We start from the raw sequence: 57671 nt of genomic DNA on the forward strand, positions 1-57671 counted from the left end.
AACTGACGTCTGTTATCCATAATAGTTATTTCATCTTCAGACACTTCTTCAGGTTCTTTTGGAACTTCCAACATGATGAAGTTAACATCATGAGCATGGAGTTGATTAGATAATTTATTAATTTCTTTTTCCATACGTTTCAGTGTTAGGTTGATTAATTCATCATGGTTAGGTTGATCGAGGGCTATTAAATAAATTAAAAAAGCTGAGTTCGTCGTTGCTTCATAGTGAGCAGTAGCTAAACTCACTGGTTTTTCTGCCTCGATGCCAACTAAAAATAAATAATCATCTTTAGTACGTTCGTTTTTTAACGATTGTTTAAATACTTGTTCGTCCTCTGATAACCCAATATCAAACTTTTCGTCATATATCTTTAAAGCTGATTTGAACAATGGATCATCAATTGATGTTACGGCTTTAAATTCCATAGACACACACCCCCAAATTATTGCGTTCATTATAACATAATAGTTATATTTGTAATTTATTAACATAAGTTCTGAATCTTATTAACAATTACTAAGTAATTGAAAAAGGGCGGGACAGAAATCAAATTTTGATTTCGTATTCCCGCCCCCCACAAGTTTGACTAAACGTCTAGTCAGCTACTGTGTAGTCTCTAATTTATGTGTTCGATATAGCATATTGTATTTATGTTCCAGACTCAAAATGAGTAAGTTAATCGTATGTTTACGATTTTGGTCCGTTCGATTCTTCGGCATAGTGATGCCCAATAACTGATTCTTCCTCATAAGCAGCGTTTGTTTTTTCCACTTCTGCATGTGAAGAAGTATCTCTCGTAGCTACGATAATGTATTTATCGTTTAATATTTCCTTTTTATAATGTTCTTTTTCATCATCAATAATATCATAGTGAGATAAGACCACCTCTTCACCGTCTTCACCAGTCATTATCTTAGCCATTTTATCGCTAAATGATCCACTTGTTGCAATTAAACTCACTTCGGAATTATGTAATTCGTCAATATGAAGTTTTGTTCTAGATAAAACGGATAGCTCTGATTCATCATATCCTTCAGAAACTTTTTCTTTAACTTTTTGTAATAATTCTTCTTCATTTTGTACAATTGTAAATTCTGTCATGTAAAACCCCTCCAGCCATTGTTTTAATGATTATTAAGTATTTACCCAGTTCACATATAGATAAAACGAATACAACTTTATTATATAACGGAATGACAACTCTGACAAACATCATTTGCTCGCCATAGAAAACGTTTACAATTTTGAGAAAAAAGTAATAAAAAGGTCGTCGTGAAGCGCTTACTTGTAATATGTGTATTGAAAATGAAGCTAAAATTTGCTATCATCAGTTAATAATTTATCTAACTCATATAATCTAAAGGATAAGGCTTTAGAAGTTTCTACCATGTCGCCATTAACGATATGACTATGGGTAACCTATACAATACATAAGTAATTCAAATTCATGTGTTTTAAAACGTAGCAAGACGTGTACGTTTTAGAACACTTATTGCTACTGTTGTCACGAATCTAACCTTTTTACATATAATTTGGGAAATGAATGTGAAAAAATTATCTTGAGCAGCATTAGTTATAAGTTGAAGAAGGGCTTCTTCTCGTATTGCAAGTTCACTCATAGATCCTGAAACTAAGTTAGTTTAGGATTTTTTTGTACACAAAATGAGGAGGTTTTTTCGAGTGGATTTGTTGAAACAGAAAGTAGAAGCAGATGGTGTCGTTATTGATGAAAAGATTTTGAAAGTGGACGGATTTTTAAATCATCAAATCGATGCAAGGTTAATGCACGATGTAGGACAAACGTTTTATGAGCAATTTAAGGACGAAGGTATTACTAAAATATTAACGATAGAGGCTTCAGGTATTGCACCAGCTATCATGGCTGCAATGCATTTTGATGTACCGTGTCTATTTGCGAAAAAAGCAGTTCCGAGTACATTAAAGAAAGATGTATTTCAAGCAGATATCCATTCATTCACAAAAAACACAACAAGTACGGTCATTGTTTCAAATGAGTTTTTAGGTGAACATGATCGCGTGTTAATCATAGATGACTTTTTAGCGAACGGCGACGCATCGCTTGGTTTAAACGAAATTGTAGAAAAAGCGAATGCAACTACGGTCGGTGTTGGCATTGTAGTAGAGAAAAGTTTCCAACCCGGTAGAGAACGATTGGAACAAGCTGGACTTACAGTTTCATCACTATGTAAAGTTGCTTCTTTAAGTGGTAACAAAGTAACGTTTCTAGGGGACGAAGCATGAAGACCTTTTTCTTAAGCTTACAACATTTATTGGCAATGTATGCAGGAGCCATCTTAGTTCCTATTATTGTTGGAACAAGTTTAGACTTCTCTCCAGAAGAAATTGCATTCTTAGTGACAGTAGATATTTTTATGTGTGGTGTGGCTACATTTTTACAAGTTTGGAAAGGTACTGGCACAGGATTACCTATTGTATTGGGGTGTACATTCACCGCGGTTGCGCCAATGATTTTGATTGGTCAGACAAAAGGTATTGGTGACTTATATGGTTCACTATTCTTGTCAGGTGTCTTAGTTGTTGTTATTGCACCATTCTTTTCACATTTAGTGAAGCTATTCCCTCCTGTTGTAACAGGTAGTGTGGTTACGATAATAGGAATCAATCTTATGCCAGTTGCAATGAATTATTTAGCTGGTGGAGAAGGCGCAAAAGATTATGGTGACGCTAAGAATATTATGCTTGGTGCGACGACATTAATCGTAATTTTGATAATTCAACGATTTACATCCGGATTTCTAAAATCTATTGCTATTTTAATAGGATTGGTTGTAGGGACGATTTTAGCTTCGATATTTGGTATTGTAGATGTGAAGCAAGTCGGATCAGCGCATTGGTTCGCTTTACCACAACCATTTAGATTTTCAACTTTCAGTTTTGACTTAGGTGCGACGCTTGTATTCTTCATCGTTGCATTAGTCAGCTTGATAGAATCAACAGGTGTGTATCATGCATTAAGTGAGATCACAGGTAAGAAGCTAGAACGTAAAGATTTCCGTAAAGGCTATACTGCGGAAGGTATCGCGATTATATTAGGGTCAATTTTTAATGCTTTCCCATATACAGCGTATTCACAAAATGTTGGGTTGGTATCGTTATCAGGTGCTAAAAAAAACAATGTGATATATGGCATGGTTATATTATTGATCATTTGCGGATGTATTCCTAAATTAGGTGCATTGGCAAATATGATTCCACTTCCAGTATTGGGTGGTGCCATGATAGCTATGTTTGGCATGGTTATGGCATATGGTGTTAGTATATTAGGTAATATTAATTTTAAGAATCAAAATAATTTATTAGTAATTGCTGTATCAGTTGGACTAGGAACGGGTATAAGTGCAGTACCTCAAGCATTTGAAGCATTGGGTGAGCAATTTGCATGGTTGACTCAAAATGGGATTGTACTTGGCGCTATTTCAGCAATTATTTTGAATTTCTTTTTTAATGGTATAAAGAGTCAACAAAATTCGGAAGTTATGAAATAATAACTATAAAACAAATAATAGGAGGCTATACTAGTATGTGGGAAAATAAGTTTGAAAAAGAATCTTTAACTTTTGACGATGTGTTATTGTTACCAGCAGAATCAGATGTTTTACCGAAAGAAGTAGATTTAAGCGTTCAATTATCGGAAGGCATTAAATTGAATATTCCTGTGATTTCAGCGGGTATGGACACAGTGACTGAATCGAAAATGGCGATTTCAATGGCTAGACAAGGCGGACTTGGCGTAATTCATAAAAACATGAACATTGAAGATCAAGCAGACGAAGTTCAAAAAGTAAAACGCTCTGAAAATGGTGTTATTTCAAATCCATTTTTCTTAACACCTGAAGAAAGTGTTTTTGAAGCGGAAGCATTGATGGGTAAATATCGTATCTCAGGCGTACCAATTGTTAACAGTAAAGAAGATAGACAATTCGTAGGTATTATTACAAACCGTGATTTACGTTTTATTGAAGATTTTTCAATTAAAATTTCTGATGTGATGACTAAAGATGGACTTGTTACAGCACCTGTTGGCACAACATTAGACGAAGCTGAAAAATTATTACAAAAACATAAAATCGAAAAACTACCTCTAGTAAAAGAAGGACGTTTAGAAGGTTTAATTACAATTAAAGATATTGAAAAAGTACTTGAATTCCCATATTCAGCTAAAGATGCACATGGTAGATTATTAGTTGGTGCGGCAATCGGTATTGCTAAAGACACAGACATCCGTGCTAAAAAATTAGTTGAAGCTGGTGTAGATGCGTTAGTAATCGATACAGCACATGGCCATTCTAAAGGCGTATTAGACCAAGTTGCGCATATTAAAGAGCAATTCCCACAGGTAACATTAATCGCAGGTAACGTAGCTACTACTGCAGGTACGAAGGCTTTATATGATGCAGGTGCAGATGTAGTTAAAGTAGGTATTGGCCCAGGTTCAATTTGTACAACACGTGTTGTAGCAGGTGTTGGTGTACCTCAAATTACAGCTATCTATGATTGTGCTACAGAAGCGCGTAGACAAGGCAAATCAATTATTGCTGATGGCGGTATTAAATTCTCTGGTGACATCATCAAAGCATTAGCTGCTGGTGGTCATGCAGTAATGTTAGGAAGCTTACTAGCTGGAACTGAAGAAAGTCCTGGCGCAACAGAAGTATTCCAAGGTAGACAATATAAAGTATATAGAGGTATGGGTTCATTAGGTGCTATGGAAAGTGGTTCAAATGACCGTTATTTCCAAGAAGATAAAACACCTAAGAAATTCGTTCCAGAAGGTATTGAAGGCCGTATTGCTTATAAAGGTTCATTACAAGATACAATTTATCAACTTATGGGCGGCGTAAGATCTGGTATGGGTTATACTGGTTCAAGAAACTTAGAAGCACTAAGAGAAGAAGCACAGTTTACACGTATGGGGCCTGCTGGACTAGCAGAAAGTCACCCACACGATGTTCAAATTACAAAAGAATCACCAAATTATTCATTCTAAGTCAAAGGAGATTTAAAAGTTATGGAAATGGCGAAAGAGCAAGAGCTCATACTTGTTTTAGACTTTGGTAGCCAATACAATCAATTAATTACACGTCGTATTCGTGAAATGGGAGTGTACAGTGAATTACATGACCATGAAATGAGTATGGATGAAATTAAACGTTTGAACCCTAAAGGCATTATCCTTTCTGGTGGACCAAATTCAGTTTACGAAGAAGATTCATTTACAATTGATCCAGAAATATATAATTTAGGTGTTCCTATTTTAGGTATTTGTTATGGTATGCAACTTACAACTAAATTATTAGGTGGAAAAGTTGAGCGTGCCAATGAACGCGAATACGGTAAAGCAGTTATTAATGCTAAAACTGATGAATTATTCTTCGGTTTACCAGAAGAACAAAATGTTTGGATGAGTCATTCAGACAAAGTAATTGAAATTCCTGAAGGCTTTGAAGTCATTGCAGATAGCCCAAGCACGAGTTATGCAGCTATCGAAGATAAAGAACGTCGCATTTATGGCGTGCAATTCCACCCAGAAGTACGTCATACAGAATTCGGTAACGATTTATTACGTAACTTTGTACGTCGCGTCTGCGATTGTACAGGCGAATGGTCAATGGAAAACTTTATCGATATTGAAATTGAAAAAATCCGTAACCTCGTTGGCGATCGTAAAGTTCTTTCTGCAATGAGCGGTGGGGTAGATTCGTCAGTAGTTTCAGTATTACTGCATAAAGCAATCGGTGACCAATTAACATGTATCTTCGTAGACCATGGTCTTTTACGTAAAGGCGAAGGCGACATGGTAATGGAACAATTTGGTGAAGGTTTCAATATGAACATTATTCGTGTGGACGCACAAGAACGTTTCATGAGTAAATTAAAAGGTGTATCAGATCCAGAACAAAAACGTAAAATCATTGGTAATGAATTTATTTATGTATTTGATGATGAATCATCTAAGTTAGAAGGCGTAGACTTCCTAGCTCAAGGTACATTGTATACGGATGTTATTGAATCAGGTACGAAAACTGCACAAACAATTAAATCACACCATAACGTTGGTGGATTACCAGAAGATATGGATTTCCAATTAATCGAACCAATCAATACATTGTTTAAAGACGAAGTACGTGAATTAGGTATCGAATTAGGAATTCCAGAACATTTAGTATGGAGACAACCATTCCCAGGTCCTGGACTTGGTATTCGTGTACTTGGAGAAATCACAGAAGATAAACTAGAAATTGTACGTGAATCTGATGCGATTTTAAGACAAGTTGTACGTGAAGAAGGTCTTGAACGTGAGATTTGGCAATACTTCACGGTATTACCAGGCATCCAATCTGTAGGTGTTATGGGAGACTACCGCACGTATGATCACACAGTAGGCATTCGTGCTGTAACTTCTATTGATGGCATGACAAGTGACTTCGCACGCATTGACTGGGAAGTCTTACAAAAGATTTCAAGTCGTATTGTAAACGAAGTAGACCACGTCAACCGTGTCGTCTATGACATTACATCTAAGCCACCAAGCACAATCGAGTGGGAATAATATTTTGAAATGAAACACCCCCTTAGGCATAGGCTTGAGGGGGTGTTTTTGTGATTTTCTGAGATAGATAATTTTAGTGCCCTGGGTTGAAAAAATGCTCGGAATTTTTATATAAATATATTTTAAGTTGTTGTAAACTATATCCGGAAACACTTCTATAAATATTCAACATAAGGAGGCAAATATAATGTGTGAAAATTTTATCGAATTTGTATTTGAACAGTTAAATATCAAGAAAAGTGTAGCTGTATGAATTATATAATGTATTTATTTTGTATGTTTATTTGGGTAATATTGTTAGTGGGTACATCTATATTTGATTAGTCGAATTATAAATTTTATTTATAAGGTTTTATATGATGTAATTTATGATATAAATGTTAAAATGGATGTCCTTATACAAGTGTTTGTATAAGGACATTCTCAAGTTAAGGAGATTTATTAATATTGAACAAAGTGATAGATTATTTCACTAAAGCACTTTATTTTTGTTTAAACCTCTGTATTGCAATATTAGGAGTTATTTTAGTCGTATTTTTATTTCAAGAATGTTGGGGTATGATTTATACCTTTATAGAAAATAAAAATGTGAAGTATAATTATGTCGTAGAGAAAATGTTGATTGCTTTCATGCATATCGAATTCATACTTTTAATCATACAATATTTCAGAAAGAATTATCATTTCTCATTACAATTTTTTATTTATGTAGGAATTACGGCAGTGATTCGATTTATTATTGTAGAGCATTATAATGCAATTGAAACATTGCTTCTTGCAGTGACAATTGGTGTATTAATATTTTGCTTACACTTATTGAAACGCTATTCATTAGATTAAAAATTAAGACGCAGATTTTGTGACTGAAATACTAATAAGCATTTAGAATGTAAAAAAGGGAGATTTATAATTGATAAAAAAGGTAAAAAGCACATTAAGTAAATATGTAAAAAACGGTAAATTAGAGCAAGGCTTGTATAAAATAAGTGATAAACTTAAAAAGAAAACAGGAAAAGATTACTCAAAATATGTAAGTAAAATAATGGATCAATTACGTAAAAGAGTATAATATAACCTGAAAATAGAATCATTTGAAACAATGGAGCGCACTTGCTAGAGTGTCTTCATTGTTTTTTTGTAGTGAATTTATGTTCTAAACGACGATGTAATTAGTGATCATATTAATGAAAGGCGTAGTGTACACAGGTTTAACTGAAAATAAAATGAGTCGAGCAACACAATATATTCGTATCAAAGATTAAAAATTAAAATTAAATTAGAAATAGGGGTGTACAAAATGAGTATAACTCGTTATAATAGGTATTAAGTAATTTAGTTCGTGAAATTGATTTGTAGTTTTATTCTTTTGAATTTACTCCTTTTGATTTTTTAAGACAGATTACAAATATTAGTGCAAAAGCACATGGAGGAATTTAATATGAATAACGGTACAGTTAAATGGTTTAATGCAGAAAAAGGTTTTGGTTTCATCGAGGTTGAAGGTGGAAACGACGTATTCGTACACTTCTCAGCAATCACTCAAGAAGGCTACAAATCATTAGAAGAAGGCCAAGCTGTTGAATTCGAAATCGTTGAAGGCGACCGCGGTCCTCAAGCAGCTAACGTTGTTAAATTATAATAACGGCTAAAAGACGAGTATAACTCGTCTTTTTTTATGCCCAAATTTAATTTTAAAACGACTAATAATAGTATAAAACGTAAAACCCTTTAATCTAATATAGTGAATTGACTCCAAATTGTGGGAATACAATAAAAACACTTTCGTTGAATTCATACATTAAAATAAATTTATACGGAGGTGTTTTTTCTATGAAAAGAGTTGTTTATTCATTCGAAACCAAAAACAAAGTGATTGAGATGAAAATGGAATTAAAAGAAGACGTTTTTTTAAGAAAGGTGAAAAACCTCGAACTCATCACATTCATGTATTTCGAAGTACAGATGACTATGAGATTAATCGTCATATAGCACTAAGATATTACTTGCGTGCACACGAATACAGTGAATTTTAAAAAAAGTTAGCACAATATTTTCGCTATGATATAGATGGATATTGTGAAGGAAAAGATATTTTAACATGGTATTTGAATTAACAAGAGAGAATTAAAGCGTAGTTTGAAAAAAATATTTAAATGCCCTTGTCTTCAGATTATTACTCTGAGACAAGGGCATTTGTTGTAAATTTTTGAAAAATAGTAGCGTACAAAATTAATCCGCCATAGTGAAATCAGAAAGGTATAAGGCAATTCGAATATTTAACGAATACATCGGATCTTCAATATTCACACCAATCAAGTTACTACATTTATTAATTCTATATTTAACAGTATTACGGTGAATATATATTTTTTCAGCAGTTTTTGTTATATCACATTGGTTATCCATATAGACTTGTAAAGTTTGTTTCAGTTCTACATCCTTTTTGTTTTTAGGATAGCTTAGTGGCCCTAAATTATGTTTAATAAAGGGCTGTAATTTCTCTTTAGGTATTAATTGTAAAAGCTCTTTTATATCTTTTGACTGATAGTAAGAAATAAATTCCTGTTTATTTTTTAGTGAACCATTTTCAAATGCTTCATTTGCTTCGAAAAATGAGGAGGATATCTCCGTGAACTCTGTAACTTCATTGCCTATACCAAAGGAAATACTTCCTTCAAAATGATTACCGTAGCTATTTTGAATTTGCACAAGATAGTCATAATAATAGTCATGTCGATTTTGCATTAAAATAGCAAAACGATTCGTACTTGGTATTTTGTAAATACTAATATAATCATCTATCTCAGTAAACATGTGTTGTAGCCAGTGAAATGTTAGTTGATATCGTTCATTGAGATAATAACTATTTTCTAAACTATCTGGAGTATCAATGTCACAAATAATAATTTGATAATAATCAGATTCAAAAATATTATAGCGTTTGAGCAATTCTGCATGTCTTTTAATAGAAAGCGTTTGGTCATTTTGGTTATTAACTAAAGATTCAAAAAAGCGATTAATATCATTTTGCTCTGCTTCTTCAATTTTTGTATTTTTGTATAATGCGAAACTCAATACACTGACGACTTGTTCAATTGTCAATAAGCTGAAAGGATACGACAATTTATTGACTTGTGAGACCATTAAATAGTAAGGGAAATACGTATATCCCAAAACTTTAAAGATGACATGATCTTTATTTTCAAAAACTTGTTTATTTTTATCATAAACAGATGACTGCTTATAATGATTAAGGAAATAACCAATATGTTCGTTAGTTAACTTTTTATTTTGATCATAATGATGACTTAATGCCTTAGGTGCTTTGAAAGGATCGAAAAGTATGATAGGTACGCCTAGTAGCTTGCTCATACGTTGAATCATTGTATTGATACTATAACCTTTGATGAGTAGTTGATTTAGCTCTTGTTGGATACGTAAAGCATAGTTTAGTTTTCCAGTTTCTGAATCTGAAATATAAGAAGAAATTTGGTGTGTAATTTCACCTAAATTCCAATTTTCTGGAATTTCTATCAATGGAAAACCTAATTTATCTGCAAAGGCGATAACATCTTTGTCGATTTCATATAAAAATCTAGAGACTTTTATACCAAGACCTGCCGTATTTATATCATGTAAATCTTTAATCAGTCTTTTTAAATCTACTTGATTCTCTTGAAATAAAACGCCGGTTGTGAGTATAAAAGAGTTTTGAGATGTGAAATGTTTGATGTCATTATTTTCAGTAATATCTAAATTTGAAACTTCTGATGACAAATCTCCGTTTTTGTTAATCAGTTCTAACCCTTTAAACTGAGGAATGGACAAAATTTCGTTTAGTGTAGTCATGTTTGAATCCTCCGTTTCCATCTTCTTATATAATTAGGAATATTATTGTTTCTGTCAATTTATATTCATATATACTTATATAATAGTATAAATCCTATAAAAAATAATGTTATATAAAAATTATTATACACATGTTTTGTTCAAAATATATAATGTTTCACTTAATATATGTCATTACTAACAAAGAAAAACGCTTACATAAGTAATAAACTAATTATTAAAGATTAAAAAAGTTATTAGCTTATTAAAGCAAAGGAGATATATATAGATGGGGAGACAGGGGAATGAAACAGTTTATGACCAATCTTTCTTTGAAAAGCGTGGTTATAATAAAGACATAATGCCGAAGACATCAACGCAGAGAAATAATTCTGCATTCAACTTTTTCACTTTATGGATGGGTGCTGTTCATAATATACCTAACTATACAGCAGTTGGTGGGTTTCTATTAATAGGATTATCACCATTGCAAGTAATATTTGCATTGATTCTAAGTTCATTTGTTATTGCGATGTTACTAGTTGCTAATGGCTATGCCGGTTCTAAATATGGCATACCTTTTGCAATGCAATTACGAGATACATATGGCGATATTGGTGCTAAATTACCTGGTGTGTTACGTGGTGTTGTTGCTGGAATCGCATGGTTTGGTTTACAAACATTTGCAGGTTCTCAAGCATTATTAATTTTATTAAATAAAATTTTTCCAGGATTTGAAAATATTGGGGGTGGGATAACAATCTTAGGTATTTCAGTACCTGGCCTTATCGCCTTTTTGATTTTCTGGGCAATTAGTTTTGCAATTGGTTTTGGTGGAGGAGATATATTAAATAAATTCACTGCTATATTGAATCCTCTGATTTATATTGTATTTGGTGGTATGGCCATATGGGGTCTTACTGTCGCTGGTGGTTTCAGTAATATTATGAATTATGAGATATCAACGAAAACAGATGGCATTATTTATCCAGCGATATTATCATTTGTTTTGATTTTCAACTCTTTATTAGGTGTTTGGGCAGGCCCAGGGTCAAGTGTTTCAGACTTCACACAAAATGCAAAATCTACTAAAACTCAAATTATTGGTCAAATTTCAGGTATTGTTGTTGCACATGTCTTATTCGCGATTGCGAGTGTGTTTATCATTATCGGTGGTTCAATTTACCTAGGACATCAAGAGTGGAATATTTTAACTATTATTAATGAATGGAGTAACTTCTGGGCAATATTGATCTCGACAGGTGTACTATTAATGACAACCATTTCTACTAATGCAACGAGTAACATTATACCTGCTGCATATCAATTGAGTGCATTACTACCTAAGTGGATTAACTACAAACGAGGTGTAGTAATTGCTTCAGTACTAAGTGTTGTCATTATGCCATGGAAAATGATGGAAAGCGAAGACAGTATCTTTTTATTCTTAAATGCAATTGGTGCGATACTTGGTCCTGTTGCTGGTGTAATGATTGTGCATTTCTACCTAGTAACCAGATGTCATATAGATATTGATAAATTATATTTTGATTTGCATGACAAAAACGTAAAAATACAAAGAATTAACGTTTCTGCCTATATCGCAACAATATTAGGTGTTGTGATATCACTACTAGGTTTCTTGCCAGCGTTTACAGTGATTTCTGATTTTTCATGGTTTATAGGATTCTTTATATCCAGTTTAGTTTATATAGTTTTGCATTATTCAGTTAAATTATTTTCAAAAAAACAAGAAGGAGTGAATTATAATGAAATATGATTTAATTTTAAAAAATGGATTAGTTATTTTAGAAGATAGTCAAGAGAATGTAGAAATCGGTGTCAAAGATGGCAAAATTGCTGCGATTGGACAAGATTTAGGTGAAGCGGAAACAGTGGTTGACGCTCAAAACCAAATCGTTTCACCAGGTATGGTAGATGCGCATGTTCATATCACTGAACCAGGTGGCGGTTATCGTGATGGTTGGGAAGGTTATGTAACAGGAACAAGTGCAGCAGCTAAAGGTGGCGTAACTTCATTTATTGAAATGCCTTTAAATCAAGTACCTGCTACAACAGATAAAGCATCTATTCAAGCAAAATTTGATGCTGGTAAAGATGAACTTTCAGTAGATGTTGCGAGTTATGGTGGTTTAGTACCATATAACTTAAACGGAGGTATACAAGAATTAGATGAAGCAGGCGTTGTGGCTTATAAAGCATTTTTAGCAACATGTGGAGATCGCTCAATCGAAGGCGATTTTGAAAACGTGGATGACTATTCATTATACGAAGGTATGAAGCAAATTGCTAAAACAGGTAAAATACTTTCAATTCACTCTGAAAATGCGACGATTACAGATCGTTTAGGTGAAATTGCTAAAGCAAATGGTGAAACAACTTTAAGTGCATATGTCGATAGTCGACCAGTTTTTACTGAAGTTGAGCCAATTCGTAAAATCATTTTATTCGCTAAAGAAACTGGTTGTCGTGTACATATTGTGCATGTTGCTTGTGAAGAAGGCGTAGATGAAATTATTAAAGCGCAACAAGAAGGTGTAGATATTACGTGTGAAACTTGTACACATTACTTATATTTCTGTAAAGAAGAACTAGATGATATAGGGCCAGTTGTAAAATGTTCACCCCCAATCCGAGAACAGTCTCGTTTAGAAGGTATGTGGCGTCGTGTGTTAAATGGTGATATTAGTTTTGTTACTTCAGACCATTCGCCATGTACACCAGACTTAAAAGATACAGATAATGCGTTTGAAGCTTGGGGAGGTATCGCAGGTTTACAAAATAATGTTGATATACTATTTGACGAAGGAGTCCAAAAACGTCATTTGTCACTACAAAAATTTGCTGATATTATAGCTACAGCACCTGCAAAACGTTTCGGTTTAGACTCAAAAGGTAGCATCGCAGTCGGTAAAGATGCAGACTTTGTACTCATTAAACCGAATGCACCATACACATTAGCAGCTGAAGATTTAGCATACCGTAATAAAATGAGTCCTTACATTGGGCGTGAAATTGGTGTGCAAGTAATACAAACCATTTTAAGAGGACAAGAAATTTATAACCAACGAACTGGTATTTCTGAAAAACGTGTTGGACAATTTATTTAAGATTGATTTTTTAAAAATATGGCAACTACTGCTTTATATAAATCATTTTTGAGCATTAAATATATTAAAGTTTAACAACATAAAACGTCTTAAAATTATTTTAGGGTGTTTAAATAAAAAATAAGTCTAGGACAATTATGCTCCTAGACTTATTTTTTTATAATCATTGATAAAATACTCCTTACAAAAGTTTATGTTTCTCAGTGCCCTCTTCAATAAGGAATAACTCCTTGACTTTAAAAGATTAATTTATGATTGAAACGAAATTAGTACCTAACTATTTCTATACTAGTTTCAATTATAAATAAGACAAGCAATGTAAGCGTAAATGCGCCTATAAATGCTGTGATTAAGAAATACATACCTGATGGTATTAATAAAGATGTGCCTATAAATGCACCTAAAACACCTGAAATCAGACTGACAATGACAGTGGGAATTGAGTTGCTCGTTAACCAAAGCGATAAACTGATGCCTACAATAGCACCTACGATTAGTGTGAGAATGATACTCATCAAAATCCCTCCAGTAGGTTATGATTTCCGTTAAGTGTAACACTTATTTATAGACAATCTAGTACAAAGACTTGTAATTTTACTACATTTGTTAGTTGGATAAAACAATTGTACAACCGCTTTTGTAATGAAATGCTTGAGGCATTAGTGGTAGTGTGATTAGTAGGTTAAAAATACAAGGGGAAAAGGAAATGGCTCTAATTATTTAGCGATATTATAAAAATTTTCTTGAAAGTTAAACTTTTAACATATAACTTGCGTATATTTATTGAATACACATGTAAATATACATATAGGATAGGTATTTCTAGATACTGAATTTAAACTAAGGAGGGGACGGCATGAAAGACGAAAATGATCTGTATAGATCAATAATCGATAAAAAGGACAGTGAGAGCTTAGAAATCCTATATGATCGATATGAGTCATTGTTATTTAATTTGGCTTACAAAATTACAAAAGATGTTCAATCTAGTGAAGAAGTTTTGCAAGATGTTTTCATGAAAATTTGGAATCAAAAAGCAATTTTTAAACCAAATAAAGGGAAAATGTCGACTTGGCTTATTACGTTATGCCGTAATAAATCTATTGATATGCTAAGAAAAAATAAGCATCTTGAAAATGAGTTTGATGAGGATTTCCAAGGAATACAAAACAATCATCTACCAGAATATGACTTATTGGATAAGGAAGTGTCTGAAGAAATTAAAAAAATGATTTCACTTTTAAATAAAGACCAACAAAAGATTATTTATTTGTTTTATTATAAAGGTTTGAGTCAGCAAGAAATTGCTGATAAATTACAAACCCCATTAGGAACTGTTAAGAGCAGAATGAGACTGTCAATTAAGCATTTGAATGATTATTCTAAAAAACATTTGAGAAGGGAGCGTGGAGAAAATGAAAGATAATAAAGTTGATAAGCTATACGATTATTTCAATGACAATCTGAGCGAAAGTGAAAAAGAGCAAGTCGAAAAAGAATTAGATTTGTCACCTGAAAGTCATGAGACTTTAGACGACCTAAACGTTCTTCACGATTCACTTCCTTACAGCAATAAAGAAATTGAACCACCAACAGGTATGAAGAAAAGAATTTTAACGTCGGTGCTAGATGAAGAAAACAATTTAAACGAAGAAGTAGAAAAAGAACAGCAAGCAGATGAAGTTGATACGAAAAGTGAAAATCAACAAACAGCGCATATTTCAAAATACAAGAAGAAAAAATCTAAAAGTGTTATTGCCAAACGGGTATCGATAGGCGTTATAGTAGCACTATTGTTCTTATCTATTATAGGTAATGGCGTGCAATATTTTGGATATAAGGAATCTCAAAATCAATCATCTTCAATGATTAATACGAATGATGCGCAAGCAATAAATTTAAATTCTATGACCGGAGATGAAGTGCAAGGACAAGCCTATCTGTCTGACCCAAATAGTACAAAAGATAGAAAATTAATGGTTGAAGCCAATGATATTACAGCAACAAAAGGTAATGAAGTTTATCAAGTGTGGATATTAAAAGGCGAGCAAGCACACCCTGCAGGCACGTTTGCGAGTGCGAATGATAAGGGTATGGTTGTTTTTGACTTGAGTAATGTAGATGTTGATAAAGAAGATAAAATAGCAATCACATTAGAACCGTCACCTAACAATACGCAACCTAAAGGACAAATGATTATGTCTAGTAACGAAATTTAACTTGGTTTTGATTTAGAAAAAAACTATTTTGAAAGGATCACAGATTAATGTGATCCTTTTCTTTGGTTTATACGTATACTTTATAATTACTTTTTTAATATGCATATTTAAGTATTATAAAATAAACGATAAATGTTGGGTGAATATAATGAAAATAACTGTTGAAGATATACTATTAACAATTGCAGAAAATATAGTTAAGAGTTCATTAAGCGTAAAAGTGAAGACAGATAAGATCTGTGAAAAAATTACGTCAATGTATCAAGATATTCAGCAAGACACCATATTTATGTTGAAGCGTTCGGACAATACAACTTATTATGCACAACGTGCGAATGAAATGAAACCAGTGATTATGGTTACCGATGCGTCTCCGTCTACTTTTAAAGATTTCGAATTTAATATGCCCGTAATTTATATCAATGATTTTCCTAATGTGGCTAATCAATTAGTGAAGTTATACTATGGAAGCGCCATTAACGCATTAAAATTTATTGCAGTTACGGGTACAAACGGTAAAACAACAACATGTCATATGATTGGTAATTTATTAACACAGTTAGGTAAAAAAGTAGCTATCATTGGTACGATGGGCGTGTTTGATAGTCATTATAACAAAATGAAATTTAACCATACGACGCAAACGACGCCGATGTATTTTGAAATGGGTGAAATCATAGATTATTTTTATCATGAAAATTATGATTATATAGTTTATGAAGCAACTTCTATCGCCTTAGAACAAAGACGCATTGACTTCATTCAAAATGAGTTAGCAGTATTTACTAACTTTAGTCCGGAACATCTTGAATATCATGGCACAATGGAAAATTATTTAAATGCTAAGTTAAAGTTGGATGATCTAAGTAAATTGAATTTAGTGAATTGGGATACGACTCAATATAGATCTATAGCAAAAGATGATTTATATTTTTCAAATCAAGAAGAAACATATTACCAATATCATGCGGAAAATAGTCATATTGATATCGTCATCGATGGAGCGAAGTATTGTGTTCATCCTACTTTTCAGGGCGGGCATAACTACATTAATCTAGCGACGAGTATGTTTGCATTGCATAAAATGGGTTTCGATATCGAAGCTATTATTCAAGCAGCTCATGTGATTGATTCACCTTTACATCGTTTTCAAATTATTGACATAGGTGCATATACGATTATTTTAGATTTTGCACATACAGCTTTAGCAGTTAGAGAATCAGTAAACAATGCTTTAAACTATACGGACAGTATTGGAAAAAAATTAAATACGATGATTACTGGTATAGGCTTAAGAGGTTTTGATAAAATTGCTTTGACTGTCGATGATCTTCCTGATGGTGTTCATAAGTTGATGCTGGCTGCAGAGCAAGTAGGATATGTAGATCCTAAACTTATCATCAAATTTATGAATCAGCATTTACCTGATAGTTATAAAAAGAGTGTGGTTTTAAATGGATGCTCGAGAAAGGAAGGTATACGAGAGCTATTATATGCTACAGATAGCAATAATGAGGTCATCCTGCTTACTGGTATTAATGAACCGCAAAACTTTAAAGGCAGTAAGTATGACCATGATGATCAATCATATATAGAAGAAATACTACAAATGGATATAATTTAACTTAATTGGCAGTGGCTGAATGAATTGAAAATGCGCTTATACCAAGCCTTTAAAGAACTACTACTTCATTTATGAAGACAAGTAATTTTTATAAAAGATCTTCAGCGCTTGTGTTCCATTTTATAGTCAGCTTTGCCGGGGTGGAGCTCATACGACGAAATCTTATTAGAAAAATTAGATTTCTATCTTGCTCCCTAACAATCATTTATCATATAAAGCATAAAAATGTGCCAACAAAGTCACTGACTTTGTTGGCACATTAAAAGGACCTATAATCAGGTCCTTTTTTGTTACTATTTATTAACTTATCATTACTTTCATTAAATAGCCTTGTTCGTCGAAGTGTGCTGTATACATGCCATTATTTGTTTCATAAGTCATATATGAGCCGTTTTCTGTTTGTCCTTCGTCAGACATATGGTTAGACATATGTTCTTCTTTGAACATTTCTTTGCTTACAGTATCGGCTTTAGTATCAAAAGTGATATTAACGACTTGACCATCTTTATTCATATCAACCATTGTGTCATTCACTTTTTTACTTGTAGCCACGTCTTTATCATTTGTTGCAGTGTTAACTTTGTATCCATCAATCATGACGTTATCGTATTTTAACGCTCTTACAAAATCATAATCTTGAGTGAAATGGCCATCATATTTTGTGTAGCCAGTGTAATTATAATATGGCATCATAGCTTCTTCCATATTGCCGTTCATCATATTACCTTGCATGTCATTCATGCCTTGGTCCATTGCCATATCGCTGTGATTCATATTACCTTGCATGTCATTCATACCTTGATCCATTGCCATATCGTTATGGTTCATATTACCTTGCATGTCATTCATGCCTTGATCCATTGCCATATCGTTATGGTTCATATTACCCTGCATGTCGTTCATACCTTGATTCATAGACATATCGTTTTCCATTGGCATGGCTTGTTGTTGCATATTGTTGTTCATGTTATTTTCTTGAGGATTCATTGTGTCCGCATGTGCAGTGTTATTTCCAATTACGCCATTTCCTGCTCCTACTAAAAATCCTGTAGCTGCGACTGTTGATGATAATACTAATAGTTTTTTATTCATAAAGCTTCACCCCTATTTTTAATTTTTAAAGTAATTCATGTTGTCTAACCTTAATTCTCATTAGATTTTATCTACCAAATTAAATCCAAAATAAGCTTACACAACTAGCCCCCTTTTTAATTTCACTCAATAAATATACGTTTTCTTTTTAGATAGAGTTCACATTTTACAAATGTTTTTGAATTGTTTTTAAAATGTAAAATGCATTTAAACGACTTACAACTCTAAAATGTTGTCATGGCACTTTATAACAAAAAACGGTTAATGATAACAAAAAGTTATTATTAACCGTAAAAGATATAAAATTTATTTAATTAATGTAATTACGCTACAACACCATCACGCATAATAATTACAAAGAGAGGTTACATTTTCCCAAGTGAAGAATGGGATGATAAGTGTGCCGCTTCATTGTAATTTAAAATTGTAAATTGGTCGTTTGTTAATTTAAGTGTGCTTAGACTGCCATTAGACAATCTTGGCGAATCAGTACTAATTTCTCCATTAGAATAGTAAGAAAATACTGCTTTAATAAATGCGCCATGAGAGACAATTAGGATTTTTTGATCTTTGTACTGTTCTATAATTGAGTTTATCCCATTAAGAAAACGATTTGTTACAACGTGTGCTTGTTCCTTGTTTGGATAAAGTTGGTCGGGATATAACGATGTACGTTCTTCTGATGATAATCCTTCAGCATCACCGAATGAAATTTCAATAAAGGCCTCCATTTCTATCAAAGGTATAGTTAATTGTTGCTGAATAATTTCTGCTGTCTTTTTTGCTCTAGCTAATGGGCTCGTGATGATAATATCCCATTCTGAATTGTTTAGAAATTGGCTGCATGCTTCAGCTTGTTTAATGCCTATATGGTTTAAAGGCACGTCTGTGCGGCCTTGTAATTTTCCTGCTGTATTCCAATCTGTTTCCCCGTGTCTGATAAAACAAATTTTCGTCATTGATATCAACCTTTATAATTTTGTATTAAAAAAAGTCTTAATAATCATACTTTCACTTTTGCAATAAGTATCTCATTCAAAGATATAATTTTCAAAAAATCACCACTTAATCCTTGATAGAGAATAGGGTATGTAATTTTGTAACTTTTTAATTAAGTTTCACATATTTATTCGGAAGTTGACGAACCATTTAATTTAAGAGAACGTTTCTAATTGTCTAGTATTACATCTAGATTAGCTAACTCGATTGTTGTATCAATATATACTTGAATTCCTTTAGCGATTTGTTGTTCTGTAACGGATTCTTCTGGAGAATGGCTAATACCTTTTTTACAAGGGATGAATATCATACTTGTCGGACAAATTGGTGCGAAGTTCATAGCATCGTGACCTGCACCACTATACATATAACGGAAACTAAAGTCAGATTGAAGACAGCTTTGTTCAGTGATTTGAGCCATCTTTTTGTTAAGACTACGCGGTTGATCTTGTCCTAAATCATCTAAATGATAATTTGCTTTACGTTTGTTAACAATAGTTTGAATATGTTGTTGGATTTCTGATACTACTTGTTCTCGTACTTCTAGATTTTTTCCACGAATATCAATTAATAATGTCACTCCTCCTGGGATCGCATTCATCGTGTTTGGATAGACATTCGCATAACCGACTGTAGTGACAATGCCTTGATCATGATAGGTTTGTCCTATTGATTCAACACTTAAAATGATTTCTGACGCCGTAGTTAGTGCATCTACTCTCATCGGCATAGGCGTGGAACCAGAATGACTTGTCACGCCTTGAATCTTTAATTTGAAACGATGGGGCGCAGCAACATCGGTCACAATACCAATGTCTTTGCTGTTTTTTTCAAGGATAGGTCCTTGTTCAATATGCAGTTCTAAAAATGCTTTGATTTCATTGCGTTCAAATAGTGCTGCCTTACCATGCATATCTTGGGACAAAGGTTCAACGACGTCATAAAGCACATTGCCTTCGTTGTCTTTAATATATTGCATGTCAGATTTGGTCATTTTACCTGTCAGATATTTACTTCCTAAAGTTGCTTCGTTAAATCTTGTTGATTCTTCACAAGCAAAAGCAATCACAATAATTGGGTGATCTGTTTCTATATTATGTTTGTTTAAATGTTCAATAACCTCTAGTGCGCCCAATACACCTAGCAATCCATCATATTGGCCACCGTCTCTTACAGTATCAATGTGAGATCCTAAAACTACTGGCTTTAAAGAAGAATTCTTACCCTCTCTGCGTGCGATGACATTTCCGAAAAAATCAAAATATACATCTAATCCAGCTTTTTGACACAACATAGAAAATTTTAATGCGGCTAGTCTCTCTGGATGTGTAAAGGCAATACGATTAATGCCACCATTTTTTTCATTTCGAGCAAAATCATTAAACGTTTGAAAATTATCTAAAACATTTTGTAAATTCACTATAAACATTCTCCTTTATTTAAATGAGTTGATTTAAAAAAACTACGGCTTTCTTATATAAATCAATATTGGTTTCATTTACTACTCTATCGAAATCGTGCTGATTGGAATTTAAAAATTCGATTTGGCAGTTACTTACGTTTTGATAGATATGTTCACTTTCTGTGTAGGGTACATCGGGATCATTCTTACAATGTACAATGAACATTGGCGGAAAATTTTTTAATTGTTGAGGTGAAATATTGTAATCACTTTGAGTTGAAGTCTGAATGCCTAAATAATCTAGCCATTTAGCTTCTCCACGTGCATGTATATAAATAGGATATCTGTCTTGCATAGATCCAGAGGTTAACGGTTGCTGTTGAATCAGTTGATTAAGTATCTCAGGAGTGATTTTAGATGATAGTGTTTGGTACTGTGAATTTGGTCTTAAAAATGATGGTACATGTACACGACAATAACCATAAAAATCAACAATGCCATCGACCTGACGATGTGTTGAGACAATCATTGCTAAAAAAGCACCTGCAGAACGACCGAATGTAAATAAAGGCAGTGATGGATAGCGTTGTTTAATCGCATCATATTGTAGTAAAACATCGCTAATGATTATATTGATCTTACTTTCAGGTGCGAGACGATAAGAGGCCAAAACGAGATGAAAATCTTGTGATAGTACGTCAATGTATGGCTGTGCTAAGTCATAGGCATCACCAAAAATTAATCCACCACCATGAAAATAAATGATAATGCCTTTTGGATTGTTGTTTTTTGCTTCAATAACTGTAAAAGGTAAGGTGAACCCATCCTCAGTTATCATTTCAGAATGATATTGAGACAAACGTATCACGCTCCTTTATATAGAATTTGCTAACTATAGTATCTCAAAGAAATATTTAGAAGTATTTGTATAAATCGAATAAAAGTCTTAACCATAATTGTTAGAAATGTGAATGATAACTAAAATGTAAACGCTTATAATTAGTTGTGAAATGAAAAAGGAGTTGAATTAAATGGACATACGCTCTTCTTTTGAAGCTTTAGATAAAAAATTCACTGCATTCGGTGGATTAGATGGTGGCGGTATTACCCGTTTACTATATTCAGATGAGTGGTCAAATGCTGTACATGAATTAAAACGTACATTAGAAAGTGAAGGATTCGAAACGCGTTTCGATAGTGTAGGCAACTTAAAAGGACGCATTGAAGGTAGTAAATATCCTGAAGAAACAATCCTGTCTGGTTCTCATATTGACACAGTAGTTGAGGGTGGACATTTAGATGGTCAATTCGGCGTATTGGCAGCGTTAGTTGCAATGAAATCATTGAAAGCTGAGCATGGTCAACCACTACGTTCACTTGAAGTCTTGGCATTAGCTGAAGAAGAAGGTAGCCGTTTCCCGTATGCGTTTTGGGGAAGTAAAAATTTCTTTAACTTAGCGAAACGTGAAGACGTGAATGACATTGCTGATGGTGAAGGTATTAATTTTAAAGCAGCGATGAACAGCGCTGGTTTTGATTATCGCAGTGAAGACAATGATTTTGATTATATTAAATCATTTATTGAAGTACATATTGAACAAGGAAAAGTACTAGAAATTGAACAAAAAGCTATAGGTGTTGTAAATGGCATCGTAGGACAAAAACGCTACAATATTCATTTAAAGGGTGAAGCGAATCATGCAGGTACTACACCGATGGGTTTAAGAAAAGATGCGGTTGTTGCTTTTAGTAAAATAGCAACAGAGTTAACAGATAAAGCAAGAGCAATCGGTGATCCGTTGGTTATTACTTTTGGTCGTGTTAATCCTGTACCCAACACAGTCAATGTTGTGCCTGGTGAAGTAACGTTTTCAATTGATTGTAGACATATCAATCAAGATGAATTAAATGATTTTGCTAAGACGATTGATAGCTGTATTAAAACAGTTTCAGAACAAGAAGGCGTCGAATATGACATTAATTTGTGGATGGATGAAGTACCAACAATGATGGACGAAAGATTAGTCAACGAAGTAGAAAAGGCAGCTGAACAAGTCGTTGGTGTGAAAGACAGCAAGATAATGTCTTCAGGTGCAGGCCATGATTCTCAAATATTCGCAAAATATATTCCGACAGCAATGTTGTTTGTCCCTTCGATTAATGGCATAAGTCATAACGTTACGGAAGAAACAAACATCGAAGATTTGGTCAAAGGTATAGAAGTACTGAAACAAGTACTATATCAACTTGCTTATGAGGAATAGCAGTAAGATATCATTCAATAAAACAGCAAATACTGATTAAGCAGACAGATTTTATAATTAAATTTTAATGAAAATTTGAAATGACAACTTTAAATAGTGAAAAGGAGAAATGTTTTTATGGGTTACTTAAATCATAATCAAGGTTATAGAGAAGGTTTATTAGAAACACGTTCGGTAATTAAAAAAGATAATTATGCAGTTATTACACCTGATGGTTTAGTGAATAATGTGGTTCCAGGTTTTGAAGATTGCGATGTAACAATTATGGGATCACCAAGATTAGGTGCGCGTTTTGTTGATTATTTAGTGACATTGAAAAACCAAGGTGGCAATAAACAAGGCTTTGGAGGGGGAGGTGTTCAAACATTTATCTATGTAGAATATGGTCATATCAACGCTTATGCAGACGATAAAAAATATGAATTAAGTGCAGGCGGATACTTATACGTGCCATCACATCAAGTAATGACATTTGAAAATAGTAATCAAAACAATGATAGTAGAGTGTTTTTATATAAAAAACGTTACCAACCATTAGAAGGTTATACACCAGAAGTAGTTACAGGAAATGTGAATGAAATGGTTCAAGAACCTTATGAAGGCATGGAAGAAGTTAAGATTTTAGACCTTTTACCAAAAGAACTTGCCTATGATATGAACATTCATATTTTATCATTCAAACCTGGTGCATCACATGGTTATATCGAAACGCATGTACAAGAACACGGTGCTTATGTATTAAGTGGACGTGGCATGTATAACTTAGACAATGACTGGTTACCAGTTGATAAAGGCGACTATATCTTTATGGGAGCATATGCACCTCAAGCAACATATGCAGTAGGCTTAGATGAGCCATTTGCATATATCTATTCAAAAGATGCTAACAGAGATATTGAAATTTAAGGAAGGTTGTTAATGATGGAAGAAGAGACGTTAGTATACGTTGAAAGAGATAAATTACGCGAACTTTTCAAAAGAAAATTGACTCAAGCTGACCTTCCTGAAACACAAGCAGATAAAACTGCTGACCTTATGATATTTGCTGATGAACGTGGCATCCATTCTCATGGTTCAATACGTATGCAATATTATGCCGAGCGCATTTCGAAAAAGGGTTACAATTTGGACCCCCAATTTGAATTTACGCAAACTGGTCCATCAGTTGGTACTTATTCTGGAGACAATGCAGTGGGTCATTATGTAGCATATCAAGCCATGGAAAAAGCTATTACAATGGCTGAAAACAGTGGTATTGGTATGGTAGGCGTTAAAGAAATGGGACACAGTGGTGCTATTGGCTATTTTGCAGAACAAGCTGCTAAAAAAGGTATGGTTGCAATCACAGTCTGTCAATCTGATCCAATGGTTGTACCATTCGGTGGTACGAAGCCATACTTTGGCACGAACCCTATTGCATTTGCAGCACCAAGACAATCTGGTGAACCAATTTTGTTCGATATGGCAACAACTGTTCAAGCGTGGGGAAAAATTTTAGACGCACGTTCTAAACATAAAACAATCCCTGATACATGGGCAGTCGATAGTCAAGGTGAGCCTACGACTAATCCATTCGAGGTGGCAGCATTGTTACCTGTTTCTGGACCTAAGGGTTATGGACTCATGATGATGGTAGATATCTTAGCTGGCAGTTTATTAGGATTACCATTTGGAAAACATGTTACTTCTATGTATAAAGATTTAAGCCAATATCGCAGATTAGGACAATTTCATATTGTTATTAATCCAGCATACTTTGGGGATAGAACATTATTTTTAGAAAAAGTTTCGGACATGGTTAATGAGTTGCATGAAGTAAAGGCAGCACAAGGGTTTGATCAGGTGTACTATCCTGGAGAAATTCAAGAAGAAGTTAAACAGCGTTATATTAAAAGTGGTATTCCAATCGCTGAAAGCATCTATGAATATTTAATATCAGATAAGACATATTAAATTAAAACTAAAGGAAGCGAAATGGGACAATTTCATGAAATGTATGATGACATACGTTTGAAGTTAATTAGAATGATCCCAAGTAGCTTCCTTTTTAATGCAAAAAAGGTGGACAAATAAGATATATTTTCATGAAATTGAATATAAAGACAGGAGGTTTTAGTGTGCGTGTATCAGAAGAACAATTATTTGAACTTATGAAAAATAAATTAGTAAAGGCTGGGTTGAATGAAAGTGCTGCAAAAGACGTGGCGGACGTTCTGACATTTGCAGATCACAGAGGTATCCATTCTCATGGTGCTGTCAGAGTTGAGTATTATGCAGAACGTATTGCTAAAGGTGGCATAACAGCCAATCCAAACTATCAATTTGAACAAACAGGTCCTTCAGCTGCAGTCTTTGAAGGAGACAATGGCCCTGGTCACCAAGCTGCGAAACAAGCAATGGAAAAAGCTATTGCAATGGCTAAAGAGAGTGGTGTTGCAGTTGTTGGTATGAAACATATTTCTCATAGCGGGGCACTTGGTTACTTCGTCGAAATGGCTGCAAAAGAGAATATGGTTGGTATTAGTATGTGTCAATCAGATCCAATGGTAGTGCCGTTTGGTGGTACAGAACCTTACTTTGGAACTAACCCGATTGCATTTAGTGCGCCATCGAATGACGACCGTATTATTACATTTGATATGGCGACAACAGTGCAAGCGTGGGGGAAAGTACTTGATGCGAGAGCGAAACATTTATCTATTCCAGATACATGGGCAGTTGATGCACAAGGTGAGCCGACTACTGACGCTAGAGATGTACATGCACTCGTTCCAGTAGCTGGACCTAAAGGTTATGGCTTAATGATGATGGTCGATATCCTATCTGGTAGTTTATTAGGTGTGCCTCATGGTGTACACGTATCATCAATGTATAAAGATTTAACCAAAGGACGAGATTTAGGTCAATTGCATATTGTAATAAATCCGGCGTTTTTCACTGACTTAGAACAGTTTAAGACACGCATTTCAACTATGTTAGATGAGCTTAAAGCACAACCTGCTGCAGAAGGATATGGTGAAATTTTCTATCCTGGTGAACGTGGCCGTATGCGTAGTGAAAAATATGACGAAGATGGTATAGAAATTGTTGATGACATCTATGAATACTTAATATCGGATGATGTACATTATGATCGCTACCACGGAAAAAATAGATTCGCAGAATAATAATGGAGGCATAAGATGTTATACACAATAATTAAAGAAAATACGTATCAAGATTCAATTGTATTAATGTTACTATCAAATAAATTATCTGCTATAGATGGAGTGAATCAAGTTTCAATTATGATGGGCACACCAGCTAACAAAGATATATTTAAATCATCTGGTTTAGGAACATCAGAATTAGAAGATGCAAAACCAAATGATATCGTCATTGTCGTTGATACGGATGATGAAGCTAAAGTAGAAGAAGTTAATGAAGAAGTAGAAGCAGAATTAAAAGGTAAAAATGATAGCGATACAAAATCACAAAAACAAGATGAAGCTTCAAATTGGAAACGTGCTTTAGAATTAGCGAATAATCCTAATCTTGCACTTATTTCTATTCCTGGTCAGTATGCTGCAATGGAAGCTGAAAATGCTTTGAACCATAATTTGAATATCTTTATGTTCAGCGATAATGTTGCTAAAGAGGATGAAGTACATTTAAAAGAACTTGCTCATGATAAAGGTTTATTAGTTATGGGTCCTGACTGTGGTACAGGTATTATCCATGGTTTACCACTTGCTTTTACTAATACTGTTAACGAAGGGGATATCGGTGTTGTAGGCGCTTCAGGTACAGGTATTCAAGAAGTTACTACTATTATCGATAGAGAAGGTAAAGGTGTAACTAATGCATTAGGAACAGGTGGACGCGATTTATCAACTGAAGTTGGCGCAATCACAATGTTAGATAGCATTAAAGTATTAAACGCTGACCCAAAAGTTAAAGTGATAACTGTTATTTCAAAGCCGCCTGCAAAAGAAGTAGAAGAGAAAGTGTTGAACGTACTACGTAATATTGATAAACCTATCGTTACTTTATTCTTAGGTTCTAAACCTACATATACTGAAGAAAATATTTATCATGCGTATACATTGGAAGAAGCAGCACGTGTTTCTGTACAACTTTCAAATGACGGAACACCAAATTTTAAACCAACAGTTAAAGAAAATATTTCTGTGAATTTAATTGCACAACAAAATGGTATCAAAGGTTATTATTCTGGAGGTACATTAGCATCTGAAGCAGCAATGTTAGTGAAAGATACATTAGGTGATAATTCTAGTGATGAAACCCCAGAAGGCTTTTCATATAAGGGCGGCAACCATGAAATCATTGATTTAGGTGATGATATCTATACACAAGGTAGACCACATCCAATGATTGATCCATCAAAACGAATTGAAATGTTAGAAAATTCATCTGATGATCCATCTACAGCTGTAATCATGTTAGATAACGTTATTGGTTATGGTAGTCATGATGACATGGCGAGTGAACTAGCGCCAACAATTAAAGGGATTCTTCAAAAAGTACAAGAAGAAGGACGCACTTTAGCAGTATTAACGACTGTAGTTGGTACTGCACATGATCACCAAGATTATCAAACACAAATCAATACTTTAGAAGAAGCTGGAGCCATAGTTTGTGAAACCAATGATCAAATGGTTCGTACAGCGTTAAATATAATTGGTAGTACTGTGACACAACCCAATCGTGAAACTAAAACGTTTGAAGCAGAAAAGGTAGATTTAACTGTTGATGAAAAAGTGATGAACTTAATTAATATGACGCCAAGTGTCATTAACATTGGTCTACAAAGCTTCACATCAGCAATACAAGAGAGTGGTGCAGAAGTAGTGCAATTTAACTGGCGTCCAATCGCTGGTGGCGATGAAAAATTAATGAAAGTACTTCAATATTTAAATAACTTCGAAGGAGAGACGGTATAATATGGCTTACAAAACAATAGATGAAGCAAACCAAGCGGTCATAGATAAAATGGTTGCAGCAGCGCCATTTTTAGTAGATGTAGTTTCGGCGAAATCTAAGATTCCTGAGCTTACAGATCATGTACTATTACATGCTGGACCACCAATTCAATATGAAAATATGACAGATCCAATGCAAGGTTCTTGTGTAGGTGCCATTCTTTTTGAAGAATGGGCAAGTAATGAGGAAGATGCACGTGCATTATTAGAAAATGGCAAAATAAAATTTATTCCTTGTCATCATGTGAAAGCAGTAGGTCCAATGGGGGGTATCACTTCAGCAAACATGCCAGTTTTAGTAGTAGAAAATAGAGAAACTGGTAATGAAGCCTACTGTCAAATGAACGAAGGTATCGGCGCAGTGTTACGTTTTGGCGCTTACAATAAAACAGTAGTCAATCGTTTACATTGGATGAAAGATGTATTAGGTCCTGTACTTAGCAAAGCGTTAAAACAAATGGGTGATGGTTTAAACGTTAACGTACTTATAGCGAAAGCAATTGCGATGGGAGACGAATTCCACCAACGTAATATTGCTGCTTCATTAGCATTTTTAAAAGAAGTGACACCAATTATCTCTTCATTAGAAGACGTAGAAGCAGAAAAACGTACGGAAGTACTCCAATTCTTAGCAGATACAGATCAGTTCTTCCTTAATGTTGCTATGGCTACAGGTAAAGCAATGATGGATGCTGCTCGCCAAATCGAACATGGAACGGTTGTTACAGCGCTATGTCGTAATGGTGAAAACTTCGGGATCCGCATCGCTGGTATGGGTGATCAATGGTTTACTGCACCAGTAAATACACCACAAGGATTGTATTTCACAGGTTATTCTGCAGATGATGCGAATACAGATATTGGTGACTCTGCGATTACTGAAACAATCGGTGTAGGTGGTATGGCGATGATTGCTGCACCTGCAGTAACAAGATTCATTGGTACAGGTGGATTTGATGATGCTCTAGAAATCAGTAATGAAATGACTGAAATTTGTATGGGTGAAAATCCTAACTTTGCAATTCCTACATGGAATTTCAGAGGTGCATGTTTAGGCATAGACGCGCGTAAAGTTGTGGAAACAGGTATTACACCAGTTATCAACACAGGTATTGCGCATAAAATTGCAGGCTACGGTCAAATTGGTGCTGGTACTGTACACCCACCAATAGAATGTTTTGAAAAAGCTATTTCAGCATACGCTGAAAAATTAGGGTTTAAAGCGTGATTTTTCAAGCCAGTACCATTGGAGAGATTGCCCAGGAAATACTAGAACATCGTCAAACGTTTTATGTGCATAGTATTTTTAAAAAAGGATTCAATATTGTAAATGGTGATCAAACAATTATATTTATAGGCAGTGATGAAAATGGTGCTTTTCCCTTTGGTATCACTGTAGATCATCAAACTAGAAGTCAACTTTTAGCAAATATTTCATTGAATCAACAAATCAGAGTAACTGCAAATTCACTTTTCATTAACGATGGATGTCAGTTGGTTTGGCGTAATCAACCGGTACATACAAGTAGCGTTGAATCTGAAATTGATTTGGCATTATTGATTGGAAATATAACAACATATAACTTTTCAGAGTATGATCAGGGTGATTTCCCTTATTTAAAAATGCAGCAAATCATTAATGTGTTAAAAAAGGATGATAAAGCGGAAGTTGAACAATCATTGCGCTATTTAATCGGTAGAGGGCAAGGATTAACGCCTTCTGGTGATGATATCTTAACTGGCACGCTATTTGTGCATTTCATGAATCCTTTTATACTTGATCAAAATTTAGAAATCATACGGCAATTAATTAAAGAACCGTTAACTACATTAGTTGCTACGACATTTTTAAAGAGTGCCTTAAAAGGGTTGTTTAGTTCGAAAATATTAGTGTTGCAACATAAACCAACCGTGTATCATATGAATAAACTATTAGAAGTAGGGTCATCATCTGGGAAAGATACATTGTACGGCATATTTGTAGCATCAACCTTAAGGAGTGGAACGTATGAGTAAGCGTGTTGTATTAGCTTTAGGTGGGAACGCGATTCTTCAACCAAAGCAAGAAGCGACATACGAAAATCAATATAATAACGTATATTCAGCCACACGAAAAATGGCTGAATTAAAAGCACAAGGTCACAATATCGTGGTTACACATGGTAATGGACCACAAGTAGGAAATATTATTGCTCAAAACGAAGCAGCAAAAGATATTGTTGAACCTTTACCAATTAATGCTTGTAATGCAGAATCACAAGGCTTTATAGGGTATATGATGGAAGAATCATTAAAAAACCATTTGAAATCTTTAAATATTGACAGTAATGTAGTAACGTTATTGACAATGGTAGAAGTAGATAAAAATGATTCGGCATTTAGTAATCCAACTAAGCCAATCGGTGTATTCTTTAACGAATTAGAAGCAAAACGATTAGAAGAAACGAATGGTTTTGTAATGGTGGAAGATGCAGGTAGAGGGTACCGCCGTGTCGTTCCTTCTCCAGAACCATTAGTCATTCATGGTGTTGAGCAAATCAAATCACTGATTGATCAAGCAGTAGTAATTTCTTCAGGTGGCGGTGGTATTCCTGTCTATAAAGATGACAATGGCAATATTCACGGTGTGGAAGCAGTTATCGATAAAGACCGTTCAGGTTTGAAATTAGCAGAACAAGTTAATGCAGATACTTTTGTAATGTTAACAGATGTTCCAAACGTATGTGTTAACTTTGGAAAACCAAATGAAGAGAAATTAAAAACAATTTCTGTTGAGAAAGCTAAACAATATGTTGCTGAAGGACAATTCCCAGCAGGAAGTATGCTGCCTAAAATCGAAGCAGCAATTCAATTTGCTGAAATGGGCAAAGAATCTATTATCTGTTCATTAGATGACGCTATCGATGCCTTAGCAGGAAATGCAGGAACACGAATTTTGTTAGAACCATCAACAGAAGCAGTTAATTAATAATAAAAGTGACATGCGAAGATGAGAACATAAATAAAATGGTATATGCTTCTTGAGTGGAAAACATATAGAACGCAATAGGTGACTGACTATTAAATGTACTTATATATAAGTGGTTTAATAATCTAGTCTCCTTTGCAGAGGCGGGAGTATAAAAACTTAGTTAAAAGTTAGGTTTTTGTCCCGCTTCTCGTTTTTTTATTATAAAAAGAAGTTTAAGAAAGGTGGTATAAGATGACTAACCCCTATAGCATAAATAAAGTTAATAATAATTGGGGTGTGATATTAGCAATCGTTTTTATTGCTTCTACTTTACGTGCCCCACTGACTTCGGTTGGTCCTATAGTTGATGAGATTAAACAAGTTATGGAAATCAATAACAGTGTTGCTGGCATCTTAACTACGATACCGCTGATTATCTTTGCAATTGTTTCACCATTCGTTTCAAAAATAACTTCTCGATTAACAATGTCTCGTACGATATTGTATTCTACGATACTACTCATTATTGCACTATATTTACGTGTTGCAGGAGATTTCACTTTATTTTTAATTGGAACGCTCATTCTTGGTATCGCTATTGCATTTGGTAATGTAGTGTTACCGAGTTATGTTAAATGGTATTTCCCTATGCAAATTGGTCTAGCTACTGGTATTTATAGTGGAACAATGAACTTTACCGCTGGATTAGGCGGGGGCTTAAGTTTTCCATTATCAGAAATTACAACTTTAGGGTTTAGATTATCATTATCATTTTGGATTATTTTTGCAATAATTGCTATTATTCTATGGATACCTAAAGCACGAAAAGGCATTAAATTAGAAAAAGTAACAGCAGCAGAAATTCAAAAAGATAGACTGAAAAAAGTGGATATTACTAAATCTAAACTAGCGTGGATGGTTGCGTTAACGATGGGTTTCCAATCGATGGTATTCTATACAGTTGTAGCTTGGGTCCCGTCCATACTTGTAGATAGAGGGTTGGATCCATCAACGGCAGGTTATTTATTGATGTTAAATCAATTTTCTCAAGTGCCGATGACTTTTACATTTCCAATTATTGCATCTAAATTAAAAGATCAACGTATATTAGTAGTGATTATTACAGTACTATTCTTAGTGGGATTCAGCCTATTTTTTACCCAATCATTAGTACTACTTATTATTGGTATCATCATTGCTGGTTTAGCGATGGGTGCATGTTTCAGTTTATGTATGACATTCTTCTCTATTAGAGCGCGTACAAGTGATGGAAGTATTTCATTATCTGGTTTTGGTCAATCTATAGGTTATTTAATTGCTGCAGTTGGACCATTCTTGATTGGTTATCTTCATGATGCTACAGGAAGTTGGGACTCAGGTATTATTTCATTGATTGTCATGTCAGTATTATTCTTTATTTTTGGTTATCCAGCCGCTAAAAATAGAGTGGTTGAAGATAATTAATTTTAAATAGAGCAGTCGTCGGCGTAAATCAATGACTTACATTGAATAGATAAAAAGACAAGTATGATAAAGTGATTAAGGTGTATAAACGAAGATTTAAAATTTTGCGATACAATTAAAACTCAATATCATTGCATAGCCAAACAGTTAAAAAAAGATGGGGAAATGCTAAAAATAAACCAAGTGCTAAAAATAGCACTTGGTTTATTTTTATGTTTCTGAAATGTTTAGGTCATAAATTTCTTAACTGCTAACCTTCGTAAGTTCTAGTTTTATGAATAATACGTTAATAGTGTATCGATAGCTTTTTCTGGATTTAGATTTTGTACGCCTTGATGTGCCAGATAAAGTGAAAATATAGATAAAAACGTTAGAATATTTTGTTTTTCAATAGCATAACCCATAATACCGATTCTCCAAATTTTGCCTTGAAGTTCACCGAATGAGCCTGCAATTTCAACACCATAATTTTTTAATAGGCCCTCTCTAAATTTATTATCGTCAATGCCTTCTGGTATATATACGCAGATGATCATTTTCATTTCATTTATTTCATCACCAAATATTTCTAAACCCAATGCTTTTAATGCTGATTTCAAGCCTTCTTGGTGATATGCATGACGTTTGGCACGGACTTCGATACCTTCTGCTAATGCTAATTTTAATCCTGTGTATAATGCGTAAATAGACGTAGTTGATTCTGTATGGTGGTTTAATCGTTTAGGACTCCAATAATCTTGCAATTGTGTTAAGTCTAAATAATTACTGTGTATAAAAGCATCTTGTTCAGTATTTTCATTTGAACGAATACCTAGTTCGACACGCTTACGCTTGTTGATTTCATCACTAAATCTTTTGTTAAATGTAATTGGTGTAATACCTGAAGGGATAGATAAACATTTTTGAGCGCCACCAATAACAGAATCAAGTTCCCACTCATCTACTGGAATAACCATACCTTGATATGTTGCTACTGCATCAACTACTGAATAAATACCACGTTCTTTACAAGTGCTACCAAGCTGATCAATCGATTGTAAGCGACCAGTAGAAGTTTCACCGTGTACAATTGCAAGTACTTTCGGTTTCACGGTATCTAAAGCGTCTATAATTTCTGCTTGTTCAAAAACTTCACCCATCGGTTTTTGAATATTATGTACGACGCCGCCTGCACGAGTGACAAGTTCAGTGAATAAGTAGCCAAATCTTCCAATAATTGGTACAAGTACCGTATCTCCTGGTTTGACGATACTTGAGATTACCGCCTCTAACCCAGCACGACTTGTACCATCGATAGGAAATGACCATTGATTACTTGTTAAAAAGGATTTTCTAATGAGTTCCATAGTTTTATTCATAATGTCTACAAATTCATAATCAAATTGACCTAAAATTGAATTAGACATTGCTTGAGACACGCGAGGATCTACACTTACGGGGCCAGGGGTCATAATTAATCTTTTGTTTACTGTCAAATCATCCATATTATTAACCTCAATTTCTATAAATTATGTCAATATATATTATATTCTAATAAGTAATGAATTTATTCGTCAAAAATGACGAATAAACTTTAAAATTTGTGAGAATATTACAAAAATTTAGCTATAATGTATAATTTTAGCATATATGAATTTAAGCGTCTTCATGTATCGCTGATTGTATTGCTTGAGCAAACTCATACATTGCAAAGCTCCAATTACTTTGGTCTTGTCTAGAGTTCATAGTTAAGTCTTGGTTGTTAAAAAAAGATTGGCGTAATCCAGTCGTTAATTCTAATTGTACACCTGCATTTTGATTATTTTTATTGGCAATATTTTGATCAGCTTCACCTTCTAAATGACTAGGTGACGTTTGTACGTCAAAATCTTTAAGCTCTAATTGTTCTTCAATAGACGCTTTTAAATCATCATCTTTGCCACCAATATAAACGATAGGTGCATCGCCATTTGCACCATGGATCATGACGGAATTTGATACTTGTTGTTGCATATCTTCTATAATAGGTTCATCAAAGTTAACTGAAGTTACATGTAAACTTGCGTTATTCGTGGAACGAATCCCTTGGAAGCTATAGTAACTATAAGCACCCATAGTAGCGGTTAATTTTGCTACTTCAGTAGTCCCGGGCTCGATATTACCTCCATGTATTGCTGCAATAAGCGCATTGCTCTGGTTGTTGTTATAAGTGATTTCCCAGTCGCTACCTTCTTCAGTTTCCTCCATAAGTTCAGTCATTGACGTGTATAAATCATTGGCATAGATCGCTTTAGGAGATAAAGTTAGAAAAAAGAAAAATGTAAAAAAGCATACAGTAGAAAATGTGGTTACCTTTAAAAATGAGATGATTCTTTGATTTGGACTAAACATACTACAACTCCTATTGATGTTAAATTATATTTTATAAATATAATATTATCATACAATTGTAAATGCTATAAAACATTTATAAAATTAAAAATATATGTTGGTTTGTAAAAAGTAAAAGTTCATTGTACAATTATTGTTCGTGCCCTCGGGCATGAGAATTAGAGGCAGGTCTGTAACATGCCCTTGGGCAGGTTAACAGACTTCCTCTTAGTTACGAGCTGCCTTTTGGTGGCTCGTTATTTTTTTTGAATTTAAAATATGTTACAATGCATATCCTGCCTCTTAAATAAAATAACGGAGGTTTACAATTATGATAAATATTATTTCGGCGATTGGCTCTCTTGGTACATTTATAATGGCACTGTTTTACTTTATCTCAGTTAGTGTGCAACTGTACCAAATGAAAATCAGTTTTTTACCGGCACTTGGTTTTAATCAAATATTGATTACAAGAGACCACAACGTATTAAAATTAAGAAATACAGCTATTGATAGTGATGAAGAACAAGATTTTTTGAAATTATATAACTTAGGTGGCGGAGCTGCTAAGAATATAAAAATTGAAATCTATCTTGGTAATCAAGATATCCTGCAAACAAAATATGTTAATATTTTACCTAGTAAAGAAGGTTATTTGTTACCGATTAATAAAGATGTTTTTTCTGAAATTGAAAGTACAATTAAGAATAACGGTTATGAATCTGATTTAAATGTTAGAATAACTTACCAACATAATGTAAGTAGAAAAACACAAGAAATACATTTAAACGGTAAAATTGATAATTTTAATGCGTATGATGAAAAATCAATATATGAATTACAATTTTTTAACATGAACCAATAATTAAAAACTAAGAGAAGTTATAAATGTTAATGATTTATTAAAATATCCCCTTCAAAAGTAGCACGAAAGTGTGTTGGATTTTGAAGGGGATATTTATTTTTAAAAGAGTGGTAGTTTATATGTTTTGTACGCTTTAAGAATTTGAATTACAATAAATGATAAATCTAAATTTTGGAGTGACAAAAGATGATAAATGTTAAGGCACCAAACCCAATATTTTTGGAAAATGATGAAGCTGAACAAGCTATATTATTATTACATTCATTCACAGGTACGGTACGCGATGTAAAATTATTAGCTACTAAATTACATAAAGCGGGTTTCACATGCTATGTTCCCGCCTACAAAGGCCATGGTTTAATGTTAGATACGTTGATGGCTTATGATATTGAAGATTGGTGGCAAGATGTAATAGATGGTTATCAATTTTTACAGGATAAAGGTTATTCAAGTATTAGTGTTTGCGGTATATCTTTAGGGGGCATACTGTCACTCAAATTGGCAGAGCATCAATCTATAGATGCAATAGCTATTATGTCTACGCCATATCGAAAAAGTGATGCTGGTCTTTCAGGAAGGTTGAGATATTATGGTCAACGTATGGGAGGGTTGGTCGGTTTAGAACAGTCGGAGATAACGCAACAAATTGAAAATATTGAGCGTTATGCACCAGGACTTGATAAGTTTCAAATGGTAGTTGAAGATGTGATGTCAAAATTAGATCAAATAACTGCGCCCATTACTATCAAATACGGTGAACAAGACGATGATGCTTATGAAACGAGTGCGCGTTACATCTATGATCGTATTACGCATGAACAAAAAGAAGTGCAGGGCTATGGACCATCCAAACACTTAATGACTTATGGTGAAGGCCATATAGAAGTAGAACAAGATGTCATTGCATTTTTCGAAGATTATTAACCTTTAAGCATGAAACAGCGTTTCGACCATAAGTGCTCCAGATAAATAAAATGAGGGTTTCTACTGAAATATAGTAGAAACCCTCATTTTATTTATCTATGACTATGGGACAGGAAAACGAAATCAAATTTTGATTTCTGTCCGCTTTCTTTTAACTTAATCTTATCTTGAAATAAATTTTAAGTTCTCCAAAATGTTGAACAATCTGCTTTATCATCGATGTTGAATTGAATCATGTCTTTTAACAATGTGTAATCGACCTCTTGATTCCACTTAATTCGAAACAAGTTATCCGTTTGTGAGTAGCCAGCAGTAGCTATACGTTCACTAAATTCAGTCATTCCTTTAGCTTCAGGTGCAATTGAAAAGTGCTGTTTTGCTTTGCTAAAAGCGAGAATAAAGGTGCCGTGATCTGTGAACATGGGCTGGTTCCATTTTATTGTTGTTTCAAGATTAGGAAATGTTTCCGAGATCCAATTAAAAATCTCACTTATTGTTGCTTTGTGTTTATCATTATCTATAGTTTGTAAAAATTCATTGAAATTATCCATGTAACATGCCATCCCCTTATAAAATATAACTAAAATAAATTTATTTTCTTAATCACCATTTTAGCAAAATTGATTACGACAAACCATCATACAACGTAAACAAAATGAGTCTGGGACAACGAAATCAAATTTTAAATTCTAATTTCTGTCCCGATTGCTTGTTTAGAAATACAAGCAATCTATACTGATTGAGCTGGTTTATTTTTTAAGAAAAAATCTATTATTAATCCAACGATAAGCAAGACTATAAATGGTACGAGCCAACTTAATTGAATATCAGAGAGTGGTAACACTTGATATAACGCATTCAGTGGTTGGAATAATTTGAAATCATTAAGTATCTGTAACACCGAAATAATTAAAGTCACGATAGTAGGAATGATAAATGCAAATTTCATTTCAAATGGTATGAAGATACTTACTAATGAAATGAGTACCAGTACAATGGATGTTGGATATATAAATGTTAACAAGGGTACTGCAATTTGTAATATTAATTCTAAACCTAATGTTGAAACTAAAAACCCTAATAATGAAAAGATAAGTACGAAAATTTTATATGATATTTTCGGTAATTTTTTCATCGCAAAGGCTGCACATGCATTTACTAATCCAACACAAGTAGTTAAGCAAGCTAATATAACGATGATGCCAAATAATAGGTTGCCAAATGAGCCGAATACACGTAAGGAATTAAATGTTAAGATCCCAGTGCCGTCTTTAAAACCAGCTTGAGTGGTTGTAGCACCTACATAAGCCAGTGCAAAATAGATGACTAATAGTAAAATAGCAGAGATCAAACCAGCTTTAATTACGTTTTTAACGAGTGTTTTTTGATCGGTGATGCCATTCATTTTGAAGCTTTGCACGATCACAACAGAAAAGGCTAGCGCAGCCACAAGGTCCATCGTGAAGTACCCCTCTAAAATACCTGATACGAGTGGAGTTTGTGCATAATCACCACTTGCTTGGCCAATTGAACCTTCTGGATTTATGATTACTAGGATACATAAAATAGCTATAATAAGTATTAAAATGGGTGTCAGGTATTTACCTAAATTATCTATAATACGGTTTGGATATAATGCGATAAAATAAACAATCAGGAAAAATATTACTGAAAATACGATTAATGTAAAATGGTTATGTTCTGGTAAAACATGATTTGTTCCAATTTCGTACGCAACATTTGCAGCACGCGGGATACCATATAATGCCCCGATAGATAAATAAATAAAGATAGCAAAGATTGTCCCAAAAATCGGGTGAACTTTGTTACCAATACTTTCAACGCCGCCATTCATATAAGCTACGACGATTACTGTAAGATAAGGCAATAAGATGCCTGTTATAGCGAATCCAGCCATAGAAACCCACATATTTTCTTGAGCTGTATAACCTAACATAGGTGGAAATATTAAATTTCCGGCTCCAAAGAAAAATGAGAATAACATTAGACCAGAAATTAAGATGAGTCTGTTCATTTCTAATACCTCGATTTAAAGGGAATTTACTTGCGCAAAACACAAGCAACTTTAACATATATTACTTATTAATTCAATAAGATGTCAGATAATTTTCAATATTAAAAGTATTGTGTTTTATAAACGTCATCAAATGTTCAATGTAACAGAAGGCTTTCATGTTTTGTCTTAAGGTACATAGTACACACCATCCAAGGAAATTTATATTGAGACAATCGCTGAAAAATGTTATAGTAATTGCTATGCTACTAAAACGCTTTAACGCAATGAAGTTTTGTAAAATACAAAGGATGTAAAATTATGAGTAAACAATCACAATGGAAGTCGTCGACGGGATTCATTTTAGCAAGTGCAGGATCTGCTATAGGACTAGGAGCAATGTGGAAATTTCCATATATGGCTGGTATATATGGCGGTGGCGCATTTTTATTAATGTTTTTAATATTTACGATATTTGTCGGGCTACCTTTATTAATGATGGAATTTACTGTTGGTAAGATGGGGAAGACTTATACAACTGTAATTTATGAGAAGTTAACAAAGAAAAAATGGTTGAATGTTATCGGATGGAACGGTAATTTAGCTGTATTTATACTATTTGGTTTTTATAGTGTGATAGGCGGTTGGATTATCATCTATATTTTTAATGTTGCGCGTCAAATATTAACGCTTAATGGTGATCAATTAGGAAATATACAGTTTGAATCTATTATTAGTGATCCGTTCTTAACGATTACTGGACAAGGTATTTTTATCTTGTTAACGATGTTTATAGTGATGATGGGTGTTGAAAAAGGTTTAGAAAAAGCCTCTAAGTTTATGATGCCATTATTATTTATCTTTTTAATTGTTATTGTTATCAAATCTTTAACACTTGAAGGATCGTTTGAAGGACTAAAATATATCTTGCAACCACGTCTAGAAGATATTTCTATGGAGGGTGTTTTATTTGCACTTGGACAATCCTTCTTCACATTATCTTTAGGGACAACAGGTATGATTACGTATGCCAGCTATGCTTCAAAAGAAATGACTATCAAGACTTCAGCAATTTCTATCGTAGCGATGAATATACTGGTTTCGATTTTGGCCGGTTTGGCTATCTTTCCTGCGATTACGGCATTCGGCTACAGACCAACAGAAGGGCCTGGGTTACTTTTTAAAGTATTACCAAAAGTTTTTGACCAAATGGCATATGGACAAGGATTTTATTTAATCTTTTTAATATTATTCTTATTTGCAGCGCTTACTTCTTCAATTTCACTATTAGAATTGAATGTTTCGAACTTCACAAAAAATGATAACTCAAAACGTAAGCCAGTTGCATTTTATGTAAGTATCTTAGTGTTCGCAATTAGTATTCCTGCAACGCTATCTTTTGGAAGTTTAGGCCATATACAATTTGCGGCAGGTACTATTTTTGATAATATGGACTTTTTAGTTTCGAATATATTAATGCCCTTAGGAGCATTAGGAACAACACTAGTTGTGGGTCAATTATTAGATAAAAATGATTTGAAAGCACATTTTGGTAAAGATAAACTTAGATTATTTATACCTTGGTATTATTTAATTAAATTTATTTTACCTGTAGTAATTATTTTGATTTTTGTAGTGCAATTCATATAAATTTTGTAACCTTTCCGAAGATCAATTCAGCGGAAAGGTTTTTTATGGTTATAAGATATACCTGATGAAATCAAAACAGGTTGAACTTATTTTTTAACCAACAAAAGGGCTGGGGCATATCACATGTCTCAGCCTCAAATTTTATATTGGCAGTGGCTGACTGAATTGAAAATGCGCTTATATCAAACTTTTAAAGAACTACTACTTCATTTATGAAAGCAAGTAGTTCTTATGCAAGATCTTCTGCTCTTGTATTCCATTTTCTAGTCAGCTTTGCCGGGGTGAGACGACGAAATATTTTTAGGAAAATCAGATTTCCGTCCCACTCCCAAAGCAATTTTAGAAATTATTTGCCAGTGAATAAACCGATAATTTTTTTGATGATATCAATGATAAAACTCATATAACTCACCTCGCTTTGTTTTGTTACTTTCACCTTAATATAATTGTGCTTAATTATGTTTTAAATTTCTCATATAGCAACAAATCATTCGTAAGTGACAATAATTCAAAAAATAAAACGACAATGCATGAAAAAGTGTTTTCTAATATTCTTTTTTAAAAATATTCAAAAATAAAAAGCATTATCATAGAGAACAGAATAAATGTTCCTTATGATAATGCTTTAAGTAAAACGAGTACAAATATTTTAATATATTAGTCTGTGATAGCACCTTTAGAAGCAGAAGACACGAGTTTAGCATATTTAGCGAGTGTACCTCGTGTAGCTTTTAATGGTGGAGCTTGCCATTGTTGACTACGACGTTCAAGTTCTTCATCTGATACATCAAAGCTTATTTCAAGATTTTCAGCATCAATTGTAATCGTGTCATTTTCTTCTAGTAAAGCCATTGGTCCGCCTACCATTGATTCGGGTGCAGCATGTCCGATTACGAGACCATGTGAACCACCTGAGAAACGGCCATCTGTAACTAAAGCAACAGTTTCGCCTAATCCTTTACCTACTAAAATAGATGATGCGGATAACATTTCAGGCATGCCAGGTGCACCTTTAGGGCCAGCATAACGGATAATTACGACGTCACCAGGCTTAATATCATCATTAAGAATAGCTTTTGTCGCTTTAGATTCAGAATCAAATACACGTGCAGGTCCTTTAATATAAGTTACACTTAATCCTGAAATTTTAGCAACTGCGCCTTCTGGTGCAAGGTTACCTTTTAAGATAACAAGCGGTCCAGTCGCATGTTTAGGATTATCAAAATCAATAATTTCTTTATTATCGGTCAAGCCAGGTTCATTTTCTAAGTTTTCGGCAACAGTTTTACCAGTTACTGTTAAGCAGTCGCCATGGATTAAGCCATTGTCATAAAGTAATTTCATTACTCCAGGAATACCGCCTGCTTCATCAAGATGTGCCATAACATATTTACCACTTGGTCTTAAGTCAGCGATGTGTGGCACACGTTTACGAATTTTTTCAAAATCATCAAGTGTCAAATCTACTTCAATTGTATGTGCAATAGCTAATAGATGTAAAATAGCATTTGTAGAACCACCTAAGGCCATAACGACTGTGATTGCATTTTCAAATGCTTCTTTCGTCATGATGTCTTTAGGATAAATATCTTGTTCTAATAATTTATAAACAGCTTTTCCGGCAGCTCTACTATCTTTCATTTTGTTTGTCGATACAGCTGGATGTGAAGCACTTCCAGGTAAACTCATGCCCATCGCTTCAATAGCTGAAGACATAGTGTTTGCAGTGAACATGCCGCCACAAGCGCCTGCTCCAGGACATGCTGCACATTCTACTTTATGTAATGCTTCTTTCTCGATTTCCCCGTTATTGTACTGACCTACGCCTTCAAATGCTGAAACGGCATCGAGGTCTTTGCCATCTAATTTACCAGGCATAATCGTGCCGCCAAATACAAAAACAGCAGGTAAGTTAAGACGTGCAATGCCAATCATACAACCAGGCATATTCTTATCACAGCCACCAATTGCCACAACGCCATCTAAATTCTCAGCGCTTACTACAGATTCGATTGAATCAGCAATAACTTCACGACTCGGTAGTGAGAAACGCATGCCATCTGTACCCATTGAAATACCGTCGGAAACAGTAATTGTGTTGAAAATAAGTGGCGAGGCGCCGGCTTCACTAATACCTCGTTTAGACGCACGTGCTAAACCATCAATATGCATGTTACATGGTGTTACTTCACTCCACGTACTTGCTACGCCAATCATCGGCTTTTTAAAATCTTCATCCTCAAAGCCAAGTGCACGTAAATATGAACGGTTAGGTGTACGACTTACACCATCACTAATGACTTTGCTGCGGATACGCAAATCTTTTTTCTCTTCTGTATGTTCTGTTTCTTTAGCCAAAAAATTACCCCCATTAATAAGTCTATATTGTATGAATACTCTGAAAATTTAAAGTATTCATTTTTGTTCGGTGAAAAATATTTAATATATTTCTTAATGTAACCTGCATAGAAATATAAAATGATAATGAATTTCAAACCATAGTGATACATAGGGCTATTGAGCCATTCGTAAAGCACTTTTGAAAAAGTTTATACCATATATGCTGAGTAAATTGAAAAATAGTATTGAATATACACAGTATCGGTATATTTGCTTCATGTCAATATTAAAATGATTTATATAAATTATCATAACATCTATTACATGAAAGCATAATGTAAATCGTAAGTATTTATGAAATGACAACAATATAAGGCTGAAACATATATTATATGTTTCACTCTAAAAAACAGTGTGTTTGTCCGAAGTAGATTAAGTCGGCTAAAATAGTATTGTGTAAACAATAGACTAGCATGTTAAAAGGAGCAACAGTAAATGACAAACTTTAAACCATTGGAAGCGTACTTAAACATCAATGTTAATTATTATACTAAAACTGATTTAGAAACGTTGAACCATTATATTCACCAATATGTATTACATGTACCTTTTGAAAATATCGACGTCCAAAATAAGCAACCAATCGCGTTAGATGATGAAAGCATGCTTCGTAAAATCATTCAAGAACACAGAGGTGGTTTTTGCTATGAACAAAATAGATTATTTTATAGCTTTTTAAGGGGAAAAGGCTTTGACGTTTATATGATTTCTGCAACTATTAGTACTGGTGAAGGGTGGGCAATGGAAGGCTCTCATATGGCTTTGGTTGTACGTTTGAACCATCATAAATATCTGGTCGATGTTGGTTATGCGGATGTACCTAAGAAAGCGATACCGCTTATTAAAGATCAAAATGAAGTAATAGATGTAAATGGTACGTATCGAGTTATACATATCGATGCGTATACTATTGAAATGCAAAAGTATAAAAAGGATGATTGGGAAACGCAATATAGAGCAATTGATACATCTAAAACACTCAAAGATTTTGCAGCGGGAATTGAATTTAACCAACATCATCCAGACTCTATTTTTGTTCGAAAATTATTGGTTAGTAAAGCCAAAACATATGGCAGAGTTACATTATCTAATGCACATTTAACGATGACAAACGAGGAGGGAGTTCAAAAATTTCCAGTAACTCAAAACAATTATCAAACATTATTAAGTGATTACTTTGGTATAAAGGATATCCAGATTCAAACTTTTAAAAAGTATTAAATGAATAGAGAATTATGGGAAAATTTATAATGTGAGTAGTTCTTGTTTGTAATGTGAATGTCATACAAATAATATACTAATACACAACTTTAAGTTGTATAATAATATAGTGAGCAATGAATGATAAAATGTAAAAAGAAATATTGGGAGGTTTACATAAGTGCGTAAAAAAATAATTGCAACTGTAATAGGGACAAGTGCGATAGCAGCAGTAACTTCAGCAAATGCTGATGCTGCAACAACTTATAAAGTTAAGAGTGGGGATTCCCTGTGGTCGATCGCGAATAAATATGATATTTCAATTTCAAAATTGAAATCTTTGAATAATTTGACGTCTAACGTTATTTTTCCTAACCAAACATTGAAAGTTTCTGGTTCAACAAGTACATCAACGACTACATCGTCAGGGTCAACATATACAGTGAAATCTGGAGATACGTTATCAGGTATTGCTGCTAAACACGGTACGACTTACCAAAAAATCATGAGTTTAAATAATTTATCAAACACGAACATTTATCCGGGACAGAAGTTGAAGGTATCGGGAACAGCTTCAACTGGTGGTTCAAGTTCATCAGGTGGGTCGAGCAGCGGCAGTACAACAACATACACAGTGAAATCAGGCGATTCATTATCAGCAATCGCTGCAAGGTATGGCACGACTTACCAAAAAATCATGAGTTTAAATGGTTTATCAAACACTAATATTTATCCGGGACAGAAGTTGAAAGTTTCAGGGACGACTTCAACTGGTGGGTCTGGCTCATCAGGATCTACCGGTTATAACACACCAATCTTCAACCATTCTAATTTATATGATTGGGGCCAATGTACATGGCACGTATTTAACAAACGTGCACAAACTGGTAAAGGTATTAGTACATATTGGTGGAATGCTAATAGTTGGGATACTGGTGCTGCAGCTGATGGTTATACAGTTGACCATAAGGCAACAGTGGGGTCTATTCTACAATCTGACCAAGGTTATTATGGTCATGTTGCATTTGTAGAATCTGTTAATTCTAACGGTAGTATTACTATTTCAGAAATGAATTACGGAGCGTCACCAGGGATTGTAACTTACAGAACGATTCCTGCGTCACAAGTAAGTTCATATAAATATATACACTAATTTAAAAAGTGCCTCTGATGTATTTTAAAACGAATACGTTAGAGGCACTTTTATGTTGTTATAAATAGAAAAACTGCCAACAGAGCGCGTGCCACTGCCGGCAGTTTAATTTTATGTTAATTAATGGGGAAACTATTTTTAATACAGAAAAAGACAAATTAAGCTTCTTTACGTATAGATTGTACACGTTTAACAGTCGTGAATAATGTGCTAGCTGCTGTGAAAGTTGAAAATACTTTAACGAATTTACGTGGTGATTTTAATGCTGTATAAAAATCGAGTGCGGCTCCTGCACCTGTGATTGCCATGCTAGCGTAAAGTAATTTTTTGTTTTTTGATTGATAGGCATACCAGTTGAAACCTTCTACGGCAATGCCTACAAAATTGATTGTGTTAGAAATACGATTAATTCTTGGTTTTTTAGCCATTTTTATTGTATCCTCCATTTTGAATATAAGTATAGTGTTCAATATGATAACATTTTATGAGTTGATTGTTATGTTCAATACTGTGATGTTGCTCTAAATGAGATGTTCTCGAATAATAAAATATGATAACATAAGCGCAGTTAGTATGAAAATGGTACGATTATTTCCGTATAAAAAATAAATGAAATACGTTTGGAGTGCGTAGTTATGATTAAATGTGTTTGTTTAGTTGTTGAAGAAAATGACGAATTACTACTAGTACAAGCTAGAAATAGAAAGAAATATTATTTTCCAGGCGGTAAAATAGATGGTGAGGAAACTTATAAACAAGCATTACAGAGAGAGTTGAAAGAGGAACTTCAAGTTGATGTACCGGAAAAGTCGCTCATTTATATGGATACAGTTATTGGAGATGCTTATCCACAGAACAATGAGCAGACAGAACTGAATTGTTTCTACACAACAGAGCAGATAGATTGGTCCAATGTTGAAACTGACCAAGAAATTACAGATATAAAATGGATACATAAGTTAGAGTATAATAAAATTGCACCCGCTGTAGTGACTTGGATCAATGAACAATTAGCAGATATATGCATGATTCCATATCGTACAGAACTGGTTTCAGATATTGAACAAATCACTATGACGCCAGAAGACTGTCAATTTACTAAAACGCCAAAAGTGAACATTGAACTTGCACAATACGATTCGGAACGTCATCCTGTACTCGTTTACAATGATGAGCAACAATGTATAGGTTTTTTTACACTGCATGAAGGCGCAGGCGTAGCACCGTATTCATTAAATGAAAATGCAATGTTTTTCAGGTCTTTTAGTGTGGATGCACACTACAGAGGGCGTGGTTATGGAAAACAAATTATTCAAGCATTGCCAGAATATATACATCATCACTTTCCAAATATCGATGAAATTTGTCTAGCGGTCAATGATAATAATGAAGTGGCTCAAAATTTATATCAACAGTGTCATTATAAGGAAGTAGGTGAAACCTTATTAGAGGATAGGCCTGTCTATATCATGCAAAAACAAATATAATTATGTAAAAAATGCGTCATAAAAATTAACACGCTACGTTAATTTTTATGACGCATTTTTGCTATCCATTTTGACCGAGGGTATGATTTTGACCAAAGGAGTGATTTGGATGAATATGAATGATACTTTGTTTTTATTTTTGTGTACATTGCTAGTATGGTTAATGACGCCTGGGTTAAGTTTATTTTATGGTGGTCTTGTACAATCTAAAAATGTTTTGAATACAGTTATGCAAAGCATGTCCGCAATTGTTGTTGTGACATTTGCATGGGTTATTTTAGGGTTTAGTCTGAGTTTTGGTTCTGGAAAGATATTTTTAGGCGGTTTAACGTATTTTGGTTTAAAAGAAGTCGGGTTCAATACCCAAGCGGATATCGCTACACATATTCCTCTAGCACTTTTCATGTTATTTCAATTAATGTTTTGTACAATTGCTGTATCAATTTTGTCAGGATCCATTGCTGAAAAAATGAAATTCATACCCTATCTCATTTTTGTGTTTTTATGGGTTGTTTTAGTCTATAGCCCAGTTGCACATTGGGTGTGGGGTGGCGGCTGGATTGATCAATTAGGCGCGATAGATTATGCAGGCGGCACAGTAGTTCACATTACATCAGGTATATCAGGACTTGTACTAGCGGTTATGATAGGAGCTGGAAAAAACTTTGAAAAACGACCGCCACATAATCTTATTATTACACTATTAGGCGGCATATTGGTGTGGATTGGTTGGTATGGTTTTAATGTGGGCAGCGCTTTAACTTTTAATGATATCGCGATGACGTCCTTTGTGAATACTGTGCTCGCAGCAAGCGCAGGTTCACTTGGTTGGTCTGTTATGGAATATTTTATGAAAAAAACAACAAGTTTGATAGGAATGTTATCGGGAATGTTAGCTGGTTTAGTAGCCATCACGCCGTCTGCTGGTTTTGTAGATTATATGAGTGCAATAGTAATCGCATTTATTGGTGGTGTTAGTTGCTATTTTGCAATTAATTATATCAAAGTAAAATTAAAATATAATGATGCTTTGGATGCTTTTGGTATACATGGTATCGGGGGTATTGTCGGTGCAATTTTAACTGGTGTATTTCAATCTCATAAAGTAAATAACGAGGTCGTGGATGGGATGCTATTTAGTGGGAGTCTTCAAACAGTTTGGGTACAATTCGTCGCGGTGTTCGTAACAGTTGTTTTTAGTGGCGTATTGACGTTTTTAATTGCAAAAACAATAAAATTGTTTAGCGATATAGGTACGGATAAAGTTGAGGACGAAAAAGGTTTAGATTATGTTGTTCATGGAGAAAGTGCTTATTTTAGTGGAGAGATAAATAAATTTAATAATCGCTCATAATTAATTAAGGAAGATAAAAAGTAAAATAAAGACCACTCATCTTTTAATTAGTGTAGGTGAGTGGTCTTTATTTTAGTCTAGTGTTTTTGTAGTAGGTGGATTTGTTTTGTGTTCCTTTTTAATTAATAGGGAGGACAGCCAGGCTGTAATAGGGATGCTTATAGCAATGGCAATACCTCCTAGTAAAATAGAAATGAATTCTTGTGCAAATATTTTGGAATTGATGATGTGACCAAACGAATAATTTAATTTGAAAAACCAGAAAAATAATGTGAGTTGGCCTCCGAAATAAGCAAGATAAATCGTATTAGCGGATGTGGCTAAGATTTCTCTGCCCACACGCATCCCTGAATGAAATAGTTCTTTTTGAGTTAAATCAGGGTTGGTCTCACTTAATTCATACATTGGCGAACTAATTGTAATAGCTAGATCAATAACTGCAGCAATTACAGCAAGGACAATAGTGAAGACCATGAATTTAACCATGTCTATACCAATGTTCATTGAGAAAATGTACGTTTCATCCTGTTGTTCAGTTGTGAACCCTTGTAGGTTACCAATAGATACAGAAAGATAGATGGCTGCAATTAAGATCACTGTTGTTAGAATCGTTGCGCAAAAAGCTGCTTGTGTCTTGGTGTTATAACTATTAAGAACAAATAGGTTACACGCTGCGATAACGATACAAAAAACTAAGGTTACAAGATAAATAGGCGCGCCAAACATAATGATAATCAAGCTTATTAATAGGATGACAAAGTTTAAGAATAATGTCAGATAAGAAATTAATCCTTTTTTACCACCAAAAATAATCATGAGGATGAAAAGCATGATACCTAAAATTGTTATTGCACTCATTGTTTAGCACCTCGCATTTTGAACCATACTTGCATCAATAATATTGTGATAGGAATTGTTAAGACAATGCCTATGCCGCCTGTAATTGCCCGGGAAATTTCTAATGACCAATTCATAGAAATTGTGTAGGTAATCGTATTTGCATTTTTTAAATAAATAAGTAACATCGGCAAGCTCCCAGATAAATAAGAGAAGAGTAAAATATTGGTCATCGTCCCCATAATATCTTGGCCAATATTTCGCCCGGCAAGCGCCCAACGCGTCATACTAATATTGGGTGTACGACGTAGTATCTCAGTCATACCACTTGCAATTGTAATGGCAACATCCATCACTGCACCAAGTGACCCAATCATTACAGATGCGAGAAACACTTCTTTAGGCGGTAATGTTAAGAAACTCATCGTTTCAAATTTTAATCCTTCGCCACCAGTCATTTGAATCACTAATTGTGTTAACCCTACACATATAAACGTGCCAAGTAATGTACTGACAATAGTAATGAGCGTCCGCCATTGCCAACCAGTAACTAGCAGTAAGGTTAATATAGTAGATATGATGACTCCGATACTCATTAGACTGAATAAAGTCATGATTTGGAACTGGTTATGAATATAAATCGCTAGAATGACGACAGCAGTGTTAATTGCCAAAGATACAATGGATTGTAGTCCGATTTTTCTACCTACAAGAAGCACCGTTAATAAAAATAAACCTGTCATGGCAACTACGAGACTATCACGCTTTTTCTCTAATATATATGCGTCATTTGGATGTTTATCGATATGTAGTAAGATTTTATTATTTTTAGAAAACATTTCGCTATCTGCTTGTGATTCATAATATTCGTGTGGAATGGTTGCTGTTTGACCTTCGAATTTTCCATTTAAAATTTTAATTTTCAATGTTTCTGTATGTTTTATATCTTTATTATGATGGTCATCCGTGGTTTTAGATGTAGAGTTATTTTCAATATTTGTAATTTGACCAATAGGTGTATTGTAAAATTTAGCGTTTACAAATGTGAAAATAAACAACCCAATAAATATGATGCAAAACAGCAATAATACCCAATTGAAAGGGCGTTTAAGTAGTGCTTTGATTGGCATTGCTCTGTTTCAATCCTCTCTTTATAGACAATGCGATTATACGCGTCTAATACGTTGAATTCAAAGATTTATAGGTTTGTGTATAAACTTTGAATTAGTGATATGTAGTACTGCGACTTAACAATTGGTCGATCATTGAAAGCATTAAGCGAATGTCATTTTTACGATTGTCTTGACGCATCACACTACAAATTGTGCGCTTTAGCTCTGTATGTCCGAGAGAGATATCCACCCATTTATCAGGATTCTTCTCTAATAGATGATAGGAGGCTGTGATAATATATCCACGCTCTTTATTTAAAATATATTGTGCGAGTTGTGGATGCGTAATAGTACGGATTGGTCTTACTACAATATTGGCTAATGTTTGCTTGATATGCGTGGGTAACGGATAAAGCTCGTAAATTATTTTGTTTGAAAACTGAACTAGGGGTGGATGGGTTGCCATAGTAATTGGCGCATCTTTAGGGGCATAGATGTGGTAGTTTTCCTCGAACAAAGCATTTACTTTGAGTTCACGATTTTGTTTGATGTCATTCGATAAATCAGTAAAAGCAATATCAATTTGATCAGTGGTTAAAGCATTTAAAATTTCGCTTTCTTCCATTAAAATAGGCTCGACAATTGAATCACTTTGATTTTCGAAAGATTGTATTAATAAAGTGAGTACTTGCGAGATATAACTTTCGACATAACCAATACGGATTATAAAATGATTGGACTCTGATTGTTTGTGAAATAGACGGACAGTTTCGTCGAATTGGTCTATAATTTTAGTGGCTTCTGAAAATAATTGTTTTCCTTCATCGGTAAGATAAATATTGCGGCCTTCTCTATTAAATAATTTAACTTGTAATTCTTTTTCAAGTTGCGTTATTTGGCGACTTATTGCAGATTGTGCAATTTCCAATTCAAGCGCAGCTTCTGATAAATGCTCTCTTTTTGCCACTTCTATAAAGTATTTTAGTTGTTTGATTTCCATTGTATCCCCCCAAATTCAAAAACGTTCTAATAATTAGAATAATATCATCTATTTTATATATTGAACAGATTGATCAACTACTATATAGTTTACTTACTAATTTAATATTCAGAATTTTCGAAAAAGAGGTGAAGATCATGCTTGAATACAATAAGAAAATTGGCTTATATGATAGTCGTGAAGAACATGATGCATGTGGTATTGGCTTTTATGCCAATATGGATAACAAAAGGAACCATGCTATTGTCGAAAAATCATTGGAGATGTTGCGTAGGTTAGATCACCGTGGCGGTCTTGGTGCTGACAGTGTGACTGGTGATGGCGCAGGTATTATGACCGAAGTGCCTTACGATTATTTTTTAAAACAAACTGACTTTGAGTTGCCTGAAGAAGGTCAATATGCCGTTGGGATGTTTTTTACAAATGAACAAATTGCAGGTTCTCAGCACGAGGCGCAGTTTAATGCACACTTTGAAGCGGAAGGGCTAAGTGTAATTGGTTATAGAGATGTGCCTGTAGATATCAATGCAATTGCATCACATGTTGCTGATACCATGCCCTTTATTCAACAAGTATTCGTGGCGTTAAATGATGCTTCGCACGTAGACCGTAAGTTATTTTTGGCACGAAAACAAATTGAAAATTATGCGAATCAGCAACAGTTAGATTTATATTTTACAAGTTTGTCGAACAGAACAATCGTATATAAAGGGTGGTTACGTTCGGATCAAATCAAGGCTTTATATCAAGATTTGAATCATGAATCTTATGTTTCGAAATTAGGGCTTGTTCACTCACGTTTCAGTACGAATACATTTCCAAGTTGGAAACGCGCACACCCAAACAGATTACTCATGCATAACGGTGAGATCAATACCATTAAAGGTAATGTAAACTGGATGCGCGCTAGACAAGATGAGCTGATTGCAACTATTTTTGATGACGAAAAGGACAAGGTCAAAGAAATTATTGATGAAGATGGCAGTGACTCGGCTATAGTCGATAATGCTTTAGAATTTTTATCTTTAGCTATGGAACCTGAAAGAGCAGCGATGCTCATGATTCCAGAACCTTGGTTATACAACAAAGCTAACGATGCGAATGTACGTGCTTTCTATGAGTTTTATAGTTATTTAATGGAACCATGGGATGGGCCGACGATGATTTCGTTTTGTAACGGTGACAAGATTGGCGCTTTAACTGATAGAAATGGCTTAAGACCAGGTCGTTATACAATAACGAAAGATAATTATATTGTCTTTTCATCTGAAGTTGGCGTAGTTGATGTGCCTGAAAAGAACGTTGCTTTTAAAGGTCAGTTGAATCCCGGAAAATTATTACTCGTTGATTTTAACCAACATAAAGTCATTGAAAATAACGAGCTAAAAGCAAGTATTGCAGATGAACTGCCTTATGAAAGTTGGTTAAAGCAGTTCAAAGTAGATTTGGATTTAGAAAATGTGACGTATAAGTCATCCGAGTGGGATGATGCAACATTGAATCGATTACAAAAACAATTTGTCTATACGAAAGAAGAAATGGATAAATACATGACAGAACTGGTTGAAAATAAAAAGGATCCAATCGGGGCAATGGGTTACGATGTACCTATTGCGGTATTAAACGAAAAAAATGAAACACTTTTTAATTATTTCAAGCAATTATTCGCTCAAGTAACGAATCCGCCTATTGATGCTTATCGTGAAAAAATTGTCACGAGTGAGTTAGCTTATTTAGGCAGTGAAGGGAATTTGTTAAATCCTGATGAGAACGTATTAAATCGAATTCAGCTTAAGCGCCCGGTAATGACAGAAGCGCAACTTGAGGAAATTGAACAGAGTAGATTTAACGTAAGACATCTATCAACAGTTTATAAAGATGATTTAGAAGCAGCATTAGACGCTTTAGGGGGTAAAGCGATACTCGCTGTTAAAGAAGGTAGTGAAATTTTAGTCATAGATGATCGTACACTTGTAACGGAAAATGGTTATGCAATGCCTATATTGTTGGCGGTGAGTCATATTCATCAATTGCTTATACGAGAAGGTTTACGTATGCGAACGAGCATTGTTGCTTTGTCGGGCGAAACAAGAGAAGTGCATCACGTTGCATGTTTATTAGGTTATGGTGCGAATGCGGTTGTGCCGTATTTAGCACAACGTACGATTGAACAAATGGTCTTGAACCAAAGTTTAGAAGGGGATATTTCTGAAAATGTTCAAACCTATACACACACCTTGTCGGAAGGTGTCATCAAAGTGATGGCTAAGATGGGTATTTCTACAGTACAAAGTTATCAAGGGGCACAAATTTTTGAAGCTGTAGGACTTTCAAATGAAATTGTAGACAAATATTTTACTGGCACACAGTCCAAGTTATCTGGTATAACGATGGATTTAATTGATAAAGAAAACAAAGCGAGACAAACACCTGAGAGTAAGTACATTGAATCAGGCAGCACGTTTCAATGGCGGAAACAGGGACAACATCACGCGTTTAATCCAACATCGATACACTTATTACAACATGCATGTCGTTTAAATGATTATGAAAAATTCAAAGCATTTTCAAACGAAGTTAATCATAAGAGAACAGACCATATTCGTCATTTGATGGAATTTAAAAAGCAGGAGTCAATAGATATCGATAAAGTTGAACCTGCGAATGAAATTGTGCAGCGTTTCAATACTGGAGCGATGAGTTATGGTTCAATTTCAGAAGAAGCACATCAAACGCTTGCGGAAGCAATGAATCAAATGGGCGGTAAAAGTAATAGTGGCGAAGGTGGCGAAAATCCTGAACGCTTTATTATAGATGAAGCAGGTCGAAATCGTTCAAGTGCCATTAAACAAGTTGCTTCAGGACGTTTTGGAGTAACGAGTGATTACTTACAGCATGCAAAAGAAATACAAATTAAAGTTGCGCAAGGCGCTAAACCAGGGGAAGGCGGACAATTACCAGGTACGAAAGTATATCCGTGGATTGCGGAAGTAAGGGGTTCTACACCAGGTATAGGCTTAATATCACCACCGCCACATCACGATATTTATTCAATAGAAGATTTAGCACAATTAATTCATGATTTAAAAAATGCGAATAAAGATGCAAATATTACAGTTAAACTTGTTTCTAAAACGGGCGTCGGCACCATTGCGGCAGGTGTCGCTAAAGCATACGCTGATAAAATCGTCATCAGTGGCTACGATGGGGGGACAGGTGCATCACCTAAAACAAGTATTCAACATGCAGGTGTGCCATGGGAAATTGGTCTATCAGAGACGCATCAAACTTTAATGATGAATGGCTTAAGATCAAGAGTGAAAGTGGAAACGGATGGAAAACTACTAACAGGTAAAGATGTAGCTTATGCATGTGCATTAGGTGCAGAAGAATTTGGCTTTGCTACGGCACCATTAGTAGTTATGGGATGTATTATGATGCGCGTATGTCATAAAGATACATGTCCAGTAGGTATCGCTACACAAAACCAAGATTTACGTGCGTTATTCAATGGTAGAGCAGACCATGTAGTTAATTTCATGCATTTTGTAGCAGAAGAATTAAGAGAAATATTAGCTGAACTCGGCTTAAAATCAGTCGATGAATTAGTAGGGAGAACGGATTTATTACAAAGAAGTAGCCAGTTATCATCACAACGCTCTAAAGCAGCTACTATGAATATTGAAGCGTTGTTGTATCAACATGAAGGTGAAAGAATTAATAAAATAAAACAAAATCATCATTTAGATGAAGGGTTTGATTTAACGAGATTGTATCCTGAGGCACAAATGGCTATAGAAAAAGGTGAGTCATTTACAGGTAAATATAAATTGAAAAATGAACAAAGAGACGTAGGGGTAATCACTGGTAGTGCAATTACTAGAGTACATGGATCAGAAGGTTTGCCTGAAGACACGGTTTATGCACAAACACAGGGTCATGGTGGACAAAGTCTAGCAGCATACACGCCTAGTGGATTAACAATTCATCATACAGGTGATGCAAATGATTACGTTGGTAAAGGGTTATCTGGTGGTAAGATTATTGTGAAGGCGCCGAACAAATACCGTGAAAATGAAATTATTATTGGCAATGTTTGTTTTTACGGTGCATCCCATGGTAAAGCGTATATTAACGGTAAGGCAGGAGAACGTTTCTGTATCCGTAATAGTGGTGTGCAAGCAGTCGTCGAAGGCATTGGAGACCACGGGCTTGAATATATGACTGGCGGACGTGTCGTTATACTTGGAGAAGTAGGTAAAAACTTTGGCCAAGGTATGAGTGGCGGTGTGAGTTACATTTTCCCATCAGACGTAGAAGGTTTTAAACAAGAACATAAATTAGATAGTCTGGATTTCGATACGATTAGTGTGAAAGCAGAGCGTGAAATTTTGAAGGATATGCTACAAGATCATGTTAAGTATACGCAAAGCACAAAAGCACAAGCTATTTTAAATGATTTTGAAAATGTGGCACAAAAAGTAGTTAAAGTAGTTCCGAAAGATTATAAATTAATGATGCAAAAAATAGAATTACAAAAACGTGAATCAAGTGAGTTAGATGAAGCTTTATTGAATGCATTTAATGATAAACGTACAAGTCTAGCATCAGAACAACAACAGACTGCCGTATATTAACCATAAAGGGGGATTTGTCATGGGCGAATTCAAAGGATTTATGAATTATGACAAACAACAATTGGATGAATTGTCATTGGTTGAACGTATAAGTAATCACGATGCTTTTCAACAAAGGTTTACTAAAGATGAAGCAGCAGAACAAGGTGCGCGTTGTATGGATTGTGGAACGCCATTTTGCCAAACGGGAGAAACTCACGGGAAAGAAACAATTGGCTGTCCAATTGGGAATTATATCCCGGAATGGAACGATCTCGTTTATAGAAAAGATTTTAAAACAGCATATGAACGTTTGAGCGAGACAAATAACTTTCCAGAATTTACGGGGCGTGTTTGTCCCGCACCTTGCGAACAATCTTGTGTAATGAAAATTAATCGTGAGTCTGTTGCCATCAAAGGCATTGAGCGCACGATTATTGATGAAGCTTATGAAAATGGCTGGGTTAAAGCAACAATACCTGAGCAACGTCAATCTGAAACAGTAGCAATCGTCGGTAGTGGTCCAGCTGGGCTAACAGCAGCAGATGAACTGAATAAACTAGGATACAAAGTAACGGTATATGAACGTGCACATGAAGCGGGCGGGCTTCTAATGTATGGCATCCCTAATATGAAATTAGATAAAGATGTTGTACGTCGTAGAATTGACGTGATGAAACAATCAGGTATCGAGTTTATGACAGATACAGAAATAGGTGTAGATGTGAGTCGTGAGGAGTTAAATGAACGACATGATGCAATCATACTCTGTACAGGTTCACAAAATGCGAGAGATTTACCATTAGAAGGACGCATGGGCTTTGGAATTCATTTTGCAATGGATTATTTAACTGAACAAGGTCAATTTTTAAATGGAGAAATCAGCGATCTTGAGATTTCAGCTAAAGGAAAAAATGTTATTGTGATAGGCGCTGGTGATACAGGTGCTGACTGTGTAGCGACAGCGCTGCGTGAAAACTGTAAATCTATCGTTCAATTTAATAAATACACAAAACAACCAGAAGAGATTACATTTGATGAAAACACATACTGGCCATTAGCAATGCCTGTGTTCAAGATGGACTACGCGCATAAAGAATATGAGTCGCGTTTTGGTTTTGAACCACGTGCATATGGCGTACAAACAATGCGTTACGATGTTGATCGTATCGGTAATGTGAAAGGTGTTTATACTCAAATCCTTGAAGAAACAGAAGATGGTATGGTTGTTGTGGATGGTACAGAACGTCACTGGCCAGCAGATTTAGTCCTATTGTCTATCGGTTTTGTCGGTACGGAAACGACAGTCCCCCATGCCTTTAACATTCAAACTGAACGTAATAAGATTGTAGCTGATAATAAAGATTTTAGAACGAATCAACCACATATATTTGCAGCAGGTGATGCGAGAAGAGGGCAGAGTCTTGTAGTCTGGGCGATTCAAGAAGGAAGAGCTGTCGCAGATTCAGTAGATGCTTACTTAAAAGAAAAAGCACTTGTATAGTGCTAAAATTTTAATTGACTTTTGAAACGAGCTATAATATTATGAATAGTGTGTTTATTTGGAGGAATACCCAAGCCCGGCTGAAGGGATCGGTCTTGAAAACCGACAGGGGCTTAACGGCCCGCGGGGGTTCGAATCCCTCTTCCTCCGCCATAATATTATAAAATTAAGACTAATAAATAGAGTAGGCAAGTAATCAATCATGTATTGAGTGCTTGCCTTTTTAATTTGCTTTTTTAGGGAATTGCATATTAATTAAAAGATTTTAATGAAGTGTAGCTGGAATTATTATATAAAATCATGAAAATAACATTATTTTTTAAAATTAAAATGAAAGCCTTTACAATACTTGTCTATACAAGTTATACTTTCAGTGATGTTAAAAGAAAAAGGGAGTGAATCATCATGGCAGTTAAAAAGAAAGATGTACAAGATATAGTCGAAGCTATTGGGGGCAAAGACAACTTGGACACAGCGACACACTGTGTAACACGTTTGCGACTTGTCTTGAAAGATGATGATAAAGTAGATAAGGATAGATTGGGTGATAACGATTTAGTAAAAGGCCAATTTAAAGCTGATAATCAGTATCAAATTGTCATTGGTCCAGGCACAGTCGATGAAGTTTACAAACAATTTATTGAAGAAACAGGTGT

At 34.5% G+C, this 57671-nt stretch carries 49 protein-coding genes, 1 tRNA gene and 1 riboswitch (2 of these 51 running past the window's edge); of the genes, 33 read left to right on the forward strand and 17 right to left on the reverse strand.

What is annotated here, in order from left to right; genetic code table 11:
- Nucleotides 1-428: the 5' portion of a hypothetical protein gene (locus M4L39_RS02035; protein WP_277580501.1), read on the reverse strand. Its footprint begins 235 nt before the window's first position; only the first 428 of its 663 coding nucleotides appear in the window; it begins with the start codon at nucleotides 426-428; its stop codon lies off the left edge, out of view.
- Between the two features lie 262 nt (nucleotides 429-690).
- Nucleotides 691-1104, reverse strand: a complete 414-nt coding sequence (locus tag M4L39_RS02040) for a general stress protein (protein ID WP_277580502.1) — start codon at nucleotides 1102-1104, stop codon at nucleotides 691-693.
- 227 nt (nucleotides 1105-1331) lie between these two features.
- A riboswitch (purine riboswitch) is annotated at nucleotides 1332-1434 on the forward strand.
- A 249-nt stretch (nucleotides 1435-1683) separates the two neighbouring features.
- Here M4L39_RS02040 and xpt point away from each other — a divergent pair.
- The 8 genes from xpt to M4L39_RS02080 all read left to right on the forward strand — a co-directional run bounded on the left by xpt (nucleotide 1684) and on the right by M4L39_RS02080 (nucleotide 8628).
- Complete coding sequence (xpt, locus tag M4L39_RS02045) at nucleotides 1684-2265, forward strand: xanthine phosphoribosyltransferase (RefSeq protein WP_277580503.1); 582 nt, start codon at nucleotides 1684-1686, stop codon at nucleotides 2263-2265.
- On the forward strand, nucleotides 2262-3530 hold the full coding sequence (gene pbuX, locus M4L39_RS02050; RefSeq protein WP_277580504.1) for a xanthine permease PbuX: 1269 nt from the start codon (nucleotides 2262-2264) through the stop codon (nucleotides 3528-3530). The genes xpt and pbuX overlap by 4 nt, the downstream gene beginning before the upstream one ends.
- Nucleotides 3531-3565: 35 nt before the next feature.
- Nucleotides 3566-5032 (forward strand): IMP dehydrogenase, encoded by a 1467-nt coding sequence (gene guaB / locus M4L39_RS02055; RefSeq protein WP_002506046.1) that lies wholly within the window; start codon nucleotides 3566-3568, stop codon nucleotides 5030-5032.
- Between the two features lie 21 nt (nucleotides 5033-5053).
- Nucleotides 5054-6595 (forward strand): glutamine-hydrolyzing GMP synthase, encoded by a 1542-nt coding sequence (gene guaA, locus M4L39_RS02060; protein ID WP_277580505.1) that lies wholly within the window; start codon nucleotides 5054-5056, stop codon nucleotides 6593-6595.
- A 456-nt stretch (nucleotides 6596-7051) separates the two neighbouring features.
- The gene (locus M4L39_RS02065) at nucleotides 7052-7435 is read left to right on the forward strand and encodes a phosphate-starvation-inducible PsiE family protein (RefSeq protein WP_230456613.1); all 384 of its coding nucleotides are present in this window, start codon (nucleotides 7052-7054) and stop codon (nucleotides 7433-7435) included.
- A 70-nt stretch (nucleotides 7436-7505) separates the two neighbouring features.
- Complete coding sequence (locus M4L39_RS02070) at nucleotides 7506-7664, forward strand: hypothetical protein (protein ID WP_176721514.1); 159 nt, start codon at nucleotides 7506-7508, stop codon at nucleotides 7662-7664.
- Between the two features lie 369 nt (nucleotides 7665-8033).
- A complete protein-coding gene (cspD, locus tag M4L39_RS02075; RefSeq protein ID WP_002506017.1) occupies nucleotides 8034-8234 on the forward strand; it encodes a cold-shock protein CspD in 201 nt (66 codons plus the stop codon).
- A 301-nt stretch (nucleotides 8235-8535) separates the two neighbouring features.
- On the forward strand, nucleotides 8536-8628 hold the full coding sequence (locus M4L39_RS02080) for a hypothetical protein (RefSeq protein WP_277580566.1): 93 nt from the start codon (nucleotides 8536-8538) through the stop codon (nucleotides 8626-8628).
- Nucleotides 8629-8824: 196 nt separating this feature from the next.
- Here the strand turns inward: M4L39_RS02080 and M4L39_RS02085 are convergent, their stop codons facing one another.
- On the reverse strand, nucleotides 8825-10444 hold the full coding sequence (locus M4L39_RS02085) for a PucR family transcriptional regulator (RefSeq protein WP_277580506.1): 1620 nt from the start codon (nucleotides 10442-10444) through the stop codon (nucleotides 8825-8827).
- 268 nt (nucleotides 10445-10712) lie between these two features.
- Between M4L39_RS02085 and allW the strand changes: the two genes are divergently transcribed.
- Together allW and allB are read left to right on the forward strand one after the other, a co-directional pair.
- Nucleotides 10713-12203 carry an allantoin permease gene (allW, locus tag M4L39_RS02090; RefSeq protein ID WP_277580507.1) on the forward strand — a complete coding sequence of 497 codons (1491 nt, stop codon included), beginning with the start codon at nucleotides 10713-10715 and terminating at the stop codon, nucleotides 12201-12203.
- The gene (gene allB, locus M4L39_RS02095; RefSeq protein ID WP_277580508.1) at nucleotides 12193-13554 is read left to right on the forward strand and encodes an allantoinase AllB; all 1362 of its coding nucleotides are present in this window, start codon (nucleotides 12193-12195) and stop codon (nucleotides 13552-13554) included. Before allW ends, allB begins: the two co-directional genes overlap by 11 nt.
- Before the next feature lie 266 nt (nucleotides 13555-13820).
- Here the strand turns inward: allB and M4L39_RS02100 are convergent, their stop codons facing one another.
- Complete coding sequence (locus tag M4L39_RS02100) at nucleotides 13821-14069, reverse strand: hypothetical protein (RefSeq protein ID WP_277580509.1); 249 nt, start codon at nucleotides 14067-14069, stop codon at nucleotides 13821-13823.
- Nucleotides 14070-14410: 341 nt separating this feature from the next.
- Between M4L39_RS02100 and M4L39_RS02105 the strand changes: the two genes are divergently transcribed.
- The 3 genes from M4L39_RS02105 (at nucleotide 14411) to M4L39_RS02115 (ending at nucleotide 17397) form a co-directional block, all read left to right on the forward strand.
- A complete protein-coding gene (locus M4L39_RS02105) occupies nucleotides 14411-14980 on the forward strand; it encodes an RNA polymerase sigma factor (protein ID WP_277580510.1) in 570 nt (189 codons plus the stop codon).
- On the forward strand, nucleotides 14970-15773 hold the full coding sequence (locus M4L39_RS02110; RefSeq protein WP_277580511.1) for an anti-sigma factor: 804 nt from the start codon (nucleotides 14970-14972) through the stop codon (nucleotides 15771-15773). Before M4L39_RS02105 ends, M4L39_RS02110 begins: the two co-directional genes overlap by 11 nt.
- A 148-nt stretch (nucleotides 15774-15921) precedes the next feature.
- On the forward strand, nucleotides 15922-17397 hold the full coding sequence (locus M4L39_RS02115) for a Mur ligase family protein (protein WP_277580512.1): 1476 nt from the start codon (nucleotides 15922-15924) through the stop codon (nucleotides 17395-17397).
- Between the two features lie 300 nt (nucleotides 17398-17697).
- On the opposite strand, the gene isaB is transcribed toward M4L39_RS02115, so the two are convergent.
- The 4 genes from isaB to M4L39_RS02135 all read right to left on the reverse strand — a co-directional run bounded on the left by isaB (nucleotide 17698) and on the right by M4L39_RS02135 (nucleotide 21749).
- Nucleotides 17698-18489, reverse strand: a complete 792-nt coding sequence (gene isaB / locus M4L39_RS02120) for an immunodominant staphylococcal antigen IsaB family protein (RefSeq protein WP_277580513.1) — start codon at nucleotides 18487-18489, stop codon at nucleotides 17698-17700.
- A gap of 365 nt (nucleotides 18490-18854) precedes the next feature.
- Nucleotides 18855-19448: a histidine phosphatase family protein gene (locus M4L39_RS02125; RefSeq protein ID WP_277580514.1), complete on the reverse strand. Its 594-nt coding sequence runs from the start codon at nucleotides 19446-19448 to the stop codon at nucleotides 18855-18857.
- Nucleotides 19449-19657: 209 nt separating this feature from the next.
- Nucleotides 19658-20908, reverse strand: coding sequence for a M20 family metallo-hydrolase (locus M4L39_RS02130; protein WP_277580515.1), 1251 nt, complete (start codon nucleotides 20906-20908; stop codon nucleotides 19658-19660).
- Nucleotides 20909-20927: 19 nt separating this feature from the next.
- Nucleotides 20928-21749 carry an alpha/beta hydrolase gene (locus M4L39_RS02135; RefSeq protein ID WP_277580516.1) on the reverse strand — a complete coding sequence of 274 codons (822 nt, stop codon included), beginning with the start codon at nucleotides 21747-21749 and terminating at the stop codon, nucleotides 20928-20930.
- A 172-nt stretch (nucleotides 21750-21921) separates the two neighbouring features.
- Between M4L39_RS02135 and allC the strand changes: the two genes are divergently transcribed.
- The 9 genes from allC to M4L39_RS02180 all read left to right on the forward strand — a co-directional run bounded on the left by allC (nucleotide 21922) and on the right by M4L39_RS02180 (nucleotide 32550).
- Nucleotides 21922-23154 (forward strand): allantoate deiminase, encoded by a 1233-nt coding sequence (allC, locus tag M4L39_RS02140; RefSeq protein ID WP_277580517.1) that lies wholly within the window; start codon nucleotides 21922-21924, stop codon nucleotides 23152-23154.
- Between the two features lie 117 nt (nucleotides 23155-23271).
- On the forward strand, nucleotides 23272-24060 hold the full coding sequence (gene allE, locus M4L39_RS02145) for a (S)-ureidoglycine aminohydrolase (RefSeq protein ID WP_277580518.1): 789 nt from the start codon (nucleotides 23272-23274) through the stop codon (nucleotides 24058-24060).
- A 15-nt stretch (nucleotides 24061-24075) separates the two neighbouring features.
- Entirely contained in the window at nucleotides 24076-25107 is a 1032-nt protein-coding gene (allD, locus tag M4L39_RS02150) for an ureidoglycolate dehydrogenase (RefSeq protein ID WP_277580567.1), read from the forward strand.
- Between the two features lie 164 nt (nucleotides 25108-25271).
- Nucleotides 25272-26321, forward strand: coding sequence for an ureidoglycolate dehydrogenase (gene allD, locus M4L39_RS02155; RefSeq protein WP_277580519.1), 1050 nt, complete (start codon nucleotides 25272-25274; stop codon nucleotides 26319-26321).
- 15 nt (nucleotides 26322-26336) lie between these two features.
- On the forward strand, nucleotides 26337-28097 hold the full coding sequence (gene fdrA, locus M4L39_RS02160) for an acyl-CoA synthetase FdrA (protein WP_277580520.1): 1761 nt from the start codon (nucleotides 26337-26339) through the stop codon (nucleotides 28095-28097).
- Nucleotide 28098: 1 nt separating this feature from the next.
- Nucleotides 28099-29364, forward strand: coding sequence for a DUF1116 domain-containing protein (locus M4L39_RS02165; RefSeq protein WP_277580521.1), 1266 nt, complete (start codon nucleotides 28099-28101; stop codon nucleotides 29362-29364).
- Nucleotides 29361-30152, forward strand: a complete 792-nt coding sequence (locus tag M4L39_RS02170) for a DUF2877 domain-containing protein (RefSeq protein ID WP_277580522.1) — start codon at nucleotides 29361-29363, stop codon at nucleotides 30150-30152. The genes M4L39_RS02165 and M4L39_RS02170 overlap by 4 nt, the downstream gene beginning before the upstream one ends.
- Nucleotides 30145-31104: a carbamate kinase gene (gene arcC, locus M4L39_RS02175; protein ID WP_277580523.1), complete on the forward strand. Its 960-nt coding sequence runs from the start codon at nucleotides 30145-30147 to the stop codon at nucleotides 31102-31104. Before M4L39_RS02170 ends, arcC begins: the two co-directional genes overlap by 8 nt.
- A 234-nt stretch (nucleotides 31105-31338) precedes the next feature.
- Nucleotides 31339-32550 carry a CynX/NimT family MFS transporter gene (locus M4L39_RS02180; protein WP_277580524.1) on the forward strand — a complete coding sequence of 404 codons (1212 nt, stop codon included), beginning with the start codon at nucleotides 31339-31341 and terminating at the stop codon, nucleotides 32548-32550.
- A 272-nt stretch (nucleotides 32551-32822) separates the two neighbouring features.
- Here M4L39_RS02180 and M4L39_RS02185 read toward each other — a convergent pair whose 3' ends face one another.
- Together M4L39_RS02185 and M4L39_RS02190 are read right to left on the reverse strand one after the other, a co-directional pair.
- Complete coding sequence (locus M4L39_RS02185) at nucleotides 32823-34034, reverse strand: pyridoxal-phosphate-dependent aminotransferase family protein (RefSeq protein ID WP_277580525.1); 1212 nt, start codon at nucleotides 34032-34034, stop codon at nucleotides 32823-32825.
- Between the two features lie 151 nt (nucleotides 34035-34185).
- The gene (locus M4L39_RS02190) at nucleotides 34186-34920 is read right to left on the reverse strand and encodes a poly-gamma-glutamate hydrolase family protein (RefSeq protein ID WP_277580526.1); all 735 of its coding nucleotides are present in this window, start codon (nucleotides 34918-34920) and stop codon (nucleotides 34186-34188) included.
- Between the two features lie 310 nt (nucleotides 34921-35230).
- Between M4L39_RS02190 and M4L39_RS02195 the strand changes: the two genes are divergently transcribed.
- Both M4L39_RS02195 and M4L39_RS02200 read left to right on the forward strand, forming a co-directional pair.
- Complete coding sequence (locus tag M4L39_RS02195; RefSeq protein WP_277580527.1) at nucleotides 35231-35764, forward strand: hypothetical protein; 534 nt, start codon at nucleotides 35231-35233, stop codon at nucleotides 35762-35764.
- A gap of 186 nt (nucleotides 35765-35950) precedes the next feature.
- A complete protein-coding gene (locus M4L39_RS02200) occupies nucleotides 35951-36688 on the forward strand; it encodes an alpha/beta hydrolase (protein WP_277580528.1) in 738 nt (245 codons plus the stop codon).
- Nucleotides 36689-36867: 179 nt separating this feature from the next.
- Here M4L39_RS02200 and M4L39_RS02205 read toward each other — a convergent pair whose 3' ends face one another.
- On the reverse strand, nucleotides 36868-37239 hold the full coding sequence (locus M4L39_RS02205; RefSeq protein WP_277580529.1) for an iron chaperone: 372 nt from the start codon (nucleotides 37237-37239) through the stop codon (nucleotides 36868-36870).
- A 179-nt stretch (nucleotides 37240-37418) separates the two neighbouring features.
- Nucleotides 37419-38723 carry a branched-chain amino acid transport system II carrier protein gene (gene brnQ, locus M4L39_RS02210; RefSeq protein WP_277580530.1) on the reverse strand — a complete coding sequence of 435 codons (1305 nt, stop codon included), beginning with the start codon at nucleotides 38721-38723 and terminating at the stop codon, nucleotides 37419-37421.
- A gap of 297 nt (nucleotides 38724-39020) precedes the next feature.
- On the opposite strand from brnQ, the gene M4L39_RS02215 reads away from it, so the two are divergent.
- Nucleotides 39021-40352, forward strand: coding sequence for a sodium-dependent transporter (locus M4L39_RS02215; protein WP_277580568.1), 1332 nt, complete (start codon nucleotides 39021-39023; stop codon nucleotides 40350-40352).
- Nucleotides 40353-41009: 657 nt separating this feature from the next.
- Here M4L39_RS02215 and ilvD read toward each other — a convergent pair.
- Complete coding sequence (gene ilvD, locus M4L39_RS02220; protein WP_277580531.1) at nucleotides 41010-42710, reverse strand: dihydroxy-acid dehydratase; 1701 nt, start codon at nucleotides 42708-42710, stop codon at nucleotides 41010-41012.
- A gap of 477 nt (nucleotides 42711-43187) precedes the next feature.
- On the opposite strand from ilvD, the gene M4L39_RS02225 reads away from it, so the two are divergent.
- Both M4L39_RS02225 and M4L39_RS02230 read left to right on the forward strand, forming a co-directional pair.
- Entirely contained in the window at nucleotides 43188-43973 is a 786-nt protein-coding gene (locus tag M4L39_RS02225) for an arylamine N-acetyltransferase family protein (protein WP_277580532.1), read from the forward strand.
- Nucleotides 43974-44133: 160 nt separating this feature from the next.
- Nucleotides 44134-45105, forward strand: coding sequence for a LysM peptidoglycan-binding domain-containing protein (locus M4L39_RS02230; RefSeq protein WP_277580533.1), 972 nt, complete (start codon nucleotides 44134-44136; stop codon nucleotides 45103-45105).
- Between the two features lie 158 nt (nucleotides 45106-45263).
- Here the strand turns inward: M4L39_RS02230 and M4L39_RS02235 are convergent, their stop codons facing one another.
- Nucleotides 45264-45533: a hypothetical protein gene (locus tag M4L39_RS02235; protein WP_277580534.1), complete on the reverse strand. Its 270-nt coding sequence runs from the start codon at nucleotides 45531-45533 to the stop codon at nucleotides 45264-45266.
- A 207-nt stretch (nucleotides 45534-45740) separates the two neighbouring features.
- Between M4L39_RS02235 and M4L39_RS02240 the strand changes: the two genes are divergently transcribed.
- A complete protein-coding gene (locus M4L39_RS02240) occupies nucleotides 45741-46592 on the forward strand; it encodes a GNAT family N-acetyltransferase (RefSeq protein ID WP_277580535.1) in 852 nt (283 codons plus the stop codon).
- A 109-nt stretch (nucleotides 46593-46701) separates the two neighbouring features.
- Nucleotides 46702-47946 carry an ammonium transporter gene (locus M4L39_RS02245; protein ID WP_277580536.1) on the forward strand — a complete coding sequence of 415 codons (1245 nt, stop codon included), beginning with the start codon at nucleotides 46702-46704 and terminating at the stop codon, nucleotides 47944-47946.
- Between the two features lie 72 nt (nucleotides 47947-48018).
- Here M4L39_RS02245 and M4L39_RS02250 read toward each other — a convergent pair whose 3' ends face one another.
- From M4L39_RS02250 to gltC, 3 genes are all read right to left on the reverse strand, one after another.
- On the reverse strand, nucleotides 48019-48804 hold the full coding sequence (locus M4L39_RS02250) for a YibE/F family protein (protein ID WP_277580537.1): 786 nt from the start codon (nucleotides 48802-48804) through the stop codon (nucleotides 48019-48021).
- A complete protein-coding gene (locus M4L39_RS02255; RefSeq protein ID WP_277580538.1) occupies nucleotides 48801-49913 on the reverse strand; it encodes a YibE/F family protein in 1113 nt (370 codons plus the stop codon). The genes M4L39_RS02250 and M4L39_RS02255 overlap by 4 nt, the downstream gene beginning before the upstream one ends.
- Before the next feature lie 94 nt (nucleotides 49914-50007).
- Nucleotides 50008-50895 carry a glutamate biosynthesis transcriptional regulator GltC gene (gene gltC, locus M4L39_RS02260; protein WP_277580539.1) on the reverse strand — a complete coding sequence of 296 codons (888 nt, stop codon included), beginning with the start codon at nucleotides 50893-50895 and terminating at the stop codon, nucleotides 50008-50010.
- 137 nt (nucleotides 50896-51032) lie between these two features.
- On the opposite strand from gltC, the gene gltB reads away from it, so the two are divergent.
- The 4 genes from gltB to treP form a co-directional block, all read left to right on the forward strand.
- Entirely contained in the window at nucleotides 51033-55532 is a 4500-nt protein-coding gene (gltB, locus tag M4L39_RS02265) for a glutamate synthase large subunit (protein ID WP_277580540.1), read from the forward strand.
- Nucleotides 55533-55551: 19 nt separating this feature from the next.
- A complete protein-coding gene (locus M4L39_RS02270) occupies nucleotides 55552-57015 on the forward strand; it encodes a glutamate synthase subunit beta (protein ID WP_277580541.1) in 1464 nt (487 codons plus the stop codon).
- Nucleotides 57016-57075: 60 nt separating this feature from the next.
- Nucleotides 57076-57168, forward strand: a tRNA-Ser gene (locus M4L39_RS02275).
- 252 nt (nucleotides 57169-57420) lie between these two features.
- Nucleotides 57421-57671, forward strand: partial view of a PTS system trehalose-specific EIIBC component gene (gene treP, locus M4L39_RS02280; protein ID WP_277580542.1) — the beginning only. It continues 1177 nt past the right edge of the window; 251 of the gene's 1428 nt are visible here — the first part of the coding sequence; its start codon is at nucleotides 57421-57423; its stop codon lies off the right edge, out of view.

The sequence above is a fragment of the Staphylococcus equorum genome, from assembly GCF_029531845.1.
Taxonomy (GTDB): domain Bacteria; phylum Bacillota; class Bacilli; order Staphylococcales; family Staphylococcaceae; genus Staphylococcus; species Staphylococcus equorum_C.

What these genes read in the sequence shown, in the direction of transcription:
- M4L39_RS02040 (WP_277580502.1), bottom strand. Translation starts at nt 1,104, where the DNA reads ATGACAGAATTTACAATTGTACAAAATGAAGAAGAATTATTACAAAAA.
- pbuX (WP_277580504.1), top strand. Translation starts at nt 2,262, where the DNA reads ATGAAGACCTTTTTCTTAAGCTTACAACATTTATTGGCAATGTATGCA.
- guaB (WP_002506046.1), top strand. Translation starts at nt 3,566, where the DNA reads ATGTGGGAAAATAAGTTTGAAAAAGAATCTTTAACTTTTGACGATGTG.
- guaA (WP_277580505.1), top strand. Translation starts at nt 5,054, where the DNA reads ATGGAAATGGCGAAAGAGCAAGAGCTCATACTTGTTTTAGACTTTGGT.
- cspD (WP_002506017.1), top strand. Translation starts at nt 8,034, where the DNA reads ATGAATAACGGTACAGTTAAATGGTTTAATGCAGAAAAAGGTTTTGGT.
- M4L39_RS02085 (WP_277580506.1), bottom strand. Translation starts at nt 10,444, where the DNA reads ATGACTACACTAAACGAAATTTTGTCCATTCCTCAGTTTAAAGGGTTA.
- allW (WP_277580507.1), top strand. Translation starts at nt 10,713, where the DNA reads ATGGGGAGACAGGGGAATGAAACAGTTTATGACCAATCTTTCTTTGAA.
- allB (WP_277580508.1), top strand. Translation starts at nt 12,193, where the DNA reads ATGAAATATGATTTAATTTTAAAAAATGGATTAGTTATTTTAGAAGAT.
- M4L39_RS02100 (WP_277580509.1), bottom strand. Translation starts at nt 14,069, where the DNA reads ATGAGTATCATTCTCACACTAATCGTAGGTGCTATTGTAGGCATCAGT.
- M4L39_RS02105 (WP_277580510.1), top strand. Translation starts at nt 14,411, where the DNA reads ATGAAAGACGAAAATGATCTGTATAGATCAATAATCGATAAAAAGGAC.
- M4L39_RS02110 (WP_277580511.1), top strand. Translation starts at nt 14,970, where the DNA reads ATGAAAGATAATAAAGTTGATAAGCTATACGATTATTTCAATGACAAT.
- M4L39_RS02115 (WP_277580512.1), top strand. Translation starts at nt 15,922, where the DNA reads ATGAAAATAACTGTTGAAGATATACTATTAACAATTGCAGAAAATATA.
- isaB (WP_277580513.1), bottom strand. Translation starts at nt 18,489, where the DNA reads ATGAATAAAAAACTATTAGTATTATCATCAACAGTCGCAGCTACAGGA.
- M4L39_RS02125 (WP_277580514.1), bottom strand. Translation starts at nt 19,448, where the DNA reads ATGACGAAAATTTGTTTTATCAGACACGGGGAAACAGATTGGAATACA.
- allC (WP_277580517.1), top strand. Translation starts at nt 21,922, where the DNA reads ATGGACATACGCTCTTCTTTTGAAGCTTTAGATAAAAAATTCACTGCA.
- allE (WP_277580518.1), top strand. Translation starts at nt 23,272, where the DNA reads ATGGGTTACTTAAATCATAATCAAGGTTATAGAGAAGGTTTATTAGAA.
- allD (WP_277580567.1), top strand. Translation starts at nt 24,076, where the DNA reads ATGGAAGAAGAGACGTTAGTATACGTTGAAAGAGATAAATTACGCGAA.
- fdrA (WP_277580520.1), top strand. Translation starts at nt 26,337, where the DNA reads ATGTTATACACAATAATTAAAGAAAATACGTATCAAGATTCAATTGTA.
- M4L39_RS02165 (WP_277580521.1), top strand. Translation starts at nt 28,099, where the DNA reads ATGGCTTACAAAACAATAGATGAAGCAAACCAAGCGGTCATAGATAAA.
- arcC (WP_277580523.1), top strand. Translation starts at nt 30,145, where the DNA reads ATGAGTAAGCGTGTTGTATTAGCTTTAGGTGGGAACGCGATTCTTCAA.
- M4L39_RS02180 (WP_277580524.1), top strand. Translation starts at nt 31,339, where the DNA reads ATGACTAACCCCTATAGCATAAATAAAGTTAATAATAATTGGGGTGTG.
- M4L39_RS02185 (WP_277580525.1), bottom strand. Translation starts at nt 34,034, where the DNA reads ATGGATGATTTGACAGTAAACAAAAGATTAATTATGACCCCTGGCCCC.
- M4L39_RS02190 (WP_277580526.1), bottom strand. Translation starts at nt 34,920, where the DNA reads ATGTTTAGTCCAAATCAAAGAATCATCTCATTTTTAAAGGTAACCACA.
- M4L39_RS02195 (WP_277580527.1), top strand. Translation starts at nt 35,231, where the DNA reads ATGATAAATATTATTTCGGCGATTGGCTCTCTTGGTACATTTATAATG.
- M4L39_RS02200 (WP_277580528.1), top strand. Translation starts at nt 35,951, where the DNA reads ATGATAAATGTTAAGGCACCAAACCCAATATTTTTGGAAAATGATGAA.
- M4L39_RS02205 (WP_277580529.1), bottom strand. Translation starts at nt 37,239, where the DNA reads ATGGATAATTTCAATGAATTTTTACAAACTATAGATAATGATAAACAC.
- brnQ (WP_277580530.1), bottom strand. Translation starts at nt 38,723, where the DNA reads ATGAACAGACTCATCTTAATTTCTGGTCTAATGTTATTCTCATTTTTC.
- M4L39_RS02225 (WP_277580532.1), top strand. Translation starts at nt 43,188, where the DNA reads ATGACAAACTTTAAACCATTGGAAGCGTACTTAAACATCAATGTTAAT.
- M4L39_RS02235 (WP_277580534.1), bottom strand. Translation starts at nt 45,533, where the DNA reads ATGGCTAAAAAACCAAGAATTAATCGTATTTCTAACACAATCAATTTT.
- M4L39_RS02240 (WP_277580535.1), top strand. Translation starts at nt 45,741, where the DNA reads ATGATTAAATGTGTTTGTTTAGTTGTTGAAGAAAATGACGAATTACTA.
- M4L39_RS02245 (WP_277580536.1), top strand. Translation starts at nt 46,702, where the DNA reads ATGAATATGAATGATACTTTGTTTTTATTTTTGTGTACATTGCTAGTA.
- M4L39_RS02250 (WP_277580537.1), bottom strand. Translation starts at nt 48,804, where the DNA reads ATGAGTGCAATAACAATTTTAGGTATCATGCTTTTCATCCTCATGATT.
- M4L39_RS02255 (WP_277580538.1), bottom strand. Translation starts at nt 49,913, where the DNA reads ATGCCAATCAAAGCACTACTTAAACGCCCTTTCAATTGGGTATTATTG.
- gltC (WP_277580539.1), bottom strand. Translation starts at nt 50,895, where the DNA reads ATGGAAATCAAACAACTAAAATACTTTATAGAAGTGGCAAAAAGAGAG.
- gltB (WP_277580540.1), top strand. Translation starts at nt 51,033, where the DNA reads ATGCTTGAATACAATAAGAAAATTGGCTTATATGATAGTCGTGAAGAA.
- M4L39_RS02270 (WP_277580541.1), top strand. Translation starts at nt 55,552, where the DNA reads ATGGGCGAATTCAAAGGATTTATGAATTATGACAAACAACAATTGGAT.